This is a genomic window from Variovorax sp. N23, from assembly GCF_025486315.1.
GTDB lineage: Bacteria > Pseudomonadota > Gammaproteobacteria > Burkholderiales > Burkholderiaceae_C > Variovorax.
Window position 1 is genome coordinate 54,559 of the sequence record NZ_JAOOPY010000007.1, and the last position, 57,671, is coordinate 112,229.

General features: G+C 66.1%; 47 protein-coding genes and 1 pseudogene (2 of these 48 only partly in view). 19 read left to right on the forward strand and 29 right to left on the reverse strand.

What is annotated here, in order from left to right; all coding sequences use genetic code 11:
- The 3 genes and pseudogenes from N8A90_RS12625 to N8A90_RS12635 all read left to right on the forward strand — a co-directional run.
- Positions 1-238 carry the 3' portion of an Hsp20/alpha crystallin family protein gene (locus N8A90_RS12625; protein ID WP_262072812.1) on the forward strand. The gene continues 185 nt to the left of window position 1, outside the view, so only the last 238 of its 423 coding nucleotides appear in the window; the start codon falls outside the window, past its left edge; its stop codon occupies positions 236-238.
- Between the two features lie 95 nt (positions 239-333).
- On the forward strand, positions 334-780 hold the full coding sequence (locus N8A90_RS12630) for a universal stress protein (RefSeq protein WP_262075250.1): 447 nt from the start codon (positions 334-336) through the stop codon (positions 778-780).
- Positions 781-1,104: 324 nt separating this feature from the next.
- Positions 1,105-1,881 (forward strand): annotated as a pseudogene (locus tag N8A90_RS12635) (transposase).
- Between the two features lie 84 nt (positions 1,882-1,965).
- On the opposite strand, the gene N8A90_RS12640 reads toward N8A90_RS12635, so the two are convergent.
- The 6 genes from N8A90_RS12640 to N8A90_RS12665 all read right to left on the reverse strand — a co-directional run bounded on the left by N8A90_RS12640 (position 1,966) and on the right by N8A90_RS12665 (position 12,292).
- On the reverse strand, positions 1,966-2,994 hold the full coding sequence (locus N8A90_RS12640; RefSeq protein ID WP_262075251.1) for a hypothetical protein: 1,029 nt from the start codon (positions 2,992-2,994) through the stop codon (positions 1,966-1,968).
- Positions 2,995-3,485: 491 nt separating this feature from the next.
- A complete protein-coding gene (locus N8A90_RS12645) occupies positions 3,486-4,580 on the reverse strand; it encodes a hypothetical protein (RefSeq protein ID WP_262075252.1) in 1,095 nt (364 codons plus the stop codon).
- 11 nt (positions 4,581-4,591) lie between these two features.
- Entirely contained in the window at positions 4,592-7,378 is a 2,787-nt protein-coding gene (locus tag N8A90_RS12650; protein WP_262075253.1) for a hypothetical protein, read from the reverse strand.
- 1,472 nt (positions 7,379-8,850) lie between these two features.
- Positions 8,851-9,669, reverse strand: a complete 819-nt coding sequence (locus N8A90_RS12655; RefSeq protein ID WP_262075255.1) for a metallophosphoesterase — start codon at positions 9,667-9,669, stop codon at positions 8,851-8,853.
- A 261-nt stretch (positions 9,670-9,930) separates the two neighbouring features.
- Positions 9,931-11,133, reverse strand: a complete 1,203-nt coding sequence (locus N8A90_RS12660) for an AAA family ATPase (protein ID WP_262075256.1) — start codon at positions 11,131-11,133, stop codon at positions 9,931-9,933.
- A 130-nt stretch (positions 11,134-11,263) separates the two neighbouring features.
- Positions 11,264-12,292: a ParB/RepB/Spo0J family partition protein gene (locus N8A90_RS12665; RefSeq protein WP_262075258.1), complete on the reverse strand. Its 1,029-nt coding sequence runs from the start codon at positions 12,290-12,292 to the stop codon at positions 11,264-11,266.
- A gap of 171 nt (positions 12,293-12,463) precedes the next feature.
- Here N8A90_RS12665 and N8A90_RS12670 point away from each other — a divergent pair, with 171 nt between their 5' ends.
- From N8A90_RS12670 to N8A90_RS12695, 6 genes are all read left to right on the forward strand, one after another.
- Positions 12,464-12,703 (forward strand): helix-turn-helix domain-containing protein, encoded by a 240-nt coding sequence (locus tag N8A90_RS12670; RefSeq protein WP_262075259.1) that lies wholly within the window; start codon positions 12,464-12,466, stop codon positions 12,701-12,703.
- 290 nt (positions 12,704-12,993) lie between these two features.
- A complete protein-coding gene (locus N8A90_RS12675; protein ID WP_262075260.1) occupies positions 12,994-13,308 on the forward strand; it encodes a hypothetical protein in 315 nt (104 codons plus the stop codon).
- 181 nt (positions 13,309-13,489) lie between these two features.
- A complete protein-coding gene (locus N8A90_RS12680) occupies positions 13,490-14,269 on the forward strand; it encodes a metallophosphoesterase (RefSeq protein WP_262075262.1) in 780 nt (259 codons plus the stop codon).
- A gap of 307 nt (positions 14,270-14,576) precedes the next feature.
- Positions 14,577-15,557: a Bug family tripartite tricarboxylate transporter substrate binding protein gene (locus N8A90_RS12685; RefSeq protein ID WP_262075263.1), complete on the forward strand. Its 981-nt coding sequence runs from the start codon at positions 14,577-14,579 to the stop codon at positions 15,555-15,557.
- A gap of 25 nt (positions 15,558-15,582) precedes the next feature.
- Positions 15,583-16,695: an LLM class flavin-dependent oxidoreductase gene (locus N8A90_RS12690; protein WP_262075264.1), complete on the forward strand. Its 1,113-nt coding sequence runs from the start codon at positions 15,583-15,585 to the stop codon at positions 16,693-16,695.
- A gap of 45 nt (positions 16,696-16,740) precedes the next feature.
- Entirely contained in the window at positions 16,741-18,201 is a 1,461-nt protein-coding gene (locus tag N8A90_RS12695; RefSeq protein ID WP_262075266.1) for a SidA/IucD/PvdA family monooxygenase, read from the forward strand.
- 22 nt (positions 18,202-18,223) lie between these two features.
- Here N8A90_RS12695 and N8A90_RS12700 read toward each other — a convergent pair whose 3' ends face one another.
- On the reverse strand, positions 18,224-19,198 hold the full coding sequence (locus N8A90_RS12700; RefSeq protein WP_262075476.1) for a tripartite tricarboxylate transporter substrate binding protein: 975 nt from the start codon (positions 19,196-19,198) through the stop codon (positions 18,224-18,226).
- 180 nt (positions 19,199-19,378) lie between these two features.
- Between N8A90_RS12700 and N8A90_RS12705 the strand changes: the two genes are divergently transcribed.
- Genes N8A90_RS12705 through N8A90_RS12725 form a run of 5 tightly spaced genes read left to right on the forward strand, consistent with a single transcriptional unit; the run spans position 19,379 to position 25,678 of the window.
- Positions 19,379-21,601, forward strand: a complete 2,223-nt coding sequence (locus tag N8A90_RS12705; protein WP_262075267.1) for a rhodanese-like domain-containing protein — start codon at positions 19,379-19,381, stop codon at positions 21,599-21,601.
- The gene (locus N8A90_RS12710) at positions 21,598-22,581 is read left to right on the forward strand and encodes an ABC transporter permease (RefSeq protein ID WP_262075268.1); all 984 of its coding nucleotides are present in this window, start codon (positions 21,598-21,600) and stop codon (positions 22,579-22,581) included. Before N8A90_RS12705 ends, N8A90_RS12710 begins: the two co-directional genes overlap by 4 nt.
- A 49-nt stretch (positions 22,582-22,630) precedes the next feature.
- Positions 22,631-23,620, forward strand: coding sequence for an ABC transporter permease (locus N8A90_RS12715; RefSeq protein WP_262075269.1), 990 nt, complete (start codon positions 22,631-22,633; stop codon positions 23,618-23,620).
- Between the two features lies 1 nt (position 23,621).
- The gene (locus N8A90_RS12720) at positions 23,622-25,352 is read left to right on the forward strand and encodes an ABC transporter ATP-binding protein (protein WP_262075270.1); all 1,731 of its coding nucleotides are present in this window, start codon (positions 23,622-23,624) and stop codon (positions 25,350-25,352) included.
- 29 nt (positions 25,353-25,381) lie between these two features.
- Entirely contained in the window at positions 25,382-25,678 is a 297-nt protein-coding gene (locus N8A90_RS12725) for a cupin domain-containing protein (RefSeq protein WP_262075271.1), read from the forward strand.
- A 72-nt stretch (positions 25,679-25,750) separates the two neighbouring features.
- On the opposite strand, the gene N8A90_RS12730 is transcribed toward N8A90_RS12725, so the two are convergent.
- The 7 genes from N8A90_RS12730 to N8A90_RS12760 form a co-directional block, all read right to left on the reverse strand.
- A complete protein-coding gene (locus N8A90_RS12730) occupies positions 25,751-26,530 on the reverse strand; it encodes an HAD-IIB family hydrolase (protein ID WP_262075272.1) in 780 nt (259 codons plus the stop codon).
- Positions 26,531-26,580: 50 nt separating this feature from the next.
- On the reverse strand, positions 26,581-27,873 hold the full coding sequence (locus N8A90_RS12735) for an acyl-CoA dehydrogenase family protein (RefSeq protein ID WP_262075273.1): 1,293 nt from the start codon (positions 27,871-27,873) through the stop codon (positions 26,581-26,583).
- Positions 27,874-27,974: 101 nt separating this feature from the next.
- Positions 27,975-28,868 (reverse strand): NAD(P)H-binding protein, encoded by an 894-nt coding sequence (locus N8A90_RS12740; protein WP_262075274.1) that lies wholly within the window; start codon positions 28,866-28,868, stop codon positions 27,975-27,977.
- On the reverse strand, positions 28,865-29,956 hold the full coding sequence (locus N8A90_RS12745) for an ABC transporter substrate-binding protein (RefSeq protein ID WP_262075275.1): 1,092 nt from the start codon (positions 29,954-29,956) through the stop codon (positions 28,865-28,867). Before N8A90_RS12745 ends, N8A90_RS12740 begins: the two co-directional genes overlap by 4 nt.
- A gap of 18 nt (positions 29,957-29,974) precedes the next feature.
- Positions 29,975-31,615, reverse strand: coding sequence for an ABC transporter substrate-binding protein (locus N8A90_RS12750; protein WP_262075276.1), 1,641 nt, complete (start codon positions 31,613-31,615; stop codon positions 29,975-29,977).
- Positions 31,612-33,144 (reverse strand): amidase, encoded by a 1,533-nt coding sequence (locus N8A90_RS12755; protein ID WP_262075277.1) that lies wholly within the window; start codon positions 33,142-33,144, stop codon positions 31,612-31,614. Before N8A90_RS12755 ends, N8A90_RS12750 begins: the two co-directional genes overlap by 4 nt.
- A gap of 5 nt (positions 33,145-33,149) precedes the next feature.
- Positions 33,150-34,676, reverse strand: a complete 1,527-nt coding sequence (locus tag N8A90_RS12760; protein WP_262075477.1) for an ABC transporter substrate-binding protein — start codon at positions 34,674-34,676, stop codon at positions 33,150-33,152.
- A gap of 288 nt (positions 34,677-34,964) precedes the next feature.
- Between N8A90_RS12760 and N8A90_RS12765 the strand changes: the two genes are divergently transcribed.
- Positions 34,965-36,149 carry an LLM class flavin-dependent oxidoreductase gene (locus tag N8A90_RS12765; RefSeq protein WP_262075278.1) on the forward strand — a complete coding sequence of 395 codons (1,185 nt, stop codon included), beginning with the start codon at positions 34,965-34,967 and terminating at the stop codon, positions 36,147-36,149.
- Positions 36,150-36,193: 44 nt separating this feature from the next.
- Positions 36,194-37,219: an aldo/keto reductase gene (locus tag N8A90_RS12770; RefSeq protein WP_262075478.1), complete on the forward strand. Its 1,026-nt coding sequence runs from the start codon at positions 36,194-36,196 to the stop codon at positions 37,217-37,219.
- Positions 37,220-37,240: 21 nt separating this feature from the next.
- Here N8A90_RS12770 and N8A90_RS12775 read toward each other — a convergent pair whose 3' ends face one another.
- Genes N8A90_RS12775 through N8A90_RS12810 form a run of 8 tightly spaced genes read right to left on the reverse strand, consistent with a single transcriptional unit; the run spans position 37,241 to position 46,146 of the window.
- On the reverse strand, positions 37,241-38,074 hold the full coding sequence (locus N8A90_RS12775) for an ABC transporter ATP-binding protein (RefSeq protein ID WP_262075279.1): 834 nt from the start codon (positions 38,072-38,074) through the stop codon (positions 37,241-37,243).
- Positions 38,075-38,078: 4 nt separating this feature from the next.
- A complete protein-coding gene (locus N8A90_RS12780) occupies positions 38,079-39,086 on the reverse strand; it encodes an ABC transporter ATP-binding protein (protein ID WP_262075280.1) in 1,008 nt (335 codons plus the stop codon).
- Positions 39,083-39,919: an ABC transporter permease gene (locus N8A90_RS12785; RefSeq protein WP_262075281.1), complete on the reverse strand. Its 837-nt coding sequence runs from the start codon at positions 39,917-39,919 to the stop codon at positions 39,083-39,085. The genes N8A90_RS12780 and N8A90_RS12785 overlap by 4 nt, the downstream gene beginning before the upstream one ends.
- The gene (locus N8A90_RS12790; RefSeq protein WP_262075283.1) at positions 39,916-40,947 is read right to left on the reverse strand and encodes an ABC transporter permease; all 1,032 of its coding nucleotides are present in this window, start codon (positions 40,945-40,947) and stop codon (positions 39,916-39,918) included. The genes N8A90_RS12785 and N8A90_RS12790 overlap by 4 nt, the downstream gene beginning before the upstream one ends.
- Positions 40,944-42,569 (reverse strand): ABC transporter substrate-binding protein, encoded by a 1,626-nt coding sequence (locus N8A90_RS12795; protein WP_262075284.1) that lies wholly within the window; start codon positions 42,567-42,569, stop codon positions 40,944-40,946. The genes N8A90_RS12790 and N8A90_RS12795 overlap by 4 nt, the downstream gene beginning before the upstream one ends.
- 44 nt (positions 42,570-42,613) lie before the next feature.
- Entirely contained in the window at positions 42,614-43,798 is a 1,185-nt protein-coding gene (locus N8A90_RS12800) for an SfnB family sulfur acquisition oxidoreductase (RefSeq protein WP_262075285.1), read from the reverse strand.
- Complete coding sequence (locus tag N8A90_RS12805; RefSeq protein ID WP_262075286.1) at positions 43,795-45,153, reverse strand: LLM class flavin-dependent oxidoreductase; 1,359 nt, start codon at positions 45,151-45,153, stop codon at positions 43,795-43,797. Before N8A90_RS12805 ends, N8A90_RS12800 begins: the two co-directional genes overlap by 4 nt.
- Positions 45,154-45,213: 60 nt before the next feature.
- The gene (locus tag N8A90_RS12810) at positions 45,214-46,146 is read right to left on the reverse strand and encodes a TauD/TfdA dioxygenase family protein (protein WP_262075287.1); all 933 of its coding nucleotides are present in this window, start codon (positions 46,144-46,146) and stop codon (positions 45,214-45,216) included.
- A 254-nt stretch (positions 46,147-46,400) separates the two neighbouring features.
- On the opposite strand from N8A90_RS12810, the gene N8A90_RS12815 reads away from it, so the two are divergent.
- Positions 46,401-46,835, forward strand: coding sequence for a DoxX family protein (locus N8A90_RS12815; RefSeq protein WP_262075288.1), 435 nt, complete (start codon positions 46,401-46,403; stop codon positions 46,833-46,835).
- Positions 46,836-46,918: 83 nt separating this feature from the next.
- Here N8A90_RS12815 and N8A90_RS12820 read toward each other — a convergent pair whose 3' ends face one another.
- From N8A90_RS12820 to N8A90_RS12835, 4 genes are all read right to left on the reverse strand, one after another.
- Positions 46,919-48,166 carry an acyl-CoA dehydrogenase family protein gene (locus N8A90_RS12820; RefSeq protein WP_262075289.1) on the reverse strand — a complete coding sequence of 416 codons (1,248 nt, stop codon included), beginning with the start codon at positions 48,164-48,166 and terminating at the stop codon, positions 46,919-46,921.
- Between the two features lie 32 nt (positions 48,167-48,198).
- Positions 48,199-48,543 (reverse strand): DUF3088 domain-containing protein, encoded by a 345-nt coding sequence (locus N8A90_RS12825; RefSeq protein ID WP_262075290.1) that lies wholly within the window; start codon positions 48,541-48,543, stop codon positions 48,199-48,201.
- A 33-nt stretch (positions 48,544-48,576) separates the two neighbouring features.
- On the reverse strand, positions 48,577-49,758 hold the full coding sequence (locus tag N8A90_RS12830) for an acyl-CoA dehydrogenase family protein (protein WP_262075291.1): 1,182 nt from the start codon (positions 49,756-49,758) through the stop codon (positions 48,577-48,579).
- A gap of 186 nt (positions 49,759-49,944) precedes the next feature.
- Positions 49,945-50,151, reverse strand: coding sequence for a dodecin (locus N8A90_RS12835; protein ID WP_262075292.1), 207 nt, complete (start codon positions 50,149-50,151; stop codon positions 49,945-49,947).
- Positions 50,152-50,414: 263 nt separating this feature from the next.
- Between N8A90_RS12835 and N8A90_RS12840 the strand changes: the two genes are divergently transcribed.
- Positions 50,415-51,722 (forward strand): O-acetylhomoserine aminocarboxypropyltransferase/cysteine synthase family protein, encoded by a 1,308-nt coding sequence (locus N8A90_RS12840; protein ID WP_262075293.1) that lies wholly within the window; start codon positions 50,415-50,417, stop codon positions 51,720-51,722.
- A gap of 15 nt (positions 51,723-51,737) precedes the next feature.
- Here the strand turns inward: N8A90_RS12840 and N8A90_RS12845 are convergent, their stop codons facing one another.
- Entirely contained in the window at positions 51,738-53,867 is a 2,130-nt protein-coding gene (locus N8A90_RS12845; RefSeq protein ID WP_262075294.1) for an ABC transporter permease subunit, read from the reverse strand.
- 31 nt (positions 53,868-53,898) lie between these two features.
- Positions 53,899-54,945 carry an amino acid ABC transporter substrate-binding protein gene (locus tag N8A90_RS12850; RefSeq protein ID WP_262075295.1) on the reverse strand — a complete coding sequence of 349 codons (1,047 nt, stop codon included), beginning with the start codon at positions 54,943-54,945 and terminating at the stop codon, positions 53,899-53,901.
- Between the two features lie 200 nt (positions 54,946-55,145).
- Here N8A90_RS12850 and N8A90_RS12855 point away from each other — a divergent pair, with 200 nt between their 5' ends.
- The gene (locus N8A90_RS12855) at positions 55,146-56,345 is read left to right on the forward strand and encodes an aminotransferase class V-fold PLP-dependent enzyme (RefSeq protein WP_262075296.1); all 1,200 of its coding nucleotides are present in this window, start codon (positions 55,146-55,148) and stop codon (positions 56,343-56,345) included.
- Here N8A90_RS12855 and N8A90_RS12860 read toward each other — a convergent pair.
- Positions 56,330-57,671 carry the 3' portion of an LLM class flavin-dependent oxidoreductase gene (locus tag N8A90_RS12860; RefSeq protein ID WP_262075297.1) on the reverse strand. 44 nt of this gene lie beyond the right edge of the window, so the window shows 1,342 of its 1,386 coding nt (coding positions 45-1,386); its start codon lies beyond the right edge, outside the window; the stop codon is at positions 56,330-56,332. The genes N8A90_RS12855 and N8A90_RS12860 overlap by 16 nt on opposite strands.

Consider the following 57,671-nt stretch of genomic DNA (forward strand, 5'->3'; position numbering starts at 1 on the left):
CCGGGTGTCCATCGACGGCAACTACGTATCGATCACCGCGGAGATCAAGAAGGAGCAAGAAGAGAAGCATGGCCGCTCCCTGGTCAAGGAAACCTACCATGGGAGCGTCTCGCGCGGCTTCACGCTGGCGAGCGACGTGGACGAGAAGTCGGCGGTGGCCAAGCTGGAAGACGGCGTCCTGCGCCTGACGCTGCCCAAGCGCGAAGGCACCACGAGCCGGTTGCTTCAGATCCAGTGAGTTCTCCGCGCGCCTGCCCGCCGGGCGGGCGGCATCGGCGTCTACGTCGGGGCCGGTTGTAGACGCCTCCTTTCCCTGGTCGCAAGGAGAATGCCGTGTATTCACGAATCCTGGTTCCGCTCGATGGCAGCAAGACGGCCCAAAGGGGCTTGGACGAGGCGATACGCCTGGCGGCCGCGCTCAAGAGCAAGCTGCACCTGCTGCATGTGATCGACGACTTTCCCATGCTGATGGAGATGTCGGTCGTCAGCAACTTCGAGACCACCCTGAACGAACTGAGGGCGTATGCAAAAAAAATGCTCGCCGACGCCGTGACACGCGCGTCCGAAGCCGGCGTGCCCAGCGACATCAGTCTGCGCGAAGTCGTCCAGGAGCGCATCGCCGGCGTGATCGTCGACGAGGCCGGGAAGGCGGGTTGCGATCTGATCGTGATGGGAACCCACGGCCGGCGAGGCATCGGGCGCGTTGCCCTGGGAAGCGACGCCGAGAACGTCCTTCGCACGAGTCCGGTCCCGGTCCTTCTGGTGCGTAGCGCGTCGTAGGCCGCCCGGCGGCGCGTGAGCGACGGAGCGCTCGGCACGCAGACGGCTTCTTGAGAATCCCGGGGAAGGGCCGCTATTCGCCGCTGGCCGGGCTGGAAACAAGCGGGCGCAAAGATCTAACTTTTTCGACCGTAGCTTATCTAGGGAAGCTCTTTCCAATGACCGCGAAAGTTGCAGTGTTACCCACCGACAGCCGGTGAGTAAAGTTCCTGCACTTATTGCATGTTGAGCAAAGTTGCAACGTTTCTCGCAACTTACCAAAATGGGCTGCTGCCGGGTTCAAAGACACCTTGCTAAGGTGGAAGATGAAACGGGATTTGGTTCATGGGAGCGAGAAGGCAGTTCAGCCGAGAGTTCAAGCTTGCAACAGTCAAGCTGGTTAAGGAGCGAGGCGTGGCGGTGGCGCAGGCTGCACACGACCTAGATGTGCACGAGAACGTGCTGCTCAAGTGGATACGCGATCCGGCGGTCGACCCGCGGCCTGCATTCTCCGGGCAAGGGGTCGTGAGGCCCGGGGAGGTGGAGCTGGAGCGTTCGAGGAAAGAGAACGCCAAGCTCAGGATGGAGCGCGACCTGCTGAAAAAAGCAGCGGCCTACTTTGCCAAGGAGTCCATGTGAGGTTTGGGCTTCCTGACGAAACACCGAGGGAAGTGGCTGTTGGCAATGATTTGCGCGGCGCTCGGTCTCTCGCGAAGCGGCTTCTACGCGTGGCTTAGCAGGCCCAGGAGCCAACGCAGTCTGGCTCGGCAGCCAGGTGCGCCAGAGCTTTCTCGGCAGCGACCGCACCTATGGCGCCCGGCGCGTGTGGCATTGCTGCATCACTCGGACCAGGGCAGCCGATACACCAGCGAGTACTTCCAGGAATTGATCAAGCAGCAAGGCATGACCTGCAGAATGAACCGTGCGGGCGAGGTCGGGGACAACTCAGCGATGGACAGCCTCTTCAGTTCACTGAAGACCGAGCGCACGGCCAGGAAGGTGTACCGCTGCACGGAGCAGGCTCGTGCTGACATGTTCGACTACATCAAACGCTTCTACAACCCGACGCGTCGTAACTTGACGCTCGGCTACGTGAGTTCCGTAGAGTTTGAAAAAAATTAAAAAGCTTAGGAGGGTCTCTATGAAACCGCAGCGGCCCAAAATACACGCGTAGAGATCGAGTAAGAAGGCAGGTAACGCGAAACTCTATGGGAAGGCGCCGGGCTTCATGCAAGAGAGGTCTCTTTCAAGAAGCATATCTGCGCATCGTGAGTTAAACCTCAGCAAACGGCGTTGATGCAGCCGCGCAAACTTGTGCCCTGCGTCAAGGGAAAAGCCCACCGCCCGTGAAATATCAGTGTCTTCTTTGGCACCTCGAAGCCAATACGTATTGAGAGCAACCACCTCGCGGTTGAATCTATGCTGAGCTTTTGCAAGGACCGCCGTGGGAGTGGTAGGAGCTACAACGGGGTGTTCGAGTTTCGCCTCGTCTTCGAAGAAGGCGCTAATCGCACTGCAGATCGCGTAGAAATGCGCTAGCACAAGTTGGGCAAGAGTAGATAATTCACTGTCGCCCCATCTTTTCAGTGATTCAATAAAATCTACTGAAAAATATGAAAACCTTTTCGTATTTCGAATCCTGTCGATTTCACTATATTTAAGTAAATCATTCCAACGCCCCAGCTCCAACAATCTTCGACGATACTGTGATTCATCGATCGAGTCCTCATAATACGCTCTCCATATCGCTAACGCCTGCGCGCTCCCGGGTTCTTCAACTTGAACGGGTTTGCCCAAGGCATACAGGATTGGCCGAGAGGAAAGATCGCGAATCCAACCCCTTCTTTTTGAAAAGAATCTTTTTGTAATTTGCCTGCGAATAGATTTATAAATCAGCGCGAATTCGTATTGAGTTTTCGGACTATCTACAGGAAAAGCTGATATAGGAGTAGGATTTCTGGGTGAGATGAATCTGACGCGAGGGTCCAGAGGAATGAAAAGATCGCGATCGACGTCTATTGACTCCACTTGGCTAAGAATCCAGAACTCAGCGACTTGTTGCTTGATGTCCAGCACCTTCAGGTGAATATTGTCCTCCGCCAAAGTTGGTGCGGCGTACCCAAGCGCGTCGGGAAAATTAATCTTCAAGACTTGAAGCCATTTCGCAATGGGTCGGAATGCAACTTCGCAGGAGGCATGAAAATCTCTTGTTTCACTCCAAGCATTAATGCTCATGGTTTCGCTGAATGGAGTGCAACAAAAGCCACAGCAAAAAGGCGTTCGAAATGAGCCCCAGTCTAACGTGTAATTCGGGGTCGATGCACCACACGTCAAACATTTCGACAGAATAAAATCCCTATGAATAGGACATCGCGAAAGTGCGGTGATTTGAAAAAATGCCGATTGATACCCGTGCGTCAAGCATGCCCGGCAGTAACGAAAGGCCGTTGAGTCCGCGAGTAATTTTGCGATTTGTTCACCAGCGTATGCACTTAAGAAGTGTTCTGGCCACGCTACTTTTTGCCTTTCCAGCGATTTGCTTGGTTTCGGGGGCGCGAGCAGTGCAAGTGCCTCGGTGCCACACCCGTACCTAGCAAGTGATCGCCGGCGGAAGAGACTTGCGATCTCGTTGCTGCTAGCCATGTTCGCCCACGCATATTTCCAAGCAAGCGTAAACGGCCCCTCGAAAGGACCGATCCAGCCTGCACCCCAAGTTCTCTCCACGCTCATTGGGCTCTCGACGAGATAAGTTTGGGCTTCAGATAATCGTCGAGCGAAGCACCCGGGCTGAATGTCACTCCGACCGCTTCCCGGTACCCACAATCCTCGACAGCCTCCGACCACGCCTTTGGGTCAAATGGCTTGTGTGAGATCTGGAAGTTCATTCCATCGACCAATGCGTTCTCGATGGCTGCGGAGAAATACTCCGCACCAAAATCCATCGAGGTTTTCTTGACTTTGACTGAAAGAGCAACTTTCTGAAATGCCATCCAGAGCGAGGCTGCTTCAGATTCGAGCCTCCAACCGTGCTCGTAGGCGGTGGGGAAGAAGAATCGCGAAAAAGACCATCCGCTACCGGGAGGGAATTCTGCAACCTGCGGGTCGTCGTAGCCAGACATGAAGTTGCCTAAGTCTTCTTTTGACGTAAGGCCCGAAAAGAGAATAAGATGCGCAAAAAATTGGCCGATCAACTCGATCTGGCCCGAATTCGCTAACGCGCTGCGGAGGTGGACAATCTCCGGAGATCCAAAGCAGACTGGGGTAACGCGCAAGCCCTTTGCGAACAAACGGTTGATCAGATCGGAGAGATAGACAAGTTCGTTCGCATTCAACCGGTGGACCGCATCAATGAACAAGGCAATATGAGTGGCCCCAACGGACGCGGCCTTGACCTGCCACTGGCGTGTGAGCGCCTCAAGCGAGGAGCCTGTGCGCAGTGGACCAAAGTTCGGTGAGCCCGTCGAGTACTCATTCATCCATCGAAAGAAAGTCTCAGACCGGGGCGCGCCGTCCGATCTCCGACTAACCAACCTGACAACCAAAAGGCCAGGAACCACATTGCCGGCCTCTGCGGCAATGTATTCGCAGGCATAGGTGACACCGAAACGTGAAGGCCCGATCACTGCACAACTAGGACGTCTCATCGCGAGACACCGCAAGACTTCATTGCAAGCTTGCAGAATTGGCAAACTGGGTAAAAGATAGGCGCGCTGGCAAACCGGGTGAGATGAGCTCATGTCAGCTTGCTCCACTCCATCCGATGGCGGCGCCAAACCGCGAAGGGCTATTTGGTTTTGCCCTGAGTTCGAAGTCGTGTCCATCACTCCTCCAGTCAGTAGAGGCCTCTCGGCGGTCTCGATCGCACAAATGCGGGTAGCCGCACAGGCCTCGATGGTTGGTTCGGCGAAATTTCAACCTTGTGTAACTCAGCAGCTGACGGCACTTCCGGGATAGGCAATCCCGTCGAATGGGAAATTTTCGCCACGCTGGTCGCCGCCCTTGAAATCTTGCACGTGTGCTCACTTTCAGAGACGGCTTTTCTTGCTTTCATGCTCAGGTAGGCTTGTACCCAGTCCTCGTCTGGGCCACGCTCCAATTGCCGAAGATCCATTAACTGATTGATTTGCTTTCGGGTGACTCGTTGGTGAGGAATCCGGTCCCAACCGCGTGCAGCGACCAGGGAACCCAACTCGTTGCCGTCCGGTAGGAAGACAAGAACGGTGCGCATATCCCGCACGTTGATGTGAACCGTCAGCGTCTTGCCAATGAGCCAGGCTGCGTTTGCGAGGAGGTCACTGGTGTAGTGAACGCGATCGACTTCGATGTACGGTCGACGGCCTTGTTTGATGTTGCCTCGAACGGCTCGGAACTCCGTGACTACATGAAGATCCCGTTGCCCCGGGAGCGGTGCCGGAAGCCGTCGCGGAACGAAGTCGCTGCGTGCCCCGTAGATGCAATCCTTAAGTCCTTGCAGTGGTGAACGCCAGCCGAGTGATTCAATATTCGTTGCGTTGTAGGTGGCCAAGCTTACATCGATCAAATACAGAATCTCCGCCCAATCGCACTCGATCAATTTGGCCTTTCCCATGGGATCCTTTCGGCGAGGATCCTTCGGATGGGAGCCTGTGGTGTTGGGCAGGCGTTGGAATCCTTTTTTTTCAAGGACGCTGAAAACGGCTTCGATGAGTGCCCGGCGCGTCCAATCGCCCACCGGGCCCACGTTAACTGCGCAGCCCACACGGCTCCTCAATCGCTCGAGCATCGCGAAGGAAGTATTAATCGTGGCGCTATCGAGCATGTGTATCGACCAGCCCGCTCCTGCAAGTTCCGGAATCACCCCCGATGGCAGGCCCGCGCCCTCTGGGTAGTTGATCATCGGCTGCTCGCAGGTCGCCGGCTTCCAAACCGATAGCGCATGCTGATTGGCGGCAAGTGCATCGTCCGCCGTTCCATCGCTTCCGATGGACACTGAGTATCCCAAACACGCCCTGTAGGCAAACTCGACGATAACTTGAATTCGAATGCGGCTTATCGGAATAACCGTGAAGCCCGACGGATGCGGAACCCGCACACTGCCAATCAGATCTAGGGTATGGCCGTCCTGAGCCACTGTTTGATAAGGCAATTGATCGAACTCGATGGACGGTCGAATCCCGTTGCCCAGCTTTGCTCGGTAGCCTGCTCCGCGTCCCCCTTGGATGTGGGCTGTTCTGGCGAAGTGCTTGCCCTTCATGGCGGCGACGTACTTCCGAATGGAATATCGAGCCTTGGTCTTCTGGTTGAACGGCCACTCTGCAACAGTTATACCTTCGGCTGCGCAAAGCTTCAGGAACACCGTGTGAACGCTGTTTGCGGTGACCGAAGACTCATGAAGTTTACCTTCGCCGGACGTCTGCAAGATCTTTGCATCGACTGCATTCTTGATCTTGGGATGCATTCGAAAAAAGAGTGAGAGTGCGCCGGCATAGCCGGTAGCGAGTCCATCGCCTCGCGGAGAAATCGACGCCCTGCGTTCGTATGGAACAGTTCGAAAATTCTGGTTCAGCGCGCGCCACCCCACCAACTGACCGTCATCGTGCATCGACAATGCCCGATTTAGCTGACGGACGAGTTCCGCACGGCAAACGTTGTGCTCTTGTTCGACGGACAGCACCTTGGCGCCATCGATATAGGCCATCAGCGCAGCCCTCAGACGCCGGAAACGAGATCGGTCGCACTCATCCAGGGTTTCTTCTGCGACCGTGGGCCACTTGCGGTAGTCACGGACCTCTGCCGGTATGTTTTTTCTGGTAACCCAGAGGGGATTGGCGTCGCTCTCCGCCAGTGAAACCGCTTCACCGATATGGTCTTTCACAGACGCCGTGCGCACCGCGAGGGCGCGCCGCTGACGTTCTTCTAAAGTCTCTGCACGCGGAGAAACCGGCGCCAATTGCTCGAGATCTGGGAGATCCCCGACTCCTGGGTCCAGCTTCTGCGCATCGCTTCTCCAAAGAAAAGTGCGCTTACCGACGGGACGTCGGTTGATGTCGCTTCGTAGTCTTCCGCGCGAAACCTCTAGGAACAATGCCGCCAATAACTCAGGGTGTTGCTCGTGAGGCGTGACACACAGCAGTTGCTCAAGCGTCCAGACCCCATTGCGTTCGAACAGATCGTCCAGTGCCTGCTTCGATTGAGCCAGCGGGTGCAGTGCACATGCGTTTATGGCTGCATTCGCATACTGCCAGTTGACGATCTCGACGGCTCGCGCGTCGAGATCGCCGGAGCTAATGACCGCATGTGTACCGCCAAGCGCGGCAGCAAGTCTAGCCCGAGCTTCGAGTTGCAGTTCATCCTCTAGGTTGCTCGACGGGCCCGCATGGCGCACAACATCGTACAGTCGAAGGCCCCCATTAGTCAGTGTCGCGGCGACGTCGAAATCGCGGATGTCTGTGCCGTTCGTAGCAGACCGAAGGCGCTTAGTACTGTCACCAGTGCAGAACGATGTCACGTCAGGAGCAGCTTGTAGAAGGCATGCGTTGTAGAAGTGCATGTCGCTTCCCATTACAACGTCGCCAGCCTTTTCGATGCGGGTGTACCAAAAATTATCCGGCACACCCGCAAGCTGGGTGGCGGAGCGCATCCTCGACTTGATGCCCTTTGTGCGTGATCTAGGGGACATATTCAAAACGTCTCACACCATTAGGATGGGAACTCCATTTGGGCGCTCAGCTTGGATGCCGCTGCGCAGAGCAGGGCAAATCTCCTCAACTTTCACGCAAGCGCCGCCGCAATGCTGTACGGACACCCAACGCGCTGTCAAATGTGTCGCGGCTTGTCACGGCCAAATAGCGGAGCAGCCGTAAATTGTTCGAAGTCGTTGCATCACATCTCCTCGTGTTTAAGGATCAGCAGAAGCCAAGGTTGTTCGCGACATTCGAGCCGCTTTGCGGTCTGATCCTTGTTGGTCGGCAATGGCGGAGAGCTCGACAGGTATGTCAGTCGTCCTGATAGCACGTCTTTATAAGCCGCATTTTTTCTCGCGCTTCGATAGGCGACTCAAGACCCCGAGAGAGCGTACCAGCGAAATAGTCTGAAATCAACAGTCGCGCCGCTAGATAAAGCAGCAGCATCCAAAGACAGGACACAGGGTCAAGCAATCGTCGCCTGCCGAGAACTCTTCTAAATATTCCGAACCACGCTTCCACGAGGAAGAAAAATTGATGTGAATTCAACTTTTTTCCCAATGACGTTTGCTATATCTTTTGCGCCATACTTACGGCGCAAATCATTAGGAAGTATTTTGGCGCGCAACCATCGCCTGCGCGAAGCCATCGCGTACATTTAACTTGCAAAGCCGAGGCGAACTACTACCGTCAACTCGCAGTCAAAACACCGAGGTGGCGGGCCTTACTTAAGCCGCCCGGCCTCCTGGAAACCGTGGCGGATTCGTGAGTCGATGCGCTCGGTGGCTGCTCCCAGTCGACCACCCGTCGCGTGATGGAGTGCAACCCAGGGAAAAACGGCCATCGGGCGAGCGTCTTGGCAGAGGTTGCCTGCAGCCGTGCGCTACGGCCTAAGCGTTACAAACTGGTCAAGATAAAAGTGCGGGGTTGGCCCTAGTGGCGAACCTGCTTCGATTGCTGTGTCACCAGAGCAGATCGCCGGCTGGTCCATACATACCTATCCAGACGGATTGAGCCCTCCATGTGTCGCATGAGGCGATCTACCGCAGCCTGTCCGTTCAAGCTGGTGGCGCGTTAGAGCGTTGAAGAAGGAGTTCCTGGAGCACATCAGGCGCACTCAGGGCATGCGATGCTCTCGATGCTGCACCCAGAAGTCGGAGATATATCGACCCGAGTGACCTCGCGGCGCATCTGATGCGGGGAGTTGGGTTATCGAACGAAGAATGCGCACCAGGGCTAGCACGGGATCGCGAACAACGTCTCGGCATACCGGCGGATCATGCCGGCCAGGGGCGCAAGGTACTCTCAGGCACGCATGATGGCGGGTGCCTGCACGCAGCGGCTGCGCGATTTGCCAAAATGGGGGAGGCCACGTAACTCCAGCGACTGAAGCGCCGCGCAGTTCGGGATAAATGTTGTGCGCTGCACCTCAGACTTTGATTACTAACCCAGGATCAAAGTCCTGATTCTCGATCCTACCGCTCCAGTTGACGTAGCCGCGCGGATTGCATGTGACTCGGCAGGTGCCGACCCGGTAGTCGAATTGCTGATGTGTGTGGCCATGTACCCAGAGCACGGGAATATCAAAGAACACATCGGGAAGCTCGGTGACAAAGGCGCCTGAGGCCCAGTCATCGGCGTAGAGCTGCGCCAGCGAACCGCGATGAGGTGCGTGGTGCGTGACGACCACTGTTGGGCCAGGGAACGGTTTCGCAAGGTTGTCAAGCAACCAAGTGCGCTGCGCTTGGTGGATCCGAAGCGTATCGGCCGCACGAAGCTTTCTTCCTCGGTTGTCGCGCCAGGTCCCGGGTTCTGCCGACTCGTCGACCGCGCGGATCAGTGCATAGTCGTTGAGCAGGTTGGTCGCCACCCTCATGGCCCGGTCGACATCACTGACCGGGCCTTCGCGCGTCTCGACAGCAAGCTCGAAATCAGTCCACAGCGTCGCGCCGAGGAATCTCACGCCATCCATAACCAGTTCATCGCCGTCGAGAAGATGGACATTGCTGTTCTCGGCTGCTCGGCGCGCCTCGGACAGGGTGGTGTCGAGCCGGCCGTCGTAAAACTCGTGGTTGCCAGGTACATAAACCACGGGCTTGTCCTGAAAGCGCTGAGCTGCCCACTGAATTGCACGCTTCGCTGGAGAGTGAATGTCGCCGGCGAGGATGACAGCGTCGAACTCGAGGTCACGCACCGGCTCGAAGGGGGCAAACTCAAGATGCAGGTCGGACAGGATCAGCAGCTTCATGGGCGGGTTCGTTCGAAGTGGGGGTGCAAGGTGGCGCAGGCTTCGCGTCAAAACCGACGAAGGTGCTGCAGACCACCAACTGGTCTTGGCGCCTGTCGGCCGAACATTCGGCATCGTCGAGCGCCATCCACAGCTCTTCGGCGGTGCCGTGAATTGCAGCCAGGCGAGGATCTCGCCTTCGCGCGAAAGGTCCGAAAGCTGCTGCGCTTGAACGACTGAACGCGATGCTCACGTGCGGAGCGGACGTCATCACGCTCACCATCAGTGCAAGTACCGGGGCGCTCTGTTGAGTTCCAGCGTCTCCGGCGGAAAGTCCTCCAGGACCAGATGAAGTCGCCCGTTCACAAGCGCACGCGCAGCCGCATCACGCACCGCATGGGTGATCTCGCGAGCGGTGAGGTGTCCGAGTTGATGAGCGAGCCGTGCAGGCGGCTCTAAGAACCCAGGCACCCCCAGCTTCTCGATCGCACTAGCAACAATGGTGCGGGCAGCGTCTAACGCTTGCTCTCCGGTGGGGGGCGTAATCTCAAACTCTCGAAGGCGAGAGCGGATGGTCTGCGGCACTCTATCCGGGTTGTTGGACGTGGCAATGTAGATGACGAGGCTGGCATCGAAGGTCATGTCCAAAGCGGCATCTCTTGCATTCTTTGCACTTGTTGGTTCGAGAAGAGAGTGCAATGCCGCCAGAGGGTCATACCGCCCCGCGGAAGGAGCCTTGTCCAACTCGTCGATCAGTAGGATCGGATTTGCGACATCGCCAAGGACGATCTGATCGAAGATGATGCCGCATGCTGCATTGCTCCAGTGGCGCTCCGATCCAAGGAACAGAGATGCAGTCTGGGCATTCTCCATTGACTGTCTCCGTAGCGGTGTGCCCAATGCTTCAGCAAGATCATTCGAATAGTGGGTCTTGCCGATGCCTGGTGGACCGTATAGATGGATAGGGGGAACTGTGAACGGTTGCTTGCTGCGGAGTGACAAAGCCACCTGTGACGATACATAGCTCGTTACCTCATTGAGGTGCGGATGGGCAGCGTTCAAGAAACGCAGGGATCGCTCCCATCTTCCATGGGCTGATCCTGGACTTGCGACGCGTCGGAGTGGCCCCTTGGCGCGGATTCTTTCCAAGAGTTCCAGTTCGTGCTTTCGGTAGTCCTTGTCACGAAGCGCCAGTGCGCGTTTGGCAACGCGTACGATCTCCTGGCCATAAATGACTGGATGAAACAGTCTGCGCGTCCGGCGTCCGATTAAAGCGTCGAACGCTTTGATCGTGCCAGCCTCGTCGTTCAGATCCGCAAGTGCAGATGTCCGCGGAGCTTGCGGCACCGGAGATCGTGGTGGTGGGGGCTTTTGGGCAACCAAGCGAAGCTCTTCGGCCCAGCGCTGTTCTTGTGCAGCCGCAGCGCGTTCTCGTCGTTCTTCCTTGAGCAGGTCTCGGAGCGGGGCGGGAAGGAGGATGCTCACAGACGCACGGCTGTTCGGATCGGTGTCGTGCTTGCTATACCCGGCTGGAGCGTCACTGTCGTCCGTCACCTTTCGCTCCTGATGTACACGGGATCAAATGATTGGATGAGGAAAATCGGCGTGGGTACTCTCATCGCTTCTTGAAGACCTGCTGAATGGCACGCACCACCTCGGACTGCTCGGGAGCGGTCAGGACACGATGAAAGCGGACCACGGTTCTCTGGTGAGCATCGCGTACCACCTCCCCGATCCTCTTGCCGCCGTGACACAGGGTTGCGAGACCGGATTCGCCGCGAATCTCTGCCTTCGGTGGCAGTCCGATAAGCGATGCGAAGATCAACGCCGGTGAGAGGGCTTCTACGTCTCGCGTCTGTTTGGCTCGGCGAAGCACAGCCGCGCGATCGCGCAGGAGTGCGTCCGTTAACGGCTTGGCCCAACGGTACTGAAGATCGGTCGGAGATCGGAAGGCTCGTACGACCTGCTCAGGGAGTTGCGCGAGGGACATCGCGCGACTGACCGTTCCCGGATCGCAACCTACCGACTCTGCCAATTGGCGCATGGAGGGGAACAGGCCTGCATCAACGGCCTGCAGGTACATCACCCCTTGTTCCCATGGGGAGAGGCTCTGGCGATTTCGATTCTCCCGATCCATCTGCGCGAACAGTTCGGCATCCGACACATCCTCGATCAACGCGAGCACCTGCAGCCCGAGCTCCAGGCACGCCTGATGTCGCCGGTGGCCGAAGACCACCTCATACAGCGGCCCGGGCAGCCCTCCTGGTGTTGAACCGGGCAACAACAGATCTGACGCTGTAGGTAGGGGGCGGACCTTGATCGGTTGGATGTTGCCGCCTGAGCACCGGATCTCCTCCTTCAAAGCGAGGTACTCGGACGATCGGTAGGTGCTTGAATGTCGGTTGGCCCATCTGGAGCGGGCGACCATAGCAGGATCAAGGAGGCGTACGGGAAGCGCACCTGAAAGGGCCTCGACTTGGCGAGTCAGGTCGGCCCACTTCCGAGCCTCTGCGACGGGGTGATCAAACAAGAAGTCGACGAGCGTCTTTACGCCTGATCGCCGATCGGTTTTGTGTTCGTTGTCTGCCTCACTTCGGAGCTGTTCCGTTAGTTCTGCTGCGGTTGTGATGTTCTGCCTGCTCAAAATCCAGGGGTCCTTTTAGTGCTGCCACCTGTATGCGGTGGGTCAACCTGCTGCTGCAGGTAGTACGTCAACAAAAATCGTAGCAAATAAAGGTACTCATCGTCCGGGTATTTATAGGCCGTGTACGGATAGGCCGTGGAGCTTTGAGCCGCGTACTTGGACTATCGGGTCATGAGTATCAAGAAGAGTGAGGCTGAAGACGGACCTCTGCGGCGCTTTGGTTCGGCGGTGCGAATCGAACGCAAGGCGCAGGGGTTTTCACAGGAATCATTTGCGGACCATGTTGGTTTGGACCGAAGCTACATGGGCGGCGTTGAGCGGGGAGAACGCAACGTTGCGCTCGCCAACATCATGCGAATCGTGATCGGCCTTGGTCTCGCCCCGTCACAGTTCTTCAAGCACTTGGACTAGCCTGCGGACCTGGGCACGAACCGCGCGATGCGAGCTGATAGAGGTAAGAGGGCGTTGTTTGAAAAGTTCGATCGCCAGAAGGCAAACAAGGAGGCCCCAAACACTATGCTCTTTGCGTTGTATACCTGAAACAACGCTACAGGCATCATTTTTCACCATGGGAGCACGCTTCTTCTTGCGATACTTTTGCCAATACCGTTCTAGGCGCGGCGCTGAGGCCTTGCCCGATCCTCAAGGCAATTTGGCGGGGCGGCAACAACTATCGCCCGGTCGATGCGCTGCTGTCGCTGTTGGAGCCGGTCACGGCCACCAAGGTGAAGGACCGCAGCATCGACTTCGAGTTCGACGCCAGCCGGGTGCTCTACGTCGCGACGGCCAACGATGACGATCGGATCAGCGCGCCCGTGCGTTCGCGTTTTCTGGAGTTCTTCATCGAGGAACCGGACATCGACGGCCGCCTGGTCCTCGCGCACAGCATCTTCCAGGCGACGCTCGAGCGCATGGTCCCGCAGGAGGATCTCAGGGCGCAGTTGACGCGCCCGACGGACCTGCAGATCTGCCGACTGGCGTGGAAGACGCCGCGGCAGATCCGGATGGCCAGCTAGCGCGCGCTGTGCGCGTTGGTCTATGCGGGGCGTGACCATTGCTGGACAGCGATTTCGACGTCGTGAAGGCTCAGAAGTCGCGTGAGAAGAAATCCGGACCATCGCGCGGCAGAGACGGTCACGGCAGAAACGACAGTGCAGATCCTTTTCCGGTTGGAGATGGGAGGCTCTGATGCATCGGATGACCAAACCCGCGCTCATGTTCTTTGGCGACCCGCACGGCGACTTCGTCCCCGTGATCGCTGCCGTCGAGCGCTTCCAGCCCGAGGCGATCGTGCTGCTGGGCGATGTCCAGGCGCGCCAGCCTCTGCACGTCGAGCTGGCCCCGATCCTGGACAAGACCGCGGTCTGGTTCATCCACGGAAACCACTACACAGACTCGGACGCCGACTATGACAACCTGTGGGGCTCGGAACTCGCGCATCGCAACCTCCACGGACGCGTCGTCGAGATCGCCGGGTACCAGGTCGCGGGCCTGGGCGGCATCTTTCGCGACAAGATCTGGAATGCGGGGCGGCCGATCGACGAGGCCGCTTTTGCCTCGGCCGACGCCCTATGCCGGTCCATGCGCCCCGAGGTGCGGTGGAGAGACAGCATTGCCCGCCGGCACCGTTCCAGTATCTTTCCGGAGGACTACCTGCAGTTGTTTCTGGGCCCGCCCGCCGACATCCTGGTGACGCACGAAGCGCCGGCGGCACACCTGTACGGTTGGCGGGCGATCGACGAGCTCGCCGAAGCGCTCGGCGTCCGATTGGTGGTCCATGGCCACCACCACCGGGACATCGACTACGTCGGCGAGGGCCTGCTGAGCGCTGCAGCACCATTCCGCGCATTCGGTGTCGACAAGGGCTCGCACTTGGCGTGGGAGAGGGATCCGCAGGGGGAGACCGAGTTGGGAGGTGTTCCACAAGACCTTCTCGACATTGCTGTCCAGGTGCTCGGCGCGAAGGCTCAAACCTGACCTCGCTGCCGTCAAGATGCCTTCACCACTTGCTTACAGAAAGAAGGCACAAGCTTGGCTATCGCAAGCCACTGCAGAGCTCCAATAAGAAAAACGGATCAACGTATTCGAATTTCGCGCTTCGCATCGCGGGTGATCGGTTGAACACTGGCAGCTCTCGCTTAGATGGTGAGTGTCTCCTCGTCGTATCGAAGCGACGTTCGGCGGGCCCTTCAGGGTCCGCCTCTTTTATTCAGCGGCCTGGCGAGAACTGCACGTTGAAAAGCCTCTTGCGGCTGCGTGAAAGCCACTGGAATTGGATATCCGCATGACAAACTTTTCCCGTCGCCGTTTTTCTGGTGCAACGCTCGCCGCCGCGGCTGCCGTGACCGGCCTGCTTCCGGCGCGTTCGTGGGCACAGGCCTTCCCGGCCCGACAACTGCACTACGTGTCACCGTACCCGGCCGGTGGCACCAACGACCTGGTAGCCCGCATCGTGAGCCGCAAGCTGGCCGCCTACTTCTCGCAGCCGGTGGTCGTCGACAACCGGGGCGGCGCGGGCGGCACCATCGGCACGCAGTTCGTGGTGCAGTCGGCCGCCGACGGCTACACGGTGCTCAATGCGTCGAGCGGCAACCTCAGCTCGGCCCCTCAGGTTCTTGGTGCGCCCTACGACCCGCTGGCCGACCTGGTGCCGGTGGGCTTTCTCGGCCACACCCGCTTCGTCTTCGCCGTGCATCCGTCGGTGCCTGTGAACACGATGGCCGAGTTGATCGCCTATGCGAAGAAAAACCCGCGCAAGATCAACTACGGCACCGCAGGCAACGGCACCGGTGGTCACATCGCAGGCGAGTACCTGCGGCTTCGCACGGGCATCGACATCGTGCATGTGCCGTACCGCGGCTCGGCGCCCGCGTTGAACGACGCGGTTGCCGGCCATGTGCAACTGGTGCTCGACCCACTCGCCGCGCAGCATGTGCGCGCCGGCAAGCTGCGCGCGCTGGCCTACTCGGGCGCGACCGCGTCGCCAGATCTGCCGGGCGTGCCGTCCATCGAGGCCGCGGGCGTGCCGGGCTGGGAGGCGACCAACTTCTTCCTGGCGGCGGTGCCGGCGAAGACGCCGGCGGGCGTGGTCGCGCAACTGCATCAGCGGTTCGTCGAACTCGCGCGCGATGCCGAGACGGTGGCGGAACTCAAGGCGCTGGGTGTGGAGATCCAGCCACTGCCCATGCCGCAGATTTCTGCGCTGCTCAAGGCTGAAATTGATGTCAACAACCGCGTGATCCAGGCTGCCGGCATCACGGCCTGAACACGCCTCGCCGCAAAGGAACATCATGACCATCGAGCTCTACGGCACCATGTATCCGCGCCTGTTCTCCGAGACCATTCCGGCCGAAGGCCCGGCCTTCGACATCCCGCACATCGAGCGCACGGCCCGTGCCCACGAAGAGGCTGGCTTCGACGGCGTGCTGCTGCCGCACAACGCGGGATGGGCCGACAATTTCCTGACGGCGGCGCGCGCTGCTGGCGTGACCCAGCGGCTGATCTTCCTGCTGGCACACCGGCCGGGCTTCGTCTCGCCCACGCTGGCGGCGCGCAAGCTCGCCACGCTCGACCACTTCACGGGCGGGCGGCTGCGCGTGCATATCATCACCGGCGGGCGCGACGCCGAGCAGCAGCGCGACGGCGACTACCTCACGCACGATGCGCGCTACGCGCGCACCGACGAGTACCTCGACATACTGCGCCGCATCTGGACCAGCGAAACACCCATCGACCACGAGGGCGCGCACTACCGTTTCGCGTCGGCCTTCTCCGAACTCAAGCCGCTCCAGAAGCCGCACATTCCCGTGTCCTTCGGCGGCGCCTCGGACCCGGCCATCGAGGTGGCGGCGAAACATGCCGACCTGTACGCGCTGTGGGGTGAAACGCTCGACGGCACGCGCGAACTGGTCTCGCGCGTGCGCGCGGCGGCCGCGCGCCACGGGCGCACGCCACGCTTCAGCATCTCGATTCGCGCCATCGTGGCCGACACCGAGGAGGCCGCATGGAAGAGGGCTCGGGAGATTGCCGAGACCACGCGCGAGGTGGGCCTATGGAGCGGCAGGTCGAAGGTGTTCGGTGGCGAGAGCTTGCCCACCGAAACCGCGGAGAACGAAGGCTCGCGCCGCCTGCTCGCGCTGGTGAAGCAGGGCGAAGTGCTCGACGAGCGCCTCTTCATGGGCGTGGCTGCGGCCACCAATGCGCCCGGAAACACCACCGCCATCGTCGGCACGCCCGAGCAGGTGGCCGAGGCGCTGCTCGCTTACTACGACGTGGGCGTGAGCAACTTCCTGTTCCGTGGCTTCGACCCGCGCACCGACGCACAGGACTACGGGCGCGCGCTGGTGCCGCTGCTGCGCGAAGGCGCGGCACGCCGCGACGGTGCGCTGCGCAAGCTGGCCTGAGCGCCAGCGGCCGATCCCTGTCATCTCTCTTCTACAAGTCCTCCCATGACTTCTGCGTCCCCATCGACCTCAGACCATTTCGCGCACGAAGCGCTGCGCCTGCTGGGGCCCGCCCCCGCCAACTGGGTGCCTGCGCACGAAGGCGTTGACCACAACGTGCTCGTCGTCGGTTCCGGTCAGACCGGTAGCGCCTTCGCCTTCGCGCTGCAGCGCGCGGGCATTGGCGGTGTCAGCGTGATCGATGCGGCCAGCCGCGCAGCGCAGGCGGGCGTGTGGCGCACCCGCGCGCGCATGCACAAGCTGCGCACGCCCAAGAGCCTGGTCGGCCCCGAAGGTCCGGTGTCGGCGCTGGGTTTTCAGGCCTGGTACGAATCGCGGCATGGGCAAGAGGCCTATGCGGCCATCGACCGCATCGGTCGTACTGACTGGGCCGAGTACCTCGACTGGTTCCGCGGCATCACGGGCACCACGGTGCGCTACGGGACTCGGCTCCTGCGCTTCGAGCCGGTCGTCGGCGGCGCAGTGCCGCATTTCCGGCTGCATCTGGAAGTGGACGGGGTCGAGCGCGTGGAGACCGCGCGCAAGCTGATCTTCGCCAATGGCGTGGCCGGCAGCGGCGCACCGTTCATCCCCGAACTGTTGTCGCCCGCAGTGGCCCAAGGCCTCGCGGCCCACACCGGCCATGCGATCGACTTCACGGCGCTGGCGGGCAAGACCGTGGCCGTCATCGGTGGCGCGGCATCGGCCTTCGACGCCGCTGCGGTGGCTCTCGAGAGCGGCGCTGCCGCCGTGCACCTGTTCGCACGCCGCGACAAGATACCTGCTACACCGGTGGCGCGCGTGCGCGGCTACCCAGGCTTCTACGACAACTACCTGTCGCTGCCCGATGGCTCGCGCTGGCACCATGCGTCGCGCTATCGCCGCTTGGGCACCACGCCGCCGCCGGACTCGGTGCAGCGCGTGCTGCGCTTCCCCAACTTCCACCTGCATCTGGGCGCGCCGTGGCAAGGCGCGCAGGTGCAGGCCGGGCAGGTGGTGGCCTCGGTGCGCGAGGAACGCTTCCACTTCGACTTCGTGATCGCCGGCACCGGCTACACACACGAGCTGTCGCAACGGCCCGAGCTGGCGGAGATCGCCGACCTGGTGCTGCGCTGGCGCGATCGCTTCCAGCCGCCTGCCGATGAGCGCGACGATGAACTTGGCGCGGCGCCTTACCTCGGCGCCGGCCTTGAATACATCGAAAAGATCCCGGGCACCGCGCCCTGGCTGCGGGACATCCACACCTACAACCCCGGCGGCTTCGCCAGCACCGGCCTGCCGCTGGGCGACGTGCCGAGCATCCGCGGGTATGTGCCAGCGGTGGTGCGGCGCATCAGCGAAGACCTGCTGCATGCCGACCTCGCGCTGCACGAGGCGCGCACGCGGGCCGACGTACCGGCAGACTTTGGCGAAGAACTCTATGCCAGTGCCGTCTGGCGGCCGGGCACGCAGCGGCTCGCGGCCTGAGCCGGCCGCTGCAGGGCGGGTATCAACGCAGGGAGATGCCCGCCGTCTGGATGGTCTTGGCGTAGCGGAGGCGCTCACCGGCCAGCGTGCGTGCCAGCTCCGCGGGTGTGCCGCCGGTCACCTTGAAGCCCATGTCCTCGAGCTTCGCGCGGGTCTCCGGTGCGGAGATCACGGCCTGGATGTCGCGGTTGATCTTCGCCACCACCGCAGCGGGTGTGCCGGCGGGCGCGAAGTAACCCTGCCAGCTCTCCACCGAGAAACCAGGCAGGCCGGCCTCTGCCATGGTCGGCACGTCGGGCAGTGCGCTCGATCGGTAGGCGGTGGTCACCGCCAACGCGCGCAACTTGCCGGCGCGCACATGGTCGGTGACGGCTGCGAGCGTGATCAGCGTTCCGTCCACATGGCCGGCCAGCACGTCCACCGTGGCCGGACCGCCGCCAGAGTAGGGGATGTAGTTGACCTGCGCGCCGGTCTCCTGCGTGATCATCTCGTGCGCGACGTGGGCGATACCGCCATTGCCGGGCAGGCCCAGGCTGATCGATTGCGGCCGCGCCTTGGCGCGGGCCAGGTAGCTGCGGAAATCGGCGATGCCGGTCTTGGGGTTGACCACCAGGATCTGCGGGTTCACCACCGCCTGGATGATCGGCGCGAAGGCCTTGTGGCCGTCGTAGGGCAGGCGGTCGAAAAGAATGCCGTTGAGCGTCAGGCCTTCGCCCTGCTGCAGCAGCGTGTACCCGTCGGCGGGGGCCTTGGCCACGCGCGCCGCGCCGATGGTGCCGCTGGCGCCGGCCAGGTTCTCCACCACCACCGATTGGCCCCAGCGCTCGGTCAGGCCCTGCGCGATCAGTCGGGTGAGCTTGTCGGCGCTGCCACCGGCCGCCACGGGGACCACGATGTGCACCGGCTTCGACGGAAAGCCGGCTGCGTCGTCGTTGGCGTGCGCCAGGGGGAGGAGGGCACCGAAGCCGGAGAAGGCGAGGGTCAGCGCGACCAGCATGGCACGGCGCGGGGCAATGAAGGGGGAGTGTGTGTTCATGTGGCGGCCAATCTAGGCGCGGCACCGGCCATCCCCAACGAAGCAATTCGGATATGCGTCAACGGAAAACTTCGTTGGGTGCGCGCGTCGGACGGCTTAGCCTGAGCGTCGAATTGCCTTCTTGCCTTCAGAAAGCCCCCCATGAGCCTTACCGACTTCCCCGTGGAAACCGCGGGAAACGACATCGCCAACGCCCGTGCGCGTGCCATCGACGCTTTTCTTGAGCGGGCCCGCGGCCTGCTTACCCAGACACAAGACGTCCAATCCCTGCAGGCCGTGGCCGATGCGTTGATTGCGCTCGGCCAGCAAGGGGCGCTGTTCCCGGCCGCGCACTTCTCCGTCGACGCGGCCCGGCCCGCCCAGGTCTACCGACTCGCCGAAGATGCCGACGGCAGCTTCGCGCTCTACCTGTCGGCCGGCCTCGCGGGCAAGGCCCAGCCGCCGCACGACCACACGACCTGGGCAGTGATCGCCGGTGTGGAAGGCAACGAGCGCAACGTGCTCTACCGGCGAGAGAAGACCACCGACGCGACGCGCGACACGTTGGTGCAGACCCGCACCGTCGACGTGGCCGCCGGCAGCGCCGTGGTGCTGTTGCCGGACGACGTGCACACCATCGAGCTCATCGGCGGCCAGGACGGCCGCCATCTGCACTTCTATGGCCTCGCGCTCGATCGCCTCGACAGGCGCGTGGTGTTCGAAAGTAATGAAGGTGGCAGCTTCCGCCACTTCGCGCCGCCCAAGAACATTCGCCACCCGGCCATCACCCCGCAGGCGCTGAAGGCTGCGCTGTCGGACGGCGAGGAGATCGCGCTGCTCGACGTGCGCGAGACCGGTGTCTTCGTGCGCAGTCACATCCTGCTGGCTGCCTCGGCGCCGCTGTGGCGCCTGGAACTGCTGATCGACCGCCTGGTGCCGCGACGCGGAACCCGCATCGTGCTGACCGACGCCAACGAATCGCTGGCCCATGACGCGGCCGCGAAGCTGGTGCGCCTGGGCTGGCGCAATGTGTCCGTGCTGGCGGGCGGCACCGGAGGCTGGGCCGCCGCGGGCTACGAGCTCTTCAGCGGCAGCAATGTGCCGAGCAAGGCCTTCGGCGAGGTCATCGAGCACGAGAAGCACACGCCGTGGATCTCCGTCGACGATCTGCACGAACGCGTGGAGCGCGGCGACGACATCGTGGTGGTCGACAGCCGCACGCCGGAGGAATTCGCCGACTTCAGCCTGCCGTTCGCGCACAGCCTGCCGGGCGCCGAGCTGGTCTACCGCATCCAGGAACTCGCGCCGCGGCCCGAGACGCTGGTGGTCGTCAATTGCGCCGGCCGCACGCGCAGCATCGTGGGCGCCCAGACCCTCATCGACGCGGGCATTCCGAACCAGGTGGTGTCGTTGAAGGACGGCACCATGGCCTGGTTGCTGGCGGGGCGCGAGCTGGCGCATGGTCGCACCGCGCCGCTGCCGGAGCCGGGTGAGCAGACGCGCCGGCGTGCGGCCGCACGGGCCGAGGATGTGGCCGCGCGCGCCGGCGTGCGCCGCATCGATGCGGCCACGCTCGCGCGCTTCGAGGCCGAGTCCGACGAACGCTCGCTCTATCGCTTCGACGTCCGCACCCGCCAGGAATACGAGGCCGGCCACCTGGAAGGCTGGCGCTGGGCCCCCGGCGGCCAACTGGTGCAGGCCACCGACGAATACGTGGGCACGCGGCGTGCGCGCATCGTGCTCGCCGACTGGGACGGCGTTCGCGCACTGACCACCGGCGCATGGCTCGCACAACTGGGCGGGCACGAGGTGTTCGTGCTGTCGCCGCCCGCCTTGCCGGTGCTGGTGCTCGGGCCTGAACCTGTCCGCGTGCTGTCGCTGCGTGCGTTCACCCCGGACATCGCGCCGCGCGAGGCGGCCGCGGCGCTGGAAGCCGGCACGGCGGTGGTGTTCGACGTGGAGCGTCGCTCGGCCTTCGAGCGGCGGCATGTCGCCGGCGCGCGCTTCGCGGTGCCCGACCGGCTGCAGGAATTCACCGCAGACCTGCCCGTGTCGCAGGTCATCGTGCTCACCTCGTCCGACGGCGTGCTCGCGCGCACCGCAGCGGCCGAACTTGCGGCCCGCACTGGCCGTACGGTGCGCGCCCTGGCGGGCGGCACCCAGGCCTGGATCGCCGCCCGCCTGCCCACCGCCACCGGGCCGGAGGGCGTGTTGACCGGCGACGACGACCACTGGTACAGCCCCTATGCGCACGCCAACGTGGCCCAGCGCGATGCCGGCTTCCAGCAGTACCTCGACTGGGAGATCGGTCTGGTGGCGCAGCTGGCGCGCGAAGGCGACGTGGGCATTCGCCTGGTCGCGCCGAGCGAGACGGCGGCGTCATGAACCTGCGCAGCGCAAGCCGCACGATGGTGCGCACCGCATGGCAGGCGGTACCGACCGTCATCGGCGTGATCTTGCTGAACTTCGTTCTGATGCAGTGGATTCCGGGAGACGCCGCCGATGTGGTCGCAGCCGAGTCGGGCTCGGCCACCGCGGAAAGCATGGCGCAGCTGCGCACGCACTTCGGGCTTGACCTGCCGGTGCTGCATCAGCTGGGCGCCTACCTGAACAACCTTGCGCATTTCAGCCTCGGCGTCTCGCCGCGCTACAACATGCCGGTCACCGCGCTCATCGGCGCTCGGCTGGGCAACACGCTGCTGCTGATGCTCACGGCGTTGGGCTTCGCACTCGCCATCGGCATCGCCGCTGGCACCTTCATGGCCACGCGCGTCGGCCGTTGGCAGGACCGCACCCTCTCGGTGGCAGCGCTGCTCCTGTACTCGACGCCGGGCTTCTGGCTGGGCCTGATGGCGATCGTGCTGTTCTCGGTGCACCTGGGCTGGCTGCCCACTGGCGGCAGCGAGAGCATCGGCGCGGGCTACACGGGTTGGACGCATGCCATCGACGTGGCGCGTCACCTGGTGTTGCCGGCGATGGCCATGGCGGGCTTCTACATCGCGATCTTCTCGCGCCTCACGCGGGCCGCGATGCTCGAGGTGGCGCGACAGGACTTCGTGCGCACGGCCGAGGCCAAGGGCCTGCACCCGTGGCGCGTCAACCTGCGCCATATCTTGCGCAATGCGCTGATCCCCGTGACGACAGTGGCCGGCATGCATTTCGGCACGCTGCTGGGCGGCGCGGTGGTGGTCGAGACGGTATTCAGCTGGCCTGGCCTCGGCCGGCTGGCCTTCGACTCGGTGGCCGGGCGTGACTACACCGTGCTGCTGGGCGTGCTGCTGATGTCGTCGCTGCTGGTCATCGTGGCCAACATGCTGGTCGACCTGCTGCACGCGTGGCTCGACCCGCGCATCCAGGTGCGCTGAGCGCGCCTTCGCCTTCCTCTTTCCGAAATACGGGCTTTCAACGCTTTCGATGTCCACACCCTTCACGCTCGATGCCGCGCTCGCGAACCCGCCGGCACATCCACCGACGCCGCCTGCGGCGCGTCGCCCCGAACCACCGGCGGGACCTCTTGCACCGGCTGTCCCTGCCGCGAAGGCCGCGGTGGACGCCAAGCCCGTCTCCAGCCGACATGCCGCGCTGCGCGCCTTTCTGCGCAACCCGGCCGCCGTGGCCGGCGTCGTGCTGCTCGTTTTCATGCTCGTGCTGGCGTTGCTGGCGCCGTGGCTTTATCCCGGCGACCCGCTCGACATGGTGGCGCCGCCGCTGCTGTGGCCGGGCCAGGATGCGGCCTATCCGCTGGGCAGCGATTCGCTGGGCCGCGACGTGATTGCCGGTATCGCGCACGGCGCGCGCATCTCGCTTTCCGTGGGCGTGGTGGCGGCCGTGCTGAGCCTGGTGATCGGTGTGCTCGTGGGCGCCACCGCCGGCTACTTCGGCGGCCGCATCGACGATGTGCTGGTGCGCATCACCGAGCTGTTCCAGACCATGCCGTCGTTCCTGTTCGTGATCGTGGTGGTTGCCATCGGCCAGCCCTCGGTGCCGGTGATCGTGTTCGCCATCGGCCTGGCGTCGTGGCCGGTGATCGCGCGGCTGGTGCGCGCCGAGTTCCGTGCGCTGCGCGAAACCGAGTTCGTGCTGGCCGCCCGCAGCCAGGGCTTCAGCCATGCACGCATCATCTTCCAGGAGATGCTGCCCAACGCGTTGCCGCCGGTGATCGTGACCACCTCGGTGCTGGTGGCGAGCGCCATCCTCATCGAGTCGGCGCTGTCCTTCCTCGGCATGGGCGACCCGAATGCGGTTTCGTGGGGCAGCATGATCGGCCAGGGGCGCGAACTGCTGCGCACCGCGTGGTACCTCACGGCGCTGCCGGGCGCGGCGATCGTGCTGACGGTGTTGGCGCTGAACCTGGTGGGTGACGGACTCAACGATGCGTTCAACCCGCGGCTCAGGGGACGCTGAGATGACGCTCCAACAAGTCGAATCCGTCACACCGTTGCTCGAGGTGCGCGACCTGAATGTCTTCTTCCACGGATCGAGTGGCCCGATTCAGGCCGTGCGCGGTCTCGACCTGACGCTGCAGCGCGGCGAGACGGTTGCGCTGGTGGGCGAGTCGGGCTGCGGCAAGTCGACCACCGCACTCGCGTTGCTCCGGCTGCTTGCACCCGGTGCCGTGTTGCGCGGCAGTATCCACTTCGACGGACGCGACATCCTCGCGCTGTCGCCTGCCGAACTACGCGACGTGCGCGGCCGTGAGATCGCGATGATCTTCCAGGAGCCGATGACCTCGCTGAACCCGGTGCACACCATCGGCGCGCAGATCGAGGAGATCCTGCGCCGGCACGAAAGGCTGTCGGCCCTCGCTGCTCGCAAGCGCGCCATCGAGCTGCTCGACCTCGTGCGCATCCCCGAGCCGCACCAGCGCATCGACGACCATCCGCACAACCTCTCGGGCGGCCAGCGCCAACGGGTGATGATTGCCATGGCCGTGGCCTGCAAGCCGCGCCTGCTGGTGGCCGACGAGCCGACCACCGCGCTCGATGTGACCATCCAGGCGCAGATTCTCGAACTGCTCGACGGCCTGCGCCGCGATCTGGACATGGCGCTGTTGCTCATCACGCACGACCTGGGCCTCGTGGCCCAATGGGCCGACCGCGTGGCGGTGATGTATGGCGGGGAGAAGGTGGAGGAGGCGCCGACGTCGAAGCTCTTCGCCGCACCGTCCCACGCCTACACCCGCGGCCTGCTGGGCGCCTCGCTGCATGCCGGCAGCGCGCTCCACTATGCCGACGCGCGCCTGCCGGAGATCCAGACACGCCTCGACCCCGTGACTGGTGTGCGCGACTTTGCCCTGCACGTGCCTGCGCCCGGTTCCACCGTGCGCGCCTTGCCCGTGCGGACTGCCGCTGGCGAGCCGCTGCTGTCGGTGCAGGACCTGCGCACCGACTACCCGAAACGCGGCGGCGGCGTGTTGCACGCGGTGGACGGTGTGTCCTTCGATATCCGCGCGGGCGAGACCGTGGGGCTGGTGGGCGAGTCCGGTTGCGGCAAATCGACGCTGTCGCGGACGCTGCTGCGACTGGTGAACCCGGCGTCGGGCCGCATCGTGTTCGACGGCACCGACATCGCGCCGCTGTCCGAGAAGGCCCTCAAGCCGTGGCGCCGCCGTGTGCAGATGGTGTTCCAAGACCCGTACGCGTCGCTCAATCCGAGGCGCAGCGTGTTCGACATCATCGAGTCGGTGCTGAAGGTGCACGGCGTGTCCGACCGCGCGGAGCGGCGCAACCGCATCGCTGCCATGCTGGAGCGCGTGGGCTTGCCGGTCGATGCAGGTCGGCGTTTTCCCAACGAGTTCTCGGGCGGGCAGCGCCAGCGCATCGGCATCGCACGCGCCCTGGTGCTGCGGCCTTCGCTGATCGTGCTCGACGAGCCGGTGTCGGCGCTCGACGTATCCGTGCAGGCGCAGATCCTGAACCTGCTGGTCGAGTTGAAGGAGGACTTCGGCCTGTCGTACCTCTTTATCTCGCACGACCTCTCGGTGGTGCGCTACATCGCCGACCGTGTGATGGTGATGAACAAGGGAAAGATCGTCGAGACCGGCAGCCACCGCGACATCTGGGAGCGGCCGCAGCATCCGTACACGCGCAGCCTCATCGCAGCGGTGCCGGGGGCGGACCAGCGCAAGGCCGCCTGATCGGCATTGGTGCACTCCAGGCGTCTCGCATGCACAAGATCGATCTCAAAGCCGCTGCGTCAGCCCTCCCGCGCGCCTGGTCCTCGACCATCGTGGGGAAGGCTGCCGGTGCGAACTTCAAAGTACTGCGCATGGACAGCGGTGCTTATCCAATCGAACGTCATGCGTTCGACGAAGCGCTGTTCGTGGTGGAGGGGAAAATGAACCTCGCCATTCAAGGTCATGTCGTCGCAGTGCGCGCAGGCGAAGTCTTCATCGTTCCTTCAGGGACCCCGCATGCGGTGGCGCCGGGCAGCAGCGGTACGCTGGTCATCATCGACAGGTAGTCGCGAGAATATCTCTCTCAGGTAGTGCTCCATGCTGCACGGCGGGCCACGTCGAGCAAGGGGCAGGGTGCCCTACCGACCGGCCAGTACCGCTTCGGCCGTCTGGACGAATCCAGCACCGCCGGGACCTGCGGCGATCCAGTTGGGCCACGTGGGAATCTCGCTCAGGTACTCCCGTACGGTGCTCATGCCAACGGTATGGCGGAAGAAACCGAACATCGGCGCGTCATTGGTCGAATCGCCGGCGTAGAGCACTGCATCGCGCTGCGCATCGATGTCCACTCCATAGTTCTCCACCATCACACGCCGCGTCATCGCCAGCTTGTCATAGCCGCCCAACCAGCCGAGCACCCACAGGTTGTTGACCGTGGCGTCCGCGCCTTCGGCGTGCAGTGCTTCGACCAGGTGCCGTGTCGCCGCCTTGTCCTGAGGCCGCGCAAAAGCCAGGCTGGTTTGGCGGAACGGTTGGTCGTCGGCATGCGTGGCTTCCGGAACACGGTGGCGCACGCTGTGGCCGATGGCCTCCAGCCGGCCGCGCATGGTCGCCAGTTGATCCGGTCCATGCCAGAACGTGCGCATCACGCCATGCCCGTCCGGCGTGCGCCGAAAGAACAGGCCCCCGTTCTCGCCGATCACGCCGTCCACTGGCCACATCCGCGCCATCTGGTCGCACCAGCCGGCGGGCGCGGCGGTGACGGGAATCACCTTGATGCCGGCGGCTTGCAGTTGCTCCAGGGCAGCGTAGGTTGCAGCGGACAGCCTGCCTTGGTGGGTCAGCGTCTCGTCCATGTCCGTCAGGACGAAGCGCACCGAGCGAAATGTCTCCGGCGGTGCCGCGGACAGTGCCTGCATCTGTTTCTCCGTGGGTTCGCGTTCCGTCGACGCGTCAGCAGTTGCGCACACTAGAACGACCCTGTCGTCGGCGGCCCTTCTGCCTTGAGATGCCAAGCCCCCGAAGCCGCCGCCTTCCATTGCCGCGGGTTGTGGTTGGCCACCGTGCGCGCATTGCGCCAGTGGCGGTCGATGTTGTGGCGGCGGTCGGTGGCTGACGCGCCGCCGACGTCGAAGGCCAGCTCGCTGGCGCGCAGCGCGGCTTCCACGGCGAAATACTGCGCCTGGGCCACCGCCACCGAGGCTTCGGTCAGCGCGGCGTTGCTGAGGTCATCCGCCCAGGCGGCGTCGATCGCGTCGGCGGCGCGCAGCACGGTGGCTTCGGCGGCGTAGGCCTGCGATGCGATCTGGCCCACGGTTTCCTGCACGTAGGGGTCGTCGACCGACCGGCTGGCGCTGCTGTGCCGGATCGGCCGCGCATGCTCCCGCGCAAACTGCACCGCGTCGTGCAGGGCGTTGCGCGCGATGCCGGCTTCCACGGCCGCCAGGAACAGTTGGAACAGCGGATACACGGGGTTGCGCCGGTCGCGCGGGATGTAGTTCGGCCGGATCTCGTCGGCTTCGACGACCGTGTCGTGAAAGCGCGTGGTGCCGCTGGCGGTCAGGCGTTGCCCGATTGTGTCGAAGTCGTCGATCAGCTCCACGCCCGCGCGCTCGCGCGGCACGGTGAAGGCGGTCTCCTTGCCCTCGTCGTCGAGCGCGATGGAGCTGATCCAGTCGGCGTACAGGGCGCCGGTGCTGTAGTACTTGGTGCCGGTGACGCGAAACTGCGCACCGTCGCGCCGGATGCGGGCGCTGACGGCGCCGTGGGCGCCGCCGCGTTCGAGGCCGCCGTTACCGAAGATGTCCCCGGCCAGCAGGCGCGCGAAGCCACGCTGGCGTTCGGCCTCGCTGCCGGAGAACAGCAGGCTTTCGACGGTGCCGAAGTTGGGCCGCAGCGCCTGCGCGATGTTGGAGTCCACCGCCGACAGGTCGATCACGAAGCGAATGACGTCGTGCACCGACCCGCCTGGCCCACCGTAGGCCTTTGGGATGCGGAAGGTGAGCAGGCCGGCCTCGGCGATGCGGCGCACCAGCGCATAGGGCAGCTCGCGCGCCTGTTCGCGCTCGGCGGCTTCCCTGCCGATCTCGGGCAGCAGCACGGCTGCGCGAGCGAACAGTTCGGCGGCATCGGCGGCAGCGGGCGCGCTGTTGCGACGCGGTGCGGGGTGAGGATTCGAGGGGATGGGGGAGGGTTCGGCGATCGGGGAGGCGGTGCCGGCGACAGCGTGGTTCACGCGCTCGGCTTCGGTGTGGAGAGACATGGGGTTCCTGGGGGCGAGCCCCAAATCGTAGGTCGTCGACGTCCGATCGTTTAGCAGGAATCAGGATAAGTAAATGCGGGGAGCGTGCTGGCGCGGCCGGGTCAGGGTGCGGTCTTTGGCGCGAGCAGTTCGTCCAGATAGGCGGCCACGGTGCGCGGCGGGCGGCCGAGCACCTGCGTCACGGTGTCGGTCGTGCCGGCCGCTTCACCGGCGCCGATCAGGCGAGCGAACTGCGCGTGGACTTCGGCGATGTAGGGCGAAGGCGCCTGTGCGATGCGCTCGCGTTGCGCCTGCGCCGACAAGGGCACGGCCGCGATGGGCCGTCCGGTGATCCGCGCGGCGATCCGGGCGATCTCGCGGTAGCCCACGGCCTCGGCGCCGGTCAGCACCCAGGGCGCCGAGGCGTCGCCTGACTCGGCTGTCGATTCGTACAAGGCCTCCACTGCCACGTCCGCGATGTCGCGTGCATCGATGAAGGCGACTTGCGGATCGCCCGGTGGCGCCTGAAGCACGTCGCCGGCCGCGAGCTCTGCGGGCACGCGCGCGAGCATCACCTGCAGCCATGCGTTGGGCCGCAACACGCGGTGCGCGATGCCCGAGCGATGCAAGGACGCCTCGATCTGTGCATGCGCATCGCCCGACAGCGAGCGGCCCGGCGGCTCGAGGGTCCAGTGAGATCCCGACAGCTTGACGATGCGGCGAACCCCGGCGGCCGCGGCGGCTTCGATGACGGCAATCTGTTCGGTGGCCAACGTGGGCGTGATCGGCGACAGCAGGAACAGGTGGGTGCTGCCGTCCAGCGCCCGGCGCAACGCGTCGGCGTCGCCGAAGTCGCCGATGGCAGCTTCGACACCCTGGTCGCGCCATGCTGGCGCCAGGGCGTGCTGGCGGGTGAGCGCGCGAACGTGCGCACCGCGCGCAAGCAGCCGGGGCAACAGCAGCCGGCCCAGACGCCCGGACGCGCCCGTCACGAGAATACGGGGCGCCGCGCTCACGCGGCGGCCGCCACTGATTCGAGCGCGGGCTTCTGCGCGCCTTGCGCCTGCAGTGCACGCAGCGGCGCCGAGTCGACCCAGGCGCCGAGGTCGAAGTCGGCTGGCAGAAACCCCCATGCCAGCAGGAAGTCCTTGAAGTGCCCGATCGCTTCGACCAGGGGTGCTTCCAGCCCGATGTGCAAGTGACGGTGCACATCGGGGCCGTTCGACGCCAGCACCGCGTCTTCACTGGTGGCGATTTCGCGGGCCACGAAGCGAACGGTCTCGTCGGGGTGCGCTTCGGCCCAGCGGCCTGCGCGCGCGACCACGTCGAGCAGCCGCACCACCAGGTCCGGGCGCTGCTGCGACAACGCGTCGTCGACCGTCAGCACGCGCGGCGTGCCGTTGTTGATGCGCACCTTCGGGTCGGGATGGTTGCCGAACTCGGCCACCACCTGCGCCCCGATGAGGTTGGCGACGACGACGCCTTCCGCGCCCTTGACGAAGATCGCGTCCGCCTCGCCGCGCACCAGCGCATCCACCTCGCGGAAGTACGGATGCCGCCGCCGCAGCCCGAACAGGCTGGGCTCGCCCTGCGCGACGATCACGGACTCCTCGATCGGCAGGTCGACCAGCGTCAGGTCAGCAGTCGTGAGCCCGGCCAACGACAGCCCGGACACCACGCCCTTCAATGCCGTGGCGCGATGGAAGTCGATCAGGTCATTGACGCGTCGCGGCACCGCGAAGCGCTTGCCGGCCAGATGCTCGAGCGACGAGATACCGCGGCCCGGCAACGTGACGATGGCCTGGAATTCGTCGGTCCAGGTGATGGCGACGAGCCGTGTGGCGCGCCCGTTCGACCGCGCCCAGATCGGCGGGATGTTGCCGCCCTGGCGAAAGGACCAGGCCAGGTGATGGTCGAAGTGACTCTCGCGAATGCTGCGGTCCTTCGAGTCGATGATCGACTCGACGGCGATGCCTTCCTCGGCGAAGGTCTCCGCCAGCCAGCCCTGGCGCGCGGCGATGCCCAGCGGCGAGGGCACCGGGCAGCGGGTGTACCAGAGCACGTCGGGGCTTGTTGTGGAAGCTGGAGATGCGGTGGTGGACATGGGATGTTCTCCGATCGTTCAGGCGCCGATCCAGGCGCCCGCCAGGTTGCCGGCGATGCCGTCGGCGCTCACCGTGTGGCCGCGCACGCGGCGATCGGCGATGGTGTAGTTGTCGAGTGCCAGCAGCGTGATGTCGGGCAGGTCGCGCACGATGTGGCGCTGGAACTCGGCAAAGGCCTGTCGGCGCAAGCCTTCGTCCACCTCGACCGCGGCGGCCTCGAGGAGCCGGTCGACCTCGGGGTTGCTGTAGCCCGAGCCGTTGGAGAAGGGCAGGCCCTTCTTGAAGTTCTTCGACCAGTAGAGCCGCTGGATGCCGACGGTCGGGTCGAAGGTGTTGCTCATCACGCTCACATGCAGGTCGAAGGCACGGTCGGCGTACACGCGCTTGACGTAGGTCGCGAAGTCCTGCGAGTTGATGGTCACCTCGATGCCGATGCGGCCGAGACTCTGCTTCAGGTACTCCGCGGTGCGCTGCCCGCCCTCGTTGGGAATCGGCGTCAATGCGAGCTTCAGCCGCAGGTTGGCGCCGGCCTTGCCGCGCGTGAGACCGGCGGCGTCGAGCAGCGCCTCGGCCTGCTTCGTGTCGTACGGCAGAACCGGCAGGTCGGGCACGTAGTACTTCTTGAGAGCGGGATGTACCGGCCCGGGAATGAGCTGCCCCTGGCCGTACCACACGGTCTTCTGCACCACCTGCCGGTTTATGGCGTGCGCGATAGCCTGGCGCACCCGCAGATCCTGCAGCGCCGGGTTCTCGAGATTGAACTCGACGCGCGAAACGTTGTTGATGTATTGGTAGCCGTTGGGCTCGAACACCAGGTTCGGCTTGGCGCGCAGCCGTTCCACGTCACCCAGCGGCACTGGTGTGCCGGGGGCGAGGTGTACCTCACCCTTCTCGATGGCCGCTGCGCGCGCCGCCGCATCGGGAATGAACCGCACGATGAGCCGGTCGACATAGGGGCGCGGCGCGTCCCAGTAGTTCGGGTTGCGCTCGTAGGTCACGTGGCTGCCGCGCACCCACTCCTTGAAGATAAACGGCCCGGTGCCGATGGGCGCGTTGTTGGCCGGGTTGGCGTCGGCCTTGCCGTTCTCGTAGAGATGCTTCGGCACGATCGGCGACTCGGAGGCCGAGAGCGCGGTGATCAGGTAGGGCACCGGCTTCGACAGCACCAGCACGGCGGTGAACTCGTCCGGCGTGCGCACCTCGGCCACGCTGGAAAACGTGGCGCGCCCGCGCGGGTGGTACTGCTTGAGCAGGCCGATGGAGTGCGCGACGTCGGCCGAGGTGAAGGGTTTGCCGTCGTGCCACTTCACGCCGCGGCGCAGCGTGAAGGTGTATTGCAGGCCGTCGCTGCTCACCGACCAGGCGGTGGCCAACTGCGGCTGCGGCGCCAGGTCGAAGTCGTAGCGCAGCAGTCCCTCGGTGACCTTGGCCGAGACCAGCACCGACGCGCCGGCCGAATGCGCGATGGTGGTGAGCGTCGGTGGCTCGGGGTCGATCAGGACGGTGAGCGTGCCGCCGCGCACCGGGGCGCCGAGGGCGTCGGCTGCAGATGCCGGCGGTCCTTGGGCCCACACTGATTCCAGGCCTGCCAGACCGGCGAGGCCGAGGCTCGCGCTGCCCTGCAGGAAGACCCGGCGACCGATGGCGTTCCGGCTCATGGCTGCGACGCCTCGTTCGCCGGGGCCGTGTCATACCCGGGTGGCGCCACGAAGCCGCCGTACACCTGCTCGAGCAGGTGCGCGAAGGCGATGGTCGTCCGGTCTTCGAGGTACGGCCCCACGGCCTGCACGCTCACCGGCAGGCCGTCTGAGTCCAGACCGACCGGAAAGCTCGTGGCCGGCAGGCCGGGCAGCACCGGCAGGCCTGCCCAATGGAACAGATCGAGAAAGCGCACCTCGCGTGTGCCGTCGTCGAACGCGATGGGGTAGGTGCGCGCGTCCTTCGGATCGCTGTGGTTGTGGCGGAAGGCGGGTAGCGGCGCTACCGGTGTCACGACCACGTCGAAGGCGTCGAAGAAGCGCTCCCACTGGTGGCGCAGCACATGGCGCGCCTCGTTGTCGCGCAGCCATTCGGTGTGCCGCAGCGTCGACGCGCGCAGCCACGCCGCGTCGGCGCTGTCGTCGTCGGGTGACAGCGCTTCGAGCCGCTTCTGCGCCGCATCGCTCAGCGCCGGCGGCGAGGCGAGCGACGAGCCCAGCAGGCTGCGGTAGAGGCGGTGCGACTGCGCGAGATCGGGCAGCAGCCCTGGTGTCAGTTCCGAGGGACGGCTCACCTGCACGCCCTGCGTGCGCAGGCGCTCCACCACGCGCTCGACCACCAGCGCCTCGTGCAGGCTGCGCGGGCTGCCGGGCCATTGGTCGATCACCAGCACGCGGAAGTCCTTGAGCTGCGTGTGGCGTGCGGGCGGTAGGTTCGCCTTCCAGGCCTTCGCGGCCAGCGGCTCGAGGTTGAGCAGCAGGTCCAGTGCGAGTTCCAGGTCAGCCGCGGTGCGCGCCAGCGGGCCGGCAACGGTCAGGTCGCGGTCGGCCCGGCGGCCCGACGGCACGCCGGTTCCGCCCAGCGCGACCAGCCCCACCGTCGGCTTGTGGCCGTACACGCCGGTGAAGTGCGCCGGGATGCGGATCGAGCCGCCGATGTCGGTGCCCAGCTCCAGCGCCACGTAGCCTGCCGCGAGCGCTGCGGCCGAGCCGCCCGAGGAGCCGCCCGGCGTGCGCGTGGTGTCCCATGGATTGCTGCTCACGCCGTAGATCGCGTTGTAGCTCTGCAGGTCGGCCAGCGCGAGCGGTACGTTGCTCTTGCCGACGATCACCGCGCCGGCCCGCCGCAGCGCGGCCACGGCCAAGGCGTCGTGCGCGGCCACGTTGTCCGCATAGTCCGGGTTGCCGCTGCTGGTGACGAAGCCGGCCACGTCGAAGGATTCCTTGACCGTGATCGGCACGCCCAGCAGCGGCCGGCGTTCGCCCCGCGCGAGTGCGGCATCCGCCTCCCGGGCGGCCGCACGGGCGGCCTCGTCGTTGCGCACGACCACGGCGTTGATGTCGCGGTCGAAGCGGTCGATGCGCGCAAGCACGTGTTCGAGCAGTTCGGCAGCCGTCACACGGCCGGCGGCCAGCGCCTCGGCCTGTTCGCGTGCGCTCGCGAAGGTCAGGGACTCCAGAAGGGCGTGTGGCAGGGTGTGCGTCATCATGGCGTTCACTTCTTCGGTTCGACCCAAGCGTCGGCGAGGTCGCCGGCCGCGAGGTCGATGCTGTTGTAGAAGTCGTGCACGCGCTTGTTGAGCACATGGATCGAGGGCACGGTGACGAGTGGCAGCACCGGGAGCTCCCGGCCCACGATCTGCTGGATCTGCTTGAACTGCACGGCGCGCCGGCTCGCATCGACCTCCACGGCCGCCTGGCGGAAAAGCTCGTCGACCTGCGGGTTGTCGTAGTGCGCGCCGTTGATCCAGATCAGCGGGTTGCGCACGCCGTCCCCCCAGTAAAAGCGCTGCACTCCCACCGTCGGGTCGAACAGGCGGCCCAGGCCGTTGATGTTGATGTCGAAGTCGCGCGTGGCGTACACGCGCTTGAGGAAGGTCGGCAGGTCGCCGTCGACCACCTCGACCTTGATGCCCACACGCGCCAGCGCCGAGCGCAGGTAGTCGGTGGTGCGCTTGAACTCCGCGCCGGGGATGTAGCTCAGGCGCAGCGAAAAGCGCTGGCCGTTGGCCTGCTTGGGCTGGCCCGCCTCATCCAGCAGCCGGTTGGCGGCCGCCACGTCGAAGGGGTAGCGGAAGGTGCTGTCGTCGTAGTAGTCGGACAGCACGCGCGGCACGGGCGAATTCACCACCTCCGCGCGTTTGTAGTAGATGGTGTTGCGGATGAAGTTGCGGTCGATGGCCTGCGCGATGGCGTGTCGCACCTGGGGCTTCGCCAGCACCGGGTTCTCGACGTTGAACTCGAGGAAGGACGCGTTGTTCAGGAAGCCGTCGTAGCTGTCGTCCACCTTGAGCTTCGGGTTCGTGGCCAGGCGCTCCAGGTCGGCCAGGGCGACGCCCTGGGCCACGTCGACTTCCCCGGTCTCGATCGCGGTGGAGAGTGCGGCGGGATCGCGAATGAACTTCACGATCACGCGGTCCAGGTGCGGGAAGCCTTTGCGCCAATAGGCGGGGTTCTTGCGCAACACCAGATGGCTACCGCGCACCCATTCCTCGAACACGAAGGGGCCGGTGCCCACGGGCGCCGTGATGTTGGGATTGCCGAGCGGCTCGCCGTCGGCGTAGCGGTGCGCCGGCACGATCGGCAGTTCGGCCGACGACAGCGCCTTGAGCAGGAAGGGCGCGGGCTTGCTCAGCACGATCACGGCGGTGAGCGGATCGGGGGCGTCCACGCGCTCCACATTGGCCAGCGTGATGCGACCGCGCGGGCCCTGCTTCTTCTGCGTCAGCACCGAGTAGCGCACGTCTTCGGCAGTGAAGTCGCGGCCGTCGTGGAACTTCACGCCGGGGCGCAGCTTGAAGCTGTACTTCAGGCCGTCGGCGCTCACGGTCCACGCGGTCGCCAGCAGCGGCTGCGGGTTGAACTTCGCGTCGTAGCGCAGCAGGCCTTCGGTGACCTTGGCGCTCACGTTGCGGTTGTCGGTCTTGGTGTCGAGGAAGGAGACCAAGGACGTGGGTTCCTGCACCACCGCATAGGTCAGCGTGCCGCCGTCCACCGGCGTGGGCGCCTTCGTCTGCGCCATGGCCGTGAAGGGAAGGGCTGCCAATGCCAGGTGGAGCAACTGCGGATTGAACTTCAGTTTCTTGAGCAGGGAAGAAAGCATGGGAGGGGTCGCCGTATCGGCGTTGTGCGCATAAGGGCAGACGATGGTCTTTGAAAACCGGGCCGGCACTTAGCATTTTTTCGAGCTTCCTCATGCGGTGGCGCATGGTTGCCTGCAGCACGCCAGCCGAATTTAGATATGCGGATTCCGGACGTGCCAATTCGCTGGCGGCTGCTCAGAATCCAGCCCCTGGAAGGTAATTTCAAGATGTCCCTGACCCACCGCCCCGGCGCCATCGCCGGGTGGGAGCGCTTTGCCGCACCGACCGAATTCAGCGCCAGTCCGATTTCCCAGGCGTTCAGGCAGCCGGTGCTGCTCGGGCTGTTCCTGCCGATCCAGGCCGGCGGCTGGAGTGCATCGACGCTGCCGCGCACCACCGACTGGCGCTTCGACTACAACAGGGATCTCGTGCTGCACGCCGAGCGCCTGGGCTTCGACCTGGTGTTCGCGCTCTCGCAATGGCTGCCCAAGGGCGGCTATGGCGGCGTCTTCAACGGCCAGGCGCTCGACTCGTTCATGACCACGGCCGCGCTCACCGCGGTGACGAGCCGCATCCTGCTGATCTCGACCATCCATGTGCTCTACGGCCCGCTGCATCCGCTGCACCTGGCCAAGTACGCCGCCACGCTCGACCACATCTCGGGCGGGCGCTGGGGCATCAACGTGGTCACGGGCCACCGCGTGGTCGAGCACGAGATGTTCGGCTCGCAGCGCATTGCGCACGACCGGCGCTACGAGCTGGCGGCCGAGTTCCTCGAAGCCGTCCAGCGCCTGTGGGCCGACACCGAGAACTGGTCGTTCCAGGGCGAATCGTCCTGGAAGCTCGACGGCGCCTTCGTGACGCCCAAGCCGCATTACGGGCGGCCGGTGCTGGTGAACGCCACGGGGTCCGACGCGGGTATCGCGTTCGCCGCGCGCTATTCGGACATCGTCTTCATCACCAGCCCGAGCGGCTCCAGCTTCGCGAGCGCGATCGAGGCCTTGCCCGCACACACGGCCCGCGTCAAGCAGGTGGCGCGCGACGTGGGGCGCGAGGTGCGCACGCTGCTCAACCCGATGGTCATCAGCCGCGAGACCGAGCGCGAGACCTGGGACTACCACGACGCCATCGTCGCGCACGTCGACAGCGATCCGAGTGTTCACTTCAGCCGCTTCGACAGCGATGCGCACGCTTGGCGCGGCCGCGTGGGCAACGACGCGCCCAAGCGCCGCGCCATCGGGGGCAACGTGGAGGTCATCGGCACGCCCGAGCAGGTGGTCGAACAGTTCGTGCAGCTCAAGCGCGCGGGCATCGACGGCCTGCAACTGAGCTTCTTCGACTTCAAGCCCGACCTCGAATTCTTCGGCGACCGCATCCTGCCGCTGATGAAGCAGGCCGGGCTTCGCCTTTGACGGCCATTCCAGCGATCCACAGAAAGATTTCTTCCATGAGCAGCATCGACTACCGTCCCCTTGGCCGCAGCGGCATCTTCGTATCGCCAATCACGCTCGGCACCATGATGTTCGGCAACCAGACCGACCGCGCCACCGCACAGCGCATCACCGAGCGCGCGCTCGAGCAGGGCATCAACTTCATCGACACAGCCAATGCCTACAACAAGGGCGAGTCCGAAAGGGTGGTGGGCGAACTGGTGGCGCCGAACCGAAACCGCTGGGTGCTGGCGACCAAGTTCGCCAACTCCGACCCGGACATCGCCGGCCCCAACAATCGGAGTACGGGCCGACACGGCATCGTGCAGTCGGTGGAGGCCAGCCTCAGGCGGCTGGGCACCGACCACATCGACCTCCTGTACCTGCACCGCGAAGACCGCACCACGCCAGTTTCCGAAACCGTGCGCGCGCTGGGCGACCTGATCCGTGCCGGCAAGCTGCGCAGCTACGGGCTGTCGAACCATCCGGCCTGGAAGATCGCGGAGTTCGCCCGCACGGCCGATGCGCTGAACGTCGACCGGCCCGCCGCCACCCAGCCGCTCTACAACCTGGCCAACCGGCAGGTCGAAACCGAGCACCTGCCCGCGGCCGAGTACTACGGCGTGGGCGTGGTGTCGTACAGCCCGCTCGCACGCGGCGTGCTCACCGCCAAATACGAGCCGGGCAAGGCGCCGCCGCCGGACACGCGCGCGGGCCGCGACGACCGGCGCATCCTGCAGACCGAGTGGCGGCCCGAGTCGCTGGAGATTGCGCAGCGCGTGAAGCAACACGTGGAGGGCCGCGGCATCACGCCGGGCCAGTTCGCACTGGCCTGGGTGCTGAACAACCGGCTGGTCACTTCGGCGATCGCCGGCCCGCGCACGCTGGCGCAATGGGAAGACTACGTGCCCGCACTGCAGTACCGCTTCACCGACGAGGACGAAGCCTTGGTGAATGCGTTGGTCGTCACCGGTCATGCATCGGTGCCGGGCTTCAACGACCCGAGCCACCCATTCTTCGGCCGCCTGCCCAGGCATCGCGCGGTGGTTTGAGCGCGGCGCGGCTGCGGCGCATCACTTGCCGGGAAAGTGCGGAATGGACGCCGCCAGCGCGGCGGTGTACGGATGGCGCGGCTGGTCGAACAGCGCGTGCGCCGGGCCCTGGTCGACGATGCGGCCTTCGCGCATCACCAGCACGCGCTCGCAGAGCAGGCGCACAACGCCGAGGTCGTGCGACACGAACACGATGGCCAGGCCCAGTTCGCGCCGCAGGCGGTCAAGCAGGGCCAGCACGCCGGCTTGCACCGACACGTCGATCGCAGCGGTGGGCTCGTCGAGGATCAGCAGTTCCGGCCCCGGCCCCAGGGCGCGCGCAATGCCCACGCGCGCAGCCTGCCCGCCGGACAGTTCATGCGGGCGGCGTTGCAGCAGATCGGCACCCAGGTGCACGCGCTGCGCCACGTCCAGCACGCGATCGCGCAGCGCCTGGCCTTGCAGGCCGAGCAGCCGGCGCAGCGGGTCGGCCACGGCATCGAAGGCCGTCTTGCGCGGATCGAGACTGTCGTGCGGATCCTGGAACACCATCTGCATGCGGCGTCGCCACGGCGCCCGGGCAGCGTGGGCCGCGGCGTGCGTGGCCAGATCGATGCCGTCGAACACGATATGCCCCGACACCGGGTCGCTGAGCCGCGCGATCAGCGACACCAGGGTGGACTTGCCGCAACCCGATTCGCCGACCAGGCCCACGGCCTCGCCCCGCGCGACCGTGAAGCTCACGCCGTCGACGGCCTGCAGCCAGCGCTGCCGTTGCCGCAAGCCGCCGAAAGGCGGCATGGCAGACGCGGGCGATAGGGGATAGCGCGCGACCAGATCGCGCACGTCGAGCAAAGGCGGGTCGGCGAGGGGCATGCGTTCAGAGCGCGTCGGGCCGCGCGGATTCGAGCGCAGGGTGCCAGCACCTCAACGCGTGCCGCGGATCGATGCGGGTCCAGGGTGCCGCCTCGGTGCGGCAACGTGCGTCGCTCCGGTCGCAGCGCTCGGCGAAGCGGCAAGCGGGCAGGTCGGTGCGGGTCAGGTCCGGCAGAAGGCCGTCGACGCTGCGCAGGTCCGAGAGGGTCGGCGCCGATTGCGGCGTGGCGCGCAGCAACTGGCGGGTGTACGGATGCGCCGCGCCGCCTCGGAGCCCGGCGCTCGGCAAGGTCTCCACCAACTGGCCGGCATGCATGACCGCCACGCGCGCGCAGCGCTGCGCGGCCAGTGCCAGGTCGTGGGTGATCAGCAAGGTCGCCAGGTGATGCTCGAGCGCGAGTGCGGCGATGAGGTCGAGCACGCGGGCCTGCGTGCTCACGTCGAGGCCCGTGGTCGGCTCGTCCGCGATCAGCAGCGCGGGCTCGCCCGCCAGTGCCAGGGCGATCATCACGCGCTGGCACTGGCCGCCGGACAACTCGTGCGCATAGGCCTTGAAGCGCCGTGTCGGCTCGCTCAGCCCCACGCGCTCGATCCATGCGAGCGCTTCTCGCCGCGCCGCAGCGGCCTTCAGGCCGCGGTGCACCTGCAGCACCTGCTGCAACTGATCACCGATGGTGCGCAGCGGATGCAGCGCGCGCCTTGGGCTCTGGAACACGAAGCCGATGCGGCGTCCGCGCAGCCCTTGCCATGCGGAGGCATCGGGTTCGCCCGCACTGTTCAACAGATCGCGTCCCTGAAAGCGCAGCCGCCGCGCATGCACCTGCGCGCGCGGGTCGAGCAGGCCGGCCAGGGCCAAGGCGGTGACCGACTTGCCCGATCCGCTTTCGCCGACCAGGCCCAGCGTTTCGCCGGCCTGCAGTGTGAAGCCGACGTCGTCGAGCACGTTCACCGTGCCAGCCGGCGTGCGAAAGCGCAGCGTCAGTGCATCGACCTCGAGCAGCGGTGCGCTCATGCGTGGGCCGCCTCGGCCGCGCCGCGCGGATCGAGCAGGTCGCGTAGCGCGTCGCCCAGCAGCGTGAAGCAGCCCACGGCCGCGAACAGCGCCAGGCCCGGAAAGAAGGCCAGCCACCATTGGCCGGTGATGATGTAGGGCGCGCCTTCGCTCACCAGCACGCCCCATTCCGCCGTCGGCGGGCGCACCCCCAAGCCGATGAACGACAGGCCGGCGCCGTTGAGCAGCGCCCAGCCGAGGTTGATCGATCCCTGCACCGCCAGCACCGGCAGCACATGCGGCAGCAGCACGCCGAAGAGCAGGCGCGGCGCAGCGGTGCCACCCAGCCGCGCGGCGACCACGTAGCCGGCGTTGCGGCGGACGCTCACTTCGGTGCGAACCAGCCGAATGTAGAAGGGCAGGTTGATCAGTGCCGTCGCGTACACGATGCTGGACACGCTGTTGCCCCAGGCGGCGACCAGCGCCATCGCCACGACGAACAGCGGAAAGGCCATCAGCACGTCGACCAGCCGGCCGACCCATCGGTCGAGGCCGCCGCCGACGAAGCCGCACCACGCCCCCACGGCGCTGCCCGCGAGCAGCGACAGCACGACCGCGCCGGCCGCCATGCCCAGGTCGAGCCGCGTGGCCACGAGCACGCGCGAGAACAGGTCGCGGCCAAGGGCGTCGGTGCCGAACCAGTGCGCGGCACCGGGCGGCTGCAGACGGTTCGCGACATCGGTGGCCAGCGGATCGACGGGCGCCAGCGAGGGGCCGAGCAGCGCGGCGGCCAGGAACAGCGCGAGCAACAGCAGGCCGGACGCAGTGCCGACGCGGGGGAGCGAAATCTTCATGCGCGGGCTCCGGCGCGCGGATCGATCCGGCCGTGCAGCAGGTCGATGCCCAGGTTCACACCCACGAAGAGCAGTGCCACCAGCAGCACGAAGCCCTGCAGCGGCGCATGGTCGGAGGCCAGCAGCGCATCGAGCGCATAGCTGCCGATGCCGGGCCAGGCGAACACCTTCTCGATCACCACGTTGGCGCTCAGCATGTACGAGAACACCATGCCCGCGCCGGTGACGACCGGCAGCAGCGCCAGGTGCAGTGCGCTCGCCAGCACCGCGCGGCGCGGCAGGCCGAGAGCGCGCGCGGTGCGCACGGGGTCACTGCGCAGCACGCCGAGCAGCGATGCGCGCATGAGCCGCGCCACCGGCGAGAGCGAGAAGAGGGCCATGGCCACGGCGGGCAGCAGCAGGCGCCCGCCTGCCGACGAGAGCGCGTCCCAGCGTCCCGCCAGCGTGGCGTCGACCAGCAGGAAGCCGGTGACCGTGGGAGGCGGTGTCAGCATCGCGTCGATGCGCCCGGTCGGCTCGGGCGCCCAGCCGAGCAGGAAGTAGAAGACGTACACCAGCAGCAGTGCGATCACGAAGGTCGGCATGCAGCTGCCGCCCACGGTCAGCAGCGTGCAGGCGCGATCCCAGGCCGAGCGGGGCCGCAGCGCGGCAGCGGCGCCCAGCGGTAGTGCGATGGTCAGGGTCAGCGCGAAGGCGACGAAGGTCAGCTCGAGCGTCGCCGGCAGGCGCTGGCGCAGGTCGGTCCACACCGCTTGCCCCGTGGTGTGGGACTGCCCCCAGTCGCCCTGCGCGAGCGCCACCAGGTAGTGCCACAGCTGCACCGGCAGCGGCTGGTCCAGGCCCAGGCGGGCGCGGATCTGCGCGATCTCCTCCGGGCCGGCATTCGGCCCGGACGCCAGGAAGGCCGCCGGGTCGCCGGGCAGCACATGGGTCAGGAGGAAGGTGAAGACGACGGCGCCCAGCAACACCGGCACCGTGGCCAGCAGCCGCGTGCCGACGCGCCCCGCGAAGGTCGCGGCCGTGCTCACGAGCGTGTCAGTGGCCGGAAGTCCACCTGCCCGTGGATGTAGTAGGTGAAACCTTGAAGATCGGGCTGCAGCGCCGCCTCGAACGAGGGGAGCCACAGCGGGACCAGCGGCACCTGCTCGAAGGCGATCTCGATCGCGCGCTGGATGGCGCGGTCGTATTTCGCGCGGTCGGTTTCCCAGCGCGCCTGCTCGACCAGCTTTGCCAGTTCCTCGTTCTTGAACGAGCCGAAGTTCCAGCGCCAGTCGCCCTGGAAGAAGATGCGAAAGAAGTAGTCGGGGTCGTTGAACCAGGCCGACGAGCTGTCGATGAAGAAGGGCAGCTTCTTCTCGGTCTGCAGCGTGCCCCACTGGGCGCCGGGCACCTTCTCGATCGTCAGCTCGATGCCGATCTTCTTGAGCGCCTCCTGGATCAGCAGCGCGGCCGGCTCGGCCAGGGTGGCATCGCCCACGTTGTAGCTGAAGCTGGTCTTGAAGCCGTTCGCCAGTCCGGCCTGCGCGAGCAGCTCGCGCGCCCGCAGCAACTGCGTTTCGTAGGGATAGGGCTGCGGAAAGCGGCTGCTCGTGGGCTTGGCCGATTTCGCGCCGAAGAGCGGTTCGCCGCGGCCCAGGTTGGCGCCTCGCAGCAGCGAGGTGTAGGGCAGGGCGTAGGCGATGGCCTGGCGCACGCGCACGTCGTCGAAGGGCTTGGCCTGCGTGTTGAACGCCACGAAGCGGAAGCTGGTGGTCACGGGCACGGAGATCACCTTCGCGCGGCTCGTGTCGGTGAGCGCGTCGAGGTCTTTCGGAGGCAGCTGCAGCGCCACATCCGCATCGCCCTTGAGCAGCGCCGCCACGCGGTTCGAGGCCGAGGGCACGACCTGGAACACCGCGCGGCGTACCTGCGGCAAGGCACCGCTCTTCCAACCGTCGAAGCGCGCATAGATCACCTGCTGGCCCGGCGTGAAGTTCTCGACCCGGTAGGCGCCGCCGCCGGCCGCATTGGCCTTCACCCAATCCGCAGCCCAGGGGTCGGCTGGCGTGGCGTGCGACCTGGCGAGTTCGGCATTGAGCACCGACGCGAAGGACAGCGCCAGGTTGGGCAGCGTGTAGCGGTCGGCGCGCGGCAGCGTGATGCGGAAGGTGTGCGCGTCCACCACGCTGAACTGCGCGGGGCTCTCCAGTGAGCCGGTGGCCAGTTGCCGCTTGCTGGCGGGCAGCGAGACCGCGCGGTCGAGCGACCATTTCACGTCGTTGGCGGTGACGGGCTTGCCGTCGTGGAAGGTGGCGTCGCGGCGTAGCTTGAAGGTCAGCGTGCGGCCATCGGCGGACTGCTCGAAGCTCTCGGCCAGCTCGCCGCGCAGGCGCCCATAGTCGTACTTGAACACCCCCGGCGATACCTGCACCCGATCGAAGTTGATCAGCCGGTCGTACACGTTGGTGAAGAGCCCGAGCGACTCGCGGCTCACGCCTTCGCCATGCGGATCCTGCGAGTTGGGCGCGCCTTCAGCGAGCACGCGCACGGTCTCCTTGCGGGACTGGGCGATTGCGGTGAGCGGCAGTCCGAGGCCGGTGGTGGCGATGGCGCCACCCGCGCCGACGGAGACGAAGGCACTGCCTTGTTGGATGAAGCGGCGACGGTCCATGGTGAAGGTCTTCTTTCGGTGAGGGGGAAGGGCGTTGTGCGAGATCAGAGCGACGCGTGCCGTTGCGGCGTCGCACCGTTGAGCCAGTGGTTCCCGATGGCATGCGGCTTCCAGCGCACCGGGTCGTGCACGGTGTGCGTGCGTGCATTCCGCCAATGGCGGTCGAGGTTGTGTTCGGCCAGCGTCGCCTGCGTGCCGCCGAGCTCGATCAGCGTGGTAGCTGCACGCAGCGCGAATTCGGTCGTCACCACCTTGGCTTCGGCCACGGCGATGGAGGCCTCGGTCACGCGCGCGGGCGTGCTGTCCTCGCGCGCCGCGTCGAGGTAACGGCCGCTGCGCTCGAGCAGGGCCTCGGCCGCATGCTGCTGGATGACCAGCTCGCCGAGCTTGGCCAGCGTCAGCGGGTCGTCGGCCGCGCGCGCCACGCCGCTGTCGGGCCAGGGGCGTGCGCGGTCGCGTACCCAGGTGCGCAGGTCGGCCATCGCGGCGCGGCCGATGCCCAGGTCAATGGCCGCGTGCAGGATCTGCGCGAAGGGGCCGTGGATGGTCGGCGGATCGAAGAGCTGCGCGCGCGGGAAGACCTGCTGCGACTCGATGACCACGTTCTCGGCCGTCACGGTGCCGCTCGCGGTGGTGCGCTGGCCGAAGCCGCTCCAGTCGTCGAGCACTTCCAGGCCCGGTGCGTCGCGCGGCACGTACACGAGCACCTGGCGGTCGTCCTTGTCCTTGGCGGCCACCGGCACCCAGTGCGCGAACAGCGCGCCGGTGCAATAGAACTTGCGGCCGTTCAGGCGCAGGCCGTCGGGGCCGTCGCTCAATCGCGCGGTGACCACCTTGGCGTTGGGCGTGCCGCTTTCCGACACCGCATTGCCGAAGCGCTTGCCTTGCAGCGCCTCGCGAAAGAAGAAGTCCTGCTGTGCCGGGCTCCCGATGAGCCGCACCGCATCGACCAGGCAATGGTGGTTCTGCGGAATCTGGCCCAGTGCTGGGTCGGCCTCGGAGATCAGCGCGATGACCTCTGCCAGTGTGGCGTGCGACACCGCTGCGCCGCCGAAGGCGCGCGGCACCACGATGCCCCACAGGCCGCTGGCCGAGAAGCGCTCGACTTCGTCATGCGGCAGCCGGCGATCGCGGTCCCGTTCGGAGGCGGTCGGCGCGAATTCGGCAGCCAGTGAGCGTGCCACGTCGAGGGCTTCGGCGTCGGTCTGGATCAGGTGGGCGGTCGTCATGAAGGGGTTGCCAAGGGATGTGCGGGCGGACGCACGCTCGCGCGCCCGAAGATCTTTTCGCGCCAGCTGCCTTCGGCATAGGCACGCTTGTGCAGGCCGCGGCGCTGCAGCTCGGGCACGACGAGGTCGACGAAGTGCTCGAGGCCCTCGGGACTGACGGTGCGCACCAGGTTGAAGCCGTCGACGCCGGCATCGTCGACCCAGGCCTCGATCTCGTCGGCGATCTGCGCGGGCGTGCCCACCACCGGCGTATGCCGCCCGCCGAGGGGCATCTCCGCGAGCAACTGGCGCACGGTGGGTGCGGCCCCTTGCCGTTGCAGCGAGTCGACCGAACTCTGGATCGCATCGGCACTGCCGCCGGTCACCGGATCGTCCAGGCCATGGTGGGAGAGGTCGACGCCGATGGCACTGGAGAACTGCACCAGCCCGGCCTCGGGCCGGGCGTAGCGGCGGTAGTCCTCGTAGCGCGCGCGGGCTTCGCCTTCGGTGGCGCCCACGACCACCTGCAGGGTCGTGACGAAGCGCGCGTTCGAAGGGTCGCGTCCGGCCTCGGCCATGGCGGCGCGCAACTTGCGCACCACGGCGGCGGTTGCCTGCAGGCCCTGGTTGGGCACGAAGACCACCTCGGCATGGCGGGCCGCGAAGGCGGTGCCGCGCGCGGACGCGCCGGCCTGGAACAGCAGCGGCGTGCGCTGCGGCGAGGGCTCGCACGGGTGGACCGCGTCGAGCTTGTAGAACTCGCCCGCGTGGTGGATGGCGCGCACTTTCGCGGGGTCGGCGTAGATGCCGCGCGCGCGGTCGGCGATCACCGCATCGTCGTCCCAGCTCGACTCCCACAGCTGGTAGACCAGTGCCATGAACTCGTCGGCGCGGTCGTAGCGCTGGTCGTGGCCCGCCGTGGCGGTGTCGCCGCGCGCACGCGCCGAACTGTCGAGGAAGCCGGTCACGATGTTCCAGCCGATGCGGCCTTCGCTCAGGTGGTCCAGCGTGGACATGCGCCGCGCGAATGCATGCGGCTGCTCGGCGGAGATGGTGGCGGTGATGCCGAAGCCCAGGTGCCGGGTGACGCTCGCCATGGCGCCGACCAGCACCGCCGGGTCGTTGATCGGCAGCTGGATGGCGTCGCGCAGCGCCGCGTCGGCACTGGCGCCCCACACGTCGTAGACGCCCGTGACGTCCGCGAGAAACAGGCCGTCGAACAGGCCGCGTTCCAGCGTGCGCGCCAGGTCGAGCCAGTAGGGCAGGCGCTTGTACGCAGTGGAGCGGTCATTCGGATGGCGCCACAGGCCGTGCGAGATGTGGCCGACCGTGTTCATGTCGAACGCGTTCAGCAGGATGGGGGGGCGTGCAGCCATTGAAGATCTTTCGCGCACGGGCCTGTTGGCCGCTGCGCGCTTGCGAGTTTTGCAGCGGGTTCAGAACGGGCGGCTGCCCGAGAGGCTGATGCGCTTGAGCAGGCGGCGCTCGCCGTTGTCGAAGGCACTGCGCGCATGCAGCGTGGCCTGGTTGTCCCAATAGACGATGTCGCCCACCGACCAGCGGTGGGTGTAGGCGAAGCGCGGCTGCAGCAGGTGCTTGCGCAACCGGGCCACGAGCGCCGCACCGTACTGCGGCTCGACGCCGACGATCTCGACCTCGGTCTTCTCGCCCAGATGCAGGATGCGACGGCCGCTGTCGGGGTGGGTGCGCACCAGCGGATGCACTTCGAAGGGGGTGAGGGGCTCGATGTCGGGCGTGCGGTAGAGCGGGAAGCCGGTGGGCAATGGCTTGAGCTTGCGCAGGAACGGGTTGTAGGTGATGAGCTTCAGGTCCGCGATCTCGCGCTGGGTGCCGGTGTCGAGCGCATCCCAGGCCGCCGCGAGGTTGAACCAGGTCGTGTCGCCGCCTTCGGACGGCACTTCGATGCCGTAGAGCAGGGAGCCGGACGAGGGCACCGGTGTCCAGTGGTGGTCGGCGTGCGCGGCCAGTTCGTCATGCCCGAGCACGCCGCCTTCGAGGTTCGAGACGTGCACGATGTCGGGCGTGTTGCCGCCGTATGGGTCGGAGCCGAGCACCGGCACGTTGGCAGGCGGGCGGAACACACTGCCGAAGTAGCTGGCCAGGCGCTCGAACTGCGCATCGTCGAGCTGCTGGCGCTTGAAGACCAGCACGTGCCGTTCGAGCAGCGCCCGCTTCAGCGCCAGAACCTGGTCGGCGCGCAGCGCTCGCGTGGCATCGAGGCCTGTGACCTCGGCACCCAGTGCCGCATCGAGAGGCGCGATGCGGAAGGCCTCTGGAGGAAGCGCGTTCCGGCTGGTGGGGTCGATGCGGGGCGCAGGGGGGGCGATGGTGTCGGGCGACAGGGTCATGGGGCGGCGTCTCGGCGCAATGCGATGCAAGCCACCGATGCTAGGCAAGCCGGCCGTCGCTGCATGCGCGCATTGCGCATGTGCTTATGCGCAAAGCTCGCTTGGACCGATCCCGCTGCAGTCAGGCCGGTGGCGAATGGCGACGCCCATCAAAAGCGAGGCTCGAAGTACGAATTTCGAACTTGGGATGTGCCCGGCGCCGCCACAGAATTTCGGTGCGTTCCCCTTGTTCAACTTCCATCGTTCTCACTGCCATGACCATTCCCAATACAGATCGCCTGGTTCCACCGACGCTCTCGGTGCTGCGCATCGTCTCTGCCTACCTGCTGATCCAGCACGGTTCGGCGAAGCTGTTCGGCTTTCCGCACGTCGCGTTCTTCGACAACCTTCCGCTCGTCTCGCTGCTGGGCCTGGCCGGCGTGCTGGAGTTCTTCGGCGGCATCCTGCTGTTGATCGGTTGGTTCACACGGCCGGTCGCCTTCGTGCTGTCGGGGCTGGCGGCCTTCGCCTACTTCCTCGGTCACGCGTCCAAGGGCTTCGTGCTGGCACCATCGCTCAACCAAGGGGAGGCTGCGGTGCTGTTCTCGTTCGTCTTGCTGTTCATCGCCTTCGCCGGTGCCGGTCCCTGGAGCATCGATGCCTGGCGGCGCCGCGAATCCTCTGCCGGCCTCAAGGCGGCCACGGCTTAGGCAGGCGAATCTCCTGTCGACGCCGACGCGCGCTCCGGGCATGCCCGGAGCGCGCGTTCGATCTTCGTGGACGGCTGTTGGTGTTACTGAAAAGTGCCCGGCTCGGGCAGCGCATCGCTGACGAACCAGCGCCCCACGTTGCGCGTCTTGTATTCGGCGGGGTTGTGCAGCGTGTGGATGCGCGCGTTGCGCCAGAAACGGTCGAAGCCTTCGGGCCGCACGGCAGATCGGGCACCCATCACCTCGAAGATCTCGCTGGTCACTTCCAGCGCGACCTGCCCGGCGAGCACGTTGGCGGCGGCGATGGCCACCGCGGCCTCGCCGCGCTGCGCGTGCGTCAGCGCTTCGCCCTGCGCAGCCACGTGGTCGAGCGCGACGAGTGCGCGATCGGCCAGCGCGGTCGCGGCCTTCGTCTTCACGTAGAGCTCGCCGTACTGGCGCTGGATCCAGGGGTCGTCGATGTGGCGCTCGACGCCGGAATGCAGCCAGGGGCGCGACTTGTGACGGGTGTAGTCGCGTGCGGCACGCAGTGCGCCCTGCGCGGTGCCGACGAAGACGTTGAGCAGCACACTCTGCTGCTGCAGCGGCGTGACGGTGCGCCAAGCCTCCGCAGGCGCACCGGTCGGGTTCAGTGGGACAGGAGCGCCGAGCACCTCGCTCGCATGAATGCGCACGCCACGGTAGCTCACCCGGCCGCTGCCCGTCTGGCGCTGCCCGATGCCGTCCCAGTCGTCCTCGATGACGAGACCTTCTCGGTCCGAAGGAATGGCGGCGAAGCGGCGTTCGCCGGTCTGTTCATCCTCCCAGGCCACCGACAGGAAGTCGGCCACGTGCGAACCGGAGGTGAATGGGCGGTAACCGTCCAGCACGAACCAGTCGCCTTCCAGCCGGCCGAACAAGCTTCGGGAGAAGCTGTTGGCCGTGTTGCCCCAGAACCAGTTGCCCTGCACGGATCGGCGCCAGAGGTCGGCGGTCTTCTCCGGTTCCTTGCGCAGGCGCGGGCTCAGCAGGCTGCTGTAGTGGTAGCCGAAGAGATGGCCGAGCGAGCCGTCGACCTGAGAGAAGGTGCGCGTGATGCGCAAGGCAGTTGACCACGGTTCGCCTTCTCCACCGTGCTCGCGCGGCAACAGCAGGGCGAGCAGGCCGTTCTCCTTCAGGAGGCGGATCTGCTCTACGGGGCGGCCACCCGCGCGGTCACGCGCGATGGCGTCCTGGTTGAAGCGTTCGCGCAGTTCCACCGCGCGTGCCAGGAACGGGTTGCGTGTGTCGGGCTCGAACAGCTGCGGCGGGACGCCGGTGTCGGCATGGAGATAGGCGATGGAGGCGGACATGAACGCGGTTCTGCTCGTGAGGGATGGAAAGGTCAGTGGACCTTCGGGAACCCGTGGCGCTCGGCCAGCAGTTCCAGGATCCGGCGGGTGTCGGTGACGAAGCGCGTGTCGCCCAGCGCGAGCGCATCGGCCGGCGCCGGGTGCCCGTCGCCGAGGATCAGCACCGGCAGTCCCTGGTGCGCTTCGTCGAGCGCGGCGATCACCTCGGTGCGCGGCCGCGCAAAGGGCAGGTGCGAGATGTCGAGCGCGGCGGCGAGTTCGGGCGCCGCGGCCAGCAGTCCTTCGATGGGCAGGCAGTCCGGGCAGACGAAGCGCTCGCCGGGATGCTGGGGGTCGGCGAAGCCGGGGGCGAGCAGGAGAAGGCGGTCGCGAGGCATGGGTTCCTTCCAGGTCAAAAACAGGGCGTCGGCTCAGCGGTACAGGGCCGGCTCCGGGTGCGCGCCGGTCAGCAACCAGGTGCCGAGCAGGCGCTTCTTGTATTCGGCCGGGTTGTGCAGCGTGTGCGTGCGCGTGTTGCGCCAGAAGCGGTCGAAGCCGTTGGCGGTGGTGGCCGATCGCGCACCCATCACTTCGAAGATCTCGCTGGACACCGAGAGACCCGTCTCGCCCGCATACAGGTTGGCCGTGGCGACGGCGATCGCCGCTTGGCCCCGGTCCGCGTCGTTCAAGTCGCGGCCTTGCGCATAGGCGGCGTCGAGTTGCGCTGCCGCGTCCTCGGCGAGTTCCGTGGCGGCCAGCGTCCGGATGGCGAGCTCACCGTACTTGCGCTGCACCCAGGGGTCGTCGGTGTGCCGGTCGACACCCGAATGGATCCAGGGCCGCGACACCGTGTTGGTGTAGTCCCGCGCTTCTTCCAGTGCGCCCTGCGCGCTGCCGAGGAACACGTTGAGCAGCACGCTCTGCTGCAGCAGGGTGGTGAGCGAGGCGAAGGGCGTCAGCGGCTCTCCCGGCTGGCCGAGCAGTTCGTCGTCGCCCACGCGAACGCCCTCGAAACGCACGGTCCCGCTGCCGGTCTGGCGCTGCCCGATGCCGTCCCAGTCGTCCTCGATCACGATGCCCGCGCGGTCCTGGGGCACCACGGCGGAAACGCGCAGGCCCAGCGGGTTCTCCCAGGAGATCAGCAGGCGGTCGGCCACGTGCGAACCCGAGGAGAACGGGCGGAAGCCGTCGATGACCCACGCATCGCCGTCACGCCGGGCGGTAGACGTCGGCGACATTGCATTGCCCGCGTTGCCCCAGAGCCAATGGCCCTGCGCCGAGGCGCGCAGAAGCGTCTCGCGCTGTGCCGGCGTAGCGCGTGCGTTGACGGCATGCAGGGGCAGGTGGTGGTAGCCGAACAGATGGGCCAGAGAGCCGTCGGTTTTGGCAAATTCGCGCACCACGCGCAGCACCGTGCGCCAGGAGGCGCCAGCGCCGCCGAACTCGGCGGGGATGGCCGCCGAGAGCAATCCGCTCTTGCGCAGCAGGCGCACCGGCTCGAGCGGGCGGCCGCCCGCTTCGTCGCGCAGCACGGCGTCGGTGTGGAAGGTCTTGCGCAGCGCCGCGGCGCGGGCGATCCAGGGGTCGGAGAGGTCGGTGTCGAACGCGGGCATCGGGGCTTTCGGAAGCGCATCGCTCGGTGCGCCGAGAGACGTCGAGTTGGCTTTTTGCCGAACGATCCTAGGCCGCGCGGGCGGTGCTCGCCAAAGACGAAATTCGCGGATCGATATTCGGCGCGCCTTGGCGCTTTCGGAATTGGGCGAACAACCGCACAGGGCCGTAGGCTCTGTCTTCTGGCTCTATTCCAGCGTGAACCCGACTTTGATGGTCACCTGCCAGTGAGCCACGGCACCGTCCACGACATGACCTCTCGTCTCCGTGACGGAAAACCACTGGATATGCCGGATCGACTCATTGGCTTTTGCGATGGCCGTCTTGATCGCATCCTCGATGCTGACTTCGGAGGAGCCCGTGAGCTCCAGAGACTTGTAGACATGATTCGACATCTTCGTGGCTCCTAGATAGTTGGACGTCGCAGCGTACCCCGGTGCTGGCGGCGCTTCAACGACGCAGATCTGCTTTGCATATGAAAGCCTCGTTCTGCATGAGATCAGCGCCGCCGGCGCCGCAGCCGCCACTGCGATTTTTCACATATCGAACATCGGTTTTTGATGTTTCGCGTTCGAACGCACACGCCCAGAATTCAGGCCCCGTGCGGCTGACATCTCTCCGCAGTCAGTCGCGCCTTTCTCGATGTGAAAGAACCTTGATGTCTAACCCCTGGAAATTCGAAACCCTGTCTGTGCATGCTGGCTATTCGCCGGAAGCGACGACACGCGCCGCAGCACCGCCCATCTACCAGACCGTAGCATTCGCCTTCGACAGCGCGCAGCACGGCGCGGACCTGTTCGACCTGAAGGTTCCCGGCAACATCTACACCCGCATCAACAATCCGACACAGGACGTGCTCGAGCAGCGGGTCGCTGCGCTCGAGGGCGGCCTCGCCGCGCTGGTCGTCGCCTCCGGCCAGGCGGCCGTGACCTACGCCATCCAGACGATCGCGGAAGCCGGTGACAACATCATCAGCAGCACGGCCTTGTATGGCGGCACCTACAACCTGTTCGCCCACACCTTGCCGCTGTCGGGTATCACCACGCGCTTCGCCGACCACCGCGATCCCGCGAGCTTCGAGCCGCTGTTCGATGCGCGCACCAAGGCCGTCTTCGTCGAATCGCTGGGCAACCCGGCCGGCAACATCACCGACATCGCGGCCATCGCCGAGATCGCGCACCGCCATGGCGTGCCGTTGATCGTCGACAACACGGTGCCATCGCCTTATCTCAGCCGTCCGATCGAACACGGCGCGGACATCGTCGTGCATTCGCTGACCAAGTATCTGGGCGGGCACGGCACCAGCATCGGCGGCGCCATCGTCGATTCCGGCAAGTTTCCGTGGGCCGAGCACAAGGAGCGCTTCAAGCGCCTGAACGAGCCGGACGTCAGCTACCACGGCGTGGTCTACACCGAGGCGCTGGGGCCAGCGGCCTACATCGGGCGCGCCCGCGTCGTGCCGCTGCGCAACACCGGGGCCGCCATTTCGCCGTTCAACGCCTTCCTGATCCTGCAGGGCATCGAGACCCTCGCGTTGCGGATGGACCGCATCTGCGACAACACCCTGGCGGTGGCCAAGCACCTGAAAGCCAGCAAGGCGGTCAAGTGGGTCAACTACGCGGGTCTGGAAGACCATCCCGATCACGCGCTTGCCCAGAAATACCTGGGCGGCCGGGCCAGCGGCGTGCTGACCTTCGGCGTCGACGGCGCCGGCGGCAGCACGCGCGAAGCGGGCGCCCGGTTCCTCGACGCGCTGAAGCTGTTCACGCGCCTGGTCAACATCGGCGACGTGCGCTCGCTGGCCACGCACCCGGCGTCCACCACGCACCGGCAGCTCTCGCCGGAGGAACTGGCCAAGGCGGGCGTGTCCGAAGCCACGGTGCGCCTGTCGGTCGGCATCGAACACATCGACGACCTGTTGGCGGACCTCGACCAGGCGCTGGCTGCCGTCTCGAACAACGCCTAGGAGCCTGGGAGTTGCTCAGGAAGTGCCCAGCAACGGCGTGACCGGGGGCTGGCCTGCGTGCGCCGCGAGCGGGTCCAGCCCTTCGGGGCGCTGCACCGGCTTCGTGGCGGCCGACCGCTCCATGCGCAAGGCCAGTTGGGCAAGCGGCAGGCACAGGGCCAGGTAGAGCAGCGCCACCGCGGCATACACCTCGACGTCGTACGACCGCCAGCCCGGATTGGCGACCACGGCCTTGGCGGCGTTCAGCACATCGAACACCCCGATCACCATGACGAGCGAGGTGTCCTTCACGGCGCCGACGAACACGCCCAACGCGGCCGGTGCCGCGATGCGGCGGGCCTGCGGGAGCACGATGGCCCACAGCACCGTCACCGGGCGCATGCCCAGCGCCTGCGCGCTGGTGGTCTGGCTCTGCGGCACGGCCTGCAAGGCACCCCGCAGCACCTCGGCGAGAAGACAGGCGGTGTGCAGCGCCAATGCCGCCAGTGCCAGCTGGAACTTGGCGCCCGACCAGTCGCCGCCGAACAGCAGCGGCACCCAGAAGACGACCAGCAGCAGTTGCGCCACGAGCGGGATGCCGCGCGACAGTTCGATCAGCGCGGTGGCGGGCCAACGCAGCCAGCGCCGTGGGCTGCGCCGCATGAGCGCCAGCGCGACCGCAGCAGGCAGCGCCATTGCGATCGCGGCCAGCGACAGCGCCAACGTGACCAGAAGACCGCCCCAGGACACCGGCGGCAGCGGGGCCGGTCCGACGAGCTGGCCGCCGAGCACGCCGGCAACGCCCAATGCGGCGGCCACGGCGACACCGAGCCGCCAGCGCAGACGCAGGCCGGGCCAGACCAGCGCGCCGACCGCCAGCAGGAGCAGTCCGCAGGCGATGCTGGCCTGGTGGTGCTGCGCGGCCGGAAGGGTGCCGAACAACAGCAGTCGGCTGTTCTCGGTCACCGCTGCCCAGCAGGCACCGGCCGCATCGGCGCAAGCGGTCGCCGGCCCTGCCCAAACCGCGTCGAGCACGGCCCATCGGAGCCCGAGCCACAGGCCGAGCGCCGCGACCGACAGGACGATGACGCTGAGTGCCGCACGCACCGGCGACGCCCAGAGCGCATCGGCCCGAAGCGCGGGCAGGCCGAACCGATGGCGCAGCCGCAACGGGCCCGTGCCCTCGATGCCGTGGCGATTGACGCGCCGGTTGTAGCGTGCCAGGAAGAAGGCCAGCAGCAGGCTGATGCCGACGTAGAAGCCGGCGGCCAGCGTCATGCCTTCGATCGCGCGCCCAGTCTGCGCGATCATCGTGTTGACGATGGCCATCAGTTCTTGATAACCGATGGCAATGGCCAGCGTGCTGTTCTTGACCAGCATCAGGCATTGGTTGGCGTAAGGCGGCACCGCGACGCGTGCCGCGTACGGGTAGACGATCTGCGCCGCCACCGTGGCGGGCCGCATGCCCAGGGCCGAGGCGGCATCGACCTGACCCGCGGGCACCGACAGCACGGCACCGCGCACGATGTCGGCGATGTAGGCCGCATGGAAGACCGTCAACCCGATCACCAGCGCGGTGAACTCCGGGCTCAGGCTCCAGCCGCCTTGCAGGCCCAGGCCCGCTGCGATCGGCACATCGAGCTGCAGCGGTGGCACGGCGTGCCACGCCATCGCCAGTGCGACAAAGCCCGAGGCGAGCACAGCGCCCTGCAGCCATCGGGGCTGCCGGCCGGTGCGCCAGAGCACCAGGGCCGTGGCCACGAGGATGACCATCCATCCGCCCGCGCCATGCAGCAAGGGCATCGCGAGGCCGCGGTTGGACAGGAAGACGCCCGGCAGCGGCTGCCACGCCTGGCGCACCGACGGCAGCTGCAGCAGCAGCGCGTACCAAACGAACAATTGCAGCAGCACCGGCGTGTTCCGCACAGGCTCGACCAGCAGTGCCAATGCACGGTGCAACAGCGGATGGCGCGTGAGGCGCAGCAGCCCCAGCACCACGCCGAACACGGTGGCGAGCGGCAGGGCCAAGGCCGCGACCGTCAGCGTGTTGACCACACCGGACAGCACGACACGCAGATAGGTATCGTCCGGCCCGACCGACAACAGGCTTTCGGCGACCTGAAAGCCGGCCCGCTGCCAGAGCAGGCCGAAATCAGGCCCGCTCATGCCGCGAAGCTAGCGCGGCGTCCCTCGGTCTTCACTGAAACGGCGGTGCGTAGAGCAAGCCACCCTTGTTCCACAGGGCGTTGTAGCCGCGCTCGAGCTTGAGCGGCGTCTTCGGGCCGACGTTGCGGTCCCAGATCTCGCCGTAGTTGCCGACCGACTTGATCACGTTGTAGGCCCAGCGTTCGTCGAGCTGGAAGCTCTTGCCGATGCCCGCGTCGACACCCAGCAGGCGGCGAACCTGCGGGTCCCTGCTGACCAGGAAGCCGTCGACGTTGCCCGACGTGATGCCCAGTTCTTCGGCGGTCACCACGGCGTTGACGGTCCAACGCACGATGTCGATCCAGTTGCTGTCGTTGTCGCGCACCCAGGGCGACAGCGGCGACTTGTTCACACGCTCGGGAAGGATCACGTAGTCGTCGGGGTTGCCGGCGCGTGCCGAGCGGCTCGCCGCGAGGGTCGATGCGTCGGACAGGTAGACATCGCAGCGTCCGGCGTAGAAGGCCTTCTCGAGTTCGACCAGGTTCTCGATCACGACCGGCCGGTACTTGAGCTTGTGCGTGGTGAACCAGTCGACCAGGTTCTGTTCGTTGTTGGTGCCGGGCTGCACGCACACCTGCGCACCGTCGAGGTTCTTGGCGCTGGTGATGCCCAGCTTCTTCGGCACCAGGAAACCCTGCCCGTCGTAGAAGACGATCGCCGTCGACGTGATGCCCAGGCCCGCGTCGCGGCTGGAGGTGACGGTGGTGTTGCGGTTCAGCACGTCGATCTCGCCGGACAACAGCGCCGGGAAGCGCTGCTGCGAACTCAACGGCACGTAGCGCACCTTGTCCGGAGAACCCAGCACGGCGGTTGCCAGGGCCTTGCAGAAGTCGACGTCGAGCCCCGTCCAACGACCTTGGCTGTCGGCCAGCGACAAGCCGGCCGACCCCTGGCTGACGCCGCAGACGAGCTGGCCGCGCTTCTTGATGGTGTCGACGGTCGGGCCGGCGTGCGACAGCGTGGCGCACAGCGTGCCGGCAGCGGCAACAGCGGTCAGCAGAACGCTGCGCAGCGAGGGAAAAGCAGGAATCGACGGCATGAAGAGAGGTCCAGGAAGAAGCGAGGGAGAAGATGGGTCTCGGCGTCGATCGGCAGGGGTGCCGGATCGAAGGGACGCAGATTCTAGGAATGGAAAGGGCTCTGACCTCACCCCGTGAAGCGACCGATTTCGCGCATGCTTATGCGAAAAACAACCAACGCCGACTCCTAGAATTCGCCGCTTCACTTCAAGGTGGCGACGTGGATTGGCAGCAGCGCTTCAGAGACTATTTCCCGATCACGGCGCAGAAGATCTACGCCTGCCAGGCCTACAGCAGCCCGCTGTCGCCGCAGGTCTCGCAGGCGGTGCAGGCCTTCTTCGACGGCGTGACCTACGCACGCGCCGACAAGCCCGAATGGCTCGCCGCCGCCGAGAGCGTTCGAGGCCAGGTCGGCCGCCTGATCGGCGGTGCCGCGCGCAGCGTGGCCTTCACCAAGAACACGACCGAAGGCCTGAACATCGTGGCCCACGGGTTCCCCTGGCGCGACGGCGACAACGTGGTGATCGACGACCAGGAACACCCGGTCAACGTCGTGCCATGGCTGCATTTGCGCACCCGCGGCGTCGAAGTGCGTGTGGCCGCCACCGAGGACCGGCGCGTCACGGTCGATGCGCTGTGGCAGCGGGTCGACGCCCGCACCCGGATGGTCGTGGTGTCGTATGTGCAGTACAGCACCGGCTTCCGGGCCGACATCCAGACCTTGGCGGCGCGCTGCCGCAACAGCGGCATCCGGCTGGTGGTCGACGGCATCCAGGCCGTCGGCTTGCTGCCGATCGACGTGCAAGGCTGGGGCATCGATGCGCTGGCGTGCGGGGCGTACAAGGCGCTGCTGGGGCCGCTGGGCGTCGGCTTCCTGTACGTGGCCCCCGACCTGCTGGCCGAGCTGAATCCGGCCTGTCTGGGCGCATCGGTCGCGAACCAGATCGACCGCAGTGTGCCGGACTGGACCCTGCGCGACAGGCCACCCGGCGACGCGCGCCATCTCGAAGGCGGCAACATCAACTACCCCGGCGTCTACGGCCTGGCGCGCGCCTTGATCATGATCGACGAGGCCCGGGTGGGGCGGCTTGCGCCGTGGGTACTGGGCCTGGCCGCGCAGCTCGATGCCGGCTTGCGCGGGCAGGGCTACCAGCTGCTCTCATCCAATCGCGAAGGCGAGAACAGCTTCACCGTGTGCCTGCGCCACCCCGAAGCCTTCGCACTGCGCAAGTACCTGTATGCGCAAGGCGTGGTGTGCAACCTGCTCGACACGGGCGCGCTTCGCTTGTCGATGGGCGGCTACAACACGCCGCTGGAGATGGACCGCGTGCTCGAGATCACGGAACGCTTCGCCTCCGATGCGACGTTGCGCTCGCAACTGATGCGGCCCACTGCGGCCCAGTCCTACGTGCGCGCCTGACGTTCCGCGACCGGTTGCGCCCCGCGTCCCAAGCGCGCCGCACTCGCGGGATGCACCGGTCGCCGCAGCCCCAGGTGATCGCGCAGCGTGCGGCCTTCGTATTCGGTGCGGAACAGGCCGCGCCGTCGCAGTTCCGGCAGCACGAGCGTGATGAAGTCGTCCAGGCCGCCCGGGAACCACGGGGCCATGATGTTGAAGCCGTCGGCGCCGCCTTCCTCGAACCATTGCTGCAACTGGTCGGCGATGCTGGCGGGCGTGCCCACCACCTGCTGGTGGCCGCGCGCGCCGGCGATGCGCAGGTAGAGCTCGCGGATGCTGAGGTTCTCGCGGCGCGCCAGATCGAGCAGCAGGCGTTGGCGGCTCTTGGGCCCGTTCGTCTCCGGCAGTGCGGGCAGCGGCCCGTCGACCGGCAGGCCGGAGAGGTCGAAGCCCCCGATCACGTTCGACAGCAGCGAGAGGCCGACCACCGGATGCACCAGCGCCTGCAGCTGTTCGAACTTCTCCTCGGCCTCCGCCTGCGTGCGGCCGACCACGGGGAAGATGCCGGGCATGATCTTCACGTCGTCGGGGTGGCGGCCATGTTTCGGCAGCCGATCCTTGATGTCGGCGTAGAAAGCCTTCGCCTCGTCGAAGGTCTGGTGCGCGACGAAGATCACCTCGGCCGTGCGCGCGGCGAGGTCGCGGCCGGCTTCGGACGCGCCGGCCTGCACCACCACCGGCCGTCCCTGCGGTGACCGCGCGACGTTGAGCGGGCCGCGCACCGAGAAGTGCTTGCCCTTGTGGCCGAGCACGTGCAGCTTGTCTTCGGCGAAGTATTGGCCGCTCTCCTTGTCGCGCACGAAGCTGTCGTCTTCCCAGCTGTCCCAAAGTCCTTTCACCACGTCGTGGAACTCCGCCGCGCGCTCGTAGCGCAGCGCATGCTCGAAGTGCTCGTCGCGGTTGAAGTTCTGCGCCTCGCCGGTGCCGCTGGAGGTCACCAGGTTCCAGCCCGATCGACCGCCGCTGATCTGGTCGAGCGAAGCGAACTTGCGCGCCACGTTGAAGGGCTCGTTGAAGCTCGTCGACACGGTCGCGATGAGGCCGATGCGGTCGGTCAGTGCCGCGATGGCCGACAGCAATGTGAGCGGCTCGAAATGATCGCTGCGCGCGGTGCGCGAGAGCGACGCCAGATCGCTGTTGCGCACGCCGACGGAATCGGCAAGGAAGATGGCATCGAACTTGGCCGCCTCTGCCTTCTGCGCGAGCTCGACGTAGTGGCGGAAGTTGACGCCGGCGTCGGCCTGAGCCCCCGGATGGCGCCAGGCCGCGATGTGGTGGCCGGTCTGC

Excerpts from the sequence above, each read along its gene's own strand:
- N8A90_RS12670 (WP_262075259.1), top strand. The coding sequence starts at position 12,464 with ATGAGTATCAAGAAGAGTGAGGCTGAAGACGGACCTCTGCGGCGCTTT.
- N8A90_RS12655 (WP_262075255.1), bottom strand. The coding sequence starts at position 9,669 with ATGAAGCTGCTGATCCTGTCCGACCTGCATCTTGAGTTTGCCCCCTTC.
- N8A90_RS12840 (WP_262075293.1), top strand. The coding sequence starts at position 50,415 with ATGTCTAACCCCTGGAAATTCGAAACCCTGTCTGTGCATGCTGGCTAT.
- N8A90_RS12755 (WP_262075277.1), bottom strand. The coding sequence starts at position 33,144 with ATGATGACGCACACCCTGCCACACGCCCTTCTGGAGTCCCTGACCTTC.
- N8A90_RS12650 (WP_262075253.1), bottom strand. The coding sequence starts at position 7,378 with ATGCGCTCCGCCACCCAGCTTGCGGGTGTGCCGGATAATTTTTGGTAC.
- N8A90_RS12710 (WP_262075268.1), top strand. The coding sequence starts at position 21,598 with ATGAACCTGCGCAGCGCAAGCCGCACGATGGTGCGCACCGCATGGCAG.
- N8A90_RS12765 (WP_262075278.1), top strand. The coding sequence starts at position 34,965 with ATGTCCCTGACCCACCGCCCCGGCGCCATCGCCGGGTGGGAGCGCTTT.
- N8A90_RS12825 (WP_262075290.1), bottom strand. The coding sequence starts at position 48,543 with ATGCCTCGCGACCGCCTTCTCCTGCTCGCCCCCGGCTTCGCCGACCCC.
- N8A90_RS12700 (WP_262075476.1), bottom strand. The coding sequence starts at position 19,198 with ATGCTGGTCGCGCTGACCCTCGCCTTCTCCGGCTTCGGTGCCCTCCTC.
- N8A90_RS12845 (WP_262075294.1), bottom strand. The coding sequence starts at position 53,867 with ATGAGCGGGCCTGATTTCGGCCTGCTCTGGCAGCGGGCCGGCTTTCAG.
- N8A90_RS12850 (WP_262075295.1), bottom strand. The coding sequence starts at position 54,945 with ATGCCGTCGATTCCTGCTTTTCCCTCGCTGCGCAGCGTTCTGCTGACC.
- N8A90_RS12725 (WP_262075271.1), top strand. The coding sequence starts at position 25,382 with ATGCACAAGATCGATCTCAAAGCCGCTGCGTCAGCCCTCCCGCGCGCC.
- N8A90_RS12695 (WP_262075266.1), top strand. The coding sequence starts at position 16,741 with ATGACTTCTGCGTCCCCATCGACCTCAGACCATTTCGCGCACGAAGCG.
- N8A90_RS12685 (WP_262075263.1), top strand. The coding sequence starts at position 14,577 with ATGACAAACTTTTCCCGTCGCCGTTTTTCTGGTGCAACGCTCGCCGCC.
- N8A90_RS12800 (WP_262075285.1), bottom strand. The coding sequence starts at position 43,798 with ATGACGACCGCCCACCTGATCCAGACCGACGCCGAAGCCCTCGACGTG.
- N8A90_RS12785 (WP_262075281.1), bottom strand. The coding sequence starts at position 39,919 with ATGAAGATTTCGCTCCCCCGCGTCGGCACTGCGTCCGGCCTGCTGTTG.
- N8A90_RS12810 (WP_262075287.1), bottom strand. The coding sequence starts at position 46,146 with ATGACCCTGTCGCCCGACACCATCGCCCCCCCTGCGCCCCGCATCGAC.
- N8A90_RS12795 (WP_262075284.1), bottom strand. The coding sequence starts at position 42,569 with ATGGACCGTCGCCGCTTCATCCAACAAGGCAGTGCCTTCGTCTCCGTC.
- N8A90_RS12705 (WP_262075267.1), top strand. The coding sequence starts at position 19,379 with ATGAGCCTTACCGACTTCCCCGTGGAAACCGCGGGAAACGACATCGCC.
- N8A90_RS12775 (WP_262075279.1), bottom strand. The coding sequence starts at position 38,074 with ATGCCCCTCGCCGACCCGCCTTTGCTCGACGTGCGCGATCTGGTCGCG.
- N8A90_RS12760 (WP_262075477.1), bottom strand. The coding sequence starts at position 34,676 with ATGGCGCAGACGAAGGCGCCCACGCCGGTGGACGGCGGCACGCTGACC.
- N8A90_RS12820 (WP_262075289.1), bottom strand. The coding sequence starts at position 48,166 with ATGTCCGCCTCCATCGCCTATCTCCATGCCGACACCGGCGTCCCGCCG.
- N8A90_RS12680 (WP_262075262.1), top strand. The coding sequence starts at position 13,490 with ATGACCAAACCCGCGCTCATGTTCTTTGGCGACCCGCACGGCGACTTC.
- N8A90_RS12735 (WP_262075273.1), bottom strand. The coding sequence starts at position 27,873 with ATGTCTCTCCACACCGAAGCCGAGCGCGTGAACCACGCTGTCGCCGGC.
- N8A90_RS12690 (WP_262075264.1), top strand. The coding sequence starts at position 15,583 with ATGACCATCGAGCTCTACGGCACCATGTATCCGCGCCTGTTCTCCGAG.
- N8A90_RS12730 (WP_262075272.1), bottom strand. The coding sequence starts at position 26,530 with ATGCAGGCACTGTCCGCGGCACCGCCGGAGACATTTCGCTCGGTGCGC.
- N8A90_RS12815 (WP_262075288.1), top strand. The coding sequence starts at position 46,401 with ATGACCATTCCCAATACAGATCGCCTGGTTCCACCGACGCTCTCGGTG.
- N8A90_RS12645 (WP_262075252.1), bottom strand. The coding sequence starts at position 4,580 with ATGGACACGACTTCGAACTCAGGGCAAAACCAAATAGCCCTTCGCGGT.
- N8A90_RS12780 (WP_262075280.1), bottom strand. The coding sequence starts at position 39,086 with ATGAGCGCACCGCTGCTCGAGGTCGATGCACTGACGCTGCGCTTTCGC.
- N8A90_RS12750 (WP_262075276.1), bottom strand. The coding sequence starts at position 31,615 with ATGAGCCGGAACGCCATCGGTCGCCGGGTCTTCCTGCAGGGCAGCGCG.
- N8A90_RS12835 (WP_262075292.1), bottom strand. The coding sequence starts at position 50,151 with ATGTCGAATCATGTCTACAAGTCTCTGGAGCTCACGGGCTCCTCCGAA.
- N8A90_RS12830 (WP_262075291.1), bottom strand. The coding sequence starts at position 49,758 with ATGCCCGCGTTCGACACCGACCTCTCCGACCCCTGGATCGCCCGCGCC.
- N8A90_RS12715 (WP_262075269.1), top strand. The coding sequence starts at position 22,631 with ATGTCCACACCCTTCACGCTCGATGCCGCGCTCGCGAACCCGCCGGCA.
- N8A90_RS12640 (WP_262075251.1), bottom strand. The coding sequence starts at position 2,994 with ATGAGCATTAATGCTTGGAGTGAAACAAGAGATTTTCATGCCTCCTGC.
- N8A90_RS12745 (WP_262075275.1), bottom strand. The coding sequence starts at position 29,956 with ATGTCCACCACCGCATCTCCAGCTTCCACAACAAGCCCCGACGTGCTC.
- N8A90_RS12720 (WP_262075270.1), top strand. The coding sequence starts at position 23,622 with ATGACGCTCCAACAAGTCGAATCCGTCACACCGTTGCTCGAGGTGCGC.
- N8A90_RS12805 (WP_262075286.1), bottom strand. The coding sequence starts at position 45,153 with ATGGCTGCACGCCCCCCCATCCTGCTGAACGCGTTCGACATGAACACG.